35 protein-coding genes and 1 pseudogene (1 of these 36 cut by a window edge) are annotated in these 42,998 nt (G+C 63.5%); 22 read left to right on the top strand and 14 right to left on the bottom strand.

Translation table 11 applies throughout. The features are described from left to right. Nucleotides 1–73: 73 nt before the first annotated feature. Entirely contained in the window at nt 74–433 is a 360-nt protein-coding gene (locus SO156_RS06390) for a hypothetical protein (RefSeq protein ID WP_458147641.1), read from the bottom strand. Between the two features lie 187 nt (nt 434–620). On the opposite strand from SO156_RS06390, the gene SO156_RS06385 reads away from it, so the two are divergent. Further along, the gene (locus SO156_RS06385; RefSeq protein WP_449383108.1) at nt 621–845 is read left to right on the top strand and encodes a hypothetical protein; all 225 of its coding nucleotides are present in this window, start codon (nt 621–623) and stop codon (nt 843–845) included. A gap of 242 nt (nt 846–1,087) precedes the next feature. Here SO156_RS06385 and SO156_RS06380 read toward each other — a convergent pair whose 3' ends face one another. Next, nucleotides 1,088–1,744, bottom strand: a complete 657-nt coding sequence (locus tag SO156_RS06380) for a glutathione S-transferase family protein (protein ID WP_498534206.1) — start codon at nt 1,742–1,744, stop codon at nt 1,088–1,090. A 174-nt stretch (nt 1,745–1,918) separates the two neighbouring features. Here SO156_RS06380 and SO156_RS06375 point away from each other — a divergent pair, with 174 nt between their 5' ends. The 3 genes from SO156_RS06375 to SO156_RS06365 all read left to right on the top strand — a co-directional run bounded on the left by SO156_RS06375 (nt 1,919) and on the right by SO156_RS06365 (nt 5,447). Next, nucleotides 1,919–3,142, top strand: a complete 1,224-nt coding sequence (locus tag SO156_RS06375; protein ID WP_498534205.1) for a polyhydroxyalkanoate depolymerase — start codon at nt 1,919–1,921, stop codon at nt 3,140–3,142. A 256-nt stretch (nt 3,143–3,398) separates the two neighbouring features. After that, entirely contained in the window at nt 3,399–5,273 is a 1,875-nt protein-coding gene (locus SO156_RS06370) for an ATP-binding protein (RefSeq protein ID WP_498534204.1), read from the top strand. 3 nt (nt 5,274–5,276) lie between these two features. After that, nucleotides 5,277–5,447 carry a hypothetical protein gene (locus tag SO156_RS06365; RefSeq protein ID WP_458147645.1) on the top strand — a complete coding sequence of 57 codons (171 nt, stop codon included), beginning with the start codon at nt 5,277–5,279 and terminating at the stop codon, nt 5,445–5,447. 24 nt (nt 5,448–5,471) lie between these two features. Here the strand turns inward: SO156_RS06365 and SO156_RS06360 are convergent, their stop codons facing one another. Continuing rightward, entirely contained in the window at nt 5,472–6,980 is a 1,509-nt protein-coding gene (locus SO156_RS06360; RefSeq protein ID WP_498534203.1) for a helicase HerA domain-containing protein, read from the bottom strand. A 284-nt stretch (nt 6,981–7,264) separates the two neighbouring features. Here SO156_RS06360 and SO156_RS06355 point away from each other — a divergent pair, with 284 nt between their 5' ends. After that, a complete protein-coding gene (locus SO156_RS06355; protein WP_498534202.1) occupies nt 7,265–8,287 on the top strand; it encodes an alpha/beta hydrolase in 1,023 nt (340 codons plus the stop codon). Between the two features lie 75 nt (nt 8,288–8,362). On the opposite strand, the gene SO156_RS06350 is transcribed toward SO156_RS06355, so the two are convergent. Further along, nucleotides 8,363–8,962, bottom strand: coding sequence for a TetR/AcrR family transcriptional regulator (locus tag SO156_RS06350; protein WP_498534201.1), 600 nt, complete (start codon nt 8,960–8,962; stop codon nt 8,363–8,365). A gap of 123 nt (nt 8,963–9,085) precedes the next feature. Between SO156_RS06350 and SO156_RS06345 the strand changes: the two genes are divergently transcribed. Further along, nucleotides 9,086–9,466 carry a tautomerase family protein gene (locus SO156_RS06345; protein ID WP_458147699.1) on the top strand — a complete coding sequence of 127 codons (381 nt, stop codon included), beginning with the start codon at nt 9,086–9,088 and terminating at the stop codon, nt 9,464–9,466. A 17-nt stretch (nt 9,467–9,483) separates the two neighbouring features. On the opposite strand, the gene SO156_RS06340 is transcribed toward SO156_RS06345, so the two are convergent. Further along, entirely contained in the window at nt 9,484–10,509 is a 1,026-nt protein-coding gene (locus tag SO156_RS06340) for an AraC family transcriptional regulator (RefSeq protein WP_498534200.1), read from the bottom strand. A 174-nt stretch (nt 10,510–10,683) separates the two neighbouring features. Here SO156_RS06340 and SO156_RS06335 point away from each other — a divergent pair, with 174 nt between their 5' ends. Further along, the gene (locus SO156_RS06335; RefSeq protein ID WP_449383116.1) at nt 10,684–11,133 is read left to right on the top strand and encodes a cupin domain-containing protein; all 450 of its coding nucleotides are present in this window, start codon (nt 10,684–10,686) and stop codon (nt 11,131–11,133) included. A 108-nt stretch (nt 11,134–11,241) separates the two neighbouring features. Then, nucleotides 11,242–12,735, top strand: a complete 1,494-nt coding sequence (locus SO156_RS06330; protein WP_498534199.1) for a flavin-containing monooxygenase — start codon at nt 11,242–11,244, stop codon at nt 12,733–12,735. On the opposite strand, the gene SO156_RS06325 is transcribed toward SO156_RS06330, so the two are convergent. Further along, a complete protein-coding gene (locus SO156_RS06325) occupies nt 12,717–13,445 on the bottom strand; it encodes a GntR family transcriptional regulator (RefSeq protein ID WP_498534198.1) in 729 nt (242 codons plus the stop codon). The two genes, SO156_RS06330 and SO156_RS06325, sit on opposite strands and share 19 nt — an antisense overlap. Before the next feature lie 181 nt (nt 13,446–13,626). Between SO156_RS06325 and SO156_RS06320 the strand changes: the two genes are divergently transcribed. The 4 genes from SO156_RS06320 to SO156_RS06305 all read left to right on the top strand — a co-directional run bounded on the left by SO156_RS06320 (nt 13,627) and on the right by SO156_RS06305 (nt 18,425). Beyond that, the gene (locus SO156_RS06320) at nt 13,627–14,529 is read left to right on the top strand and encodes a VOC family protein (protein WP_498534197.1); all 903 of its coding nucleotides are present in this window, start codon (nt 13,627–13,629) and stop codon (nt 14,527–14,529) included. After that, nucleotides 14,526–16,133 carry a bifunctional 3-(3-hydroxy-phenyl)propionate/3-hydroxycinnamic acid hydroxylase gene (locus tag SO156_RS06315; RefSeq protein ID WP_458147653.1) on the top strand — a complete coding sequence of 536 codons (1,608 nt, stop codon included), beginning with the start codon at nt 14,526–14,528 and terminating at the stop codon, nt 16,131–16,133. The genes SO156_RS06320 and SO156_RS06315 overlap by 4 nt, the downstream gene beginning before the upstream one ends. Continuing rightward, the gene (locus SO156_RS06310; RefSeq protein WP_498534196.1) at nt 16,130–16,978 is read left to right on the top strand and encodes a fumarylacetoacetate hydrolase family protein; all 849 of its coding nucleotides are present in this window, start codon (nt 16,130–16,132) and stop codon (nt 16,976–16,978) included. Before SO156_RS06315 ends, SO156_RS06310 begins: the two co-directional genes overlap by 4 nt. A 118-nt stretch (nt 16,979–17,096) precedes the next feature. Then, on the top strand, nt 17,097–18,425 hold the full coding sequence (locus SO156_RS06305) for an MFS transporter (protein WP_498534195.1): 1,329 nt from the start codon (nt 17,097–17,099) through the stop codon (nt 18,423–18,425). A 10-nt stretch (nt 18,426–18,435) separates the two neighbouring features. Here SO156_RS06305 and SO156_RS06300 read toward each other — a convergent pair whose 3' ends face one another. After that, nucleotides 18,436–19,650: an ABC transporter substrate-binding protein gene (locus tag SO156_RS06300; protein ID WP_498534194.1), complete on the bottom strand. Its 1,215-nt coding sequence runs from the start codon at nt 19,648–19,650 to the stop codon at nt 18,436–18,438. Between the two features lie 41 nt (nt 19,651–19,691). Next, nucleotides 19,692–20,651: an alpha/beta fold hydrolase gene (locus tag SO156_RS06295; protein WP_498534193.1), complete on the bottom strand. Its 960-nt coding sequence runs from the start codon at nt 20,649–20,651 to the stop codon at nt 19,692–19,694. Nucleotides 20,652–20,734: 83 nt separating this feature from the next. Between SO156_RS06295 and SO156_RS06290 the strand changes: the two genes are divergently transcribed. The 3 genes from SO156_RS06290 (at nt 20,735) to SO156_RS06280 (ending at nt 23,882) form a co-directional block, all read left to right on the top strand. Next, a complete protein-coding gene (locus tag SO156_RS06290; protein WP_458147658.1) occupies nt 20,735–21,265 on the top strand; it encodes a MarR family winged helix-turn-helix transcriptional regulator in 531 nt (176 codons plus the stop codon). A 154-nt stretch (nt 21,266–21,419) separates the two neighbouring features. Continuing rightward, a complete protein-coding gene (locus SO156_RS06285) occupies nt 21,420–22,562 on the top strand; it encodes a helix-turn-helix domain-containing protein (RefSeq protein ID WP_458147700.1) in 1,143 nt (380 codons plus the stop codon). An 84-nt stretch (nt 22,563–22,646) separates the two neighbouring features. Next, nucleotides 22,647–23,882, top strand: coding sequence for an acyltransferase family protein (locus SO156_RS06280; RefSeq protein WP_498534192.1), 1,236 nt, complete (start codon nt 22,647–22,649; stop codon nt 23,880–23,882). 10 nt (nt 23,883–23,892) lie between these two features. Here the strand turns inward: SO156_RS06280 and SO156_RS06275 are convergent, their stop codons facing one another. From SO156_RS06275 to SO156_RS06265, 3 genes are all read right to left on the bottom strand, one after another. Further along, on the bottom strand, nt 23,893–25,221 hold the full coding sequence (locus tag SO156_RS06275) for a cytochrome-c peroxidase (RefSeq protein ID WP_498534191.1): 1,329 nt from the start codon (nt 25,219–25,221) through the stop codon (nt 23,893–23,895). Between the two features lie 16 nt (nt 25,222–25,237). Next, nucleotides 25,238–26,935 carry a phospholipase C gene (locus tag SO156_RS06270; protein ID WP_498534190.1) on the bottom strand — a complete coding sequence of 566 codons (1,698 nt, stop codon included), beginning with the start codon at nt 26,933–26,935 and terminating at the stop codon, nt 25,238–25,240. 177 nt (nt 26,936–27,112) lie between these two features. Further along, nucleotides 27,113–27,904, bottom strand: a complete 792-nt coding sequence (locus SO156_RS06265) for a transporter substrate-binding domain-containing protein (protein ID WP_458147662.1) — start codon at nt 27,902–27,904, stop codon at nt 27,113–27,115. A 241-nt stretch (nt 27,905–28,145) separates the two neighbouring features. Between SO156_RS06265 and SO156_RS06260 the strand changes: the two genes are divergently transcribed. From SO156_RS06260 to SO156_RS06235, 6 genes and pseudogenes are all read left to right on the top strand, one after another. Further along, nucleotides 28,146–29,339, top strand: coding sequence for an efflux RND transporter periplasmic adaptor subunit (locus tag SO156_RS06260; protein WP_458147663.1), 1,194 nt, complete (start codon nt 28,146–28,148; stop codon nt 29,337–29,339). 12 nt (nt 29,340–29,351) lie between these two features. Then, a complete protein-coding gene (locus SO156_RS06255) occupies nt 29,352–32,510 on the top strand; it encodes an efflux RND transporter permease subunit (protein ID WP_498534189.1) in 3,159 nt (1,052 codons plus the stop codon). Between the two features lie 728 nt (nt 32,511–33,238). Further along, the gene (locus SO156_RS06250) at nt 33,239–34,519 is read left to right on the top strand and encodes a patatin-like phospholipase family protein (RefSeq protein ID WP_498534188.1); all 1,281 of its coding nucleotides are present in this window, start codon (nt 33,239–33,241) and stop codon (nt 34,517–34,519) included. 57 nt (nt 34,520–34,576) lie between these two features. After that, nucleotides 34,577–35,314, top strand: coding sequence for an acetoacetate decarboxylase (locus SO156_RS06245; protein WP_498534187.1), 738 nt, complete (start codon nt 34,577–34,579; stop codon nt 35,312–35,314). A gap of 126 nt (nt 35,315–35,440) precedes the next feature. After that, nucleotides 35,441–35,581, top strand: a pseudogene (locus tag SO156_RS06240) (efflux RND transporter permease subunit); the annotation flags it as partial. 63 nt (nt 35,582–35,644) lie between these two features. After that, nucleotides 35,645–36,121, top strand: coding sequence for a RidA family protein (locus tag SO156_RS06235; RefSeq protein ID WP_498534186.1), 477 nt, complete (start codon nt 35,645–35,647; stop codon nt 36,119–36,121). A gap of 288 nt (nt 36,122–36,409) precedes the next feature. Here the strand turns inward: SO156_RS06235 and pstS are convergent, their stop codons facing one another. Both pstS and SO156_RS06225 read right to left on the bottom strand, forming a co-directional pair. Beyond that, nucleotides 36,410–37,459 (bottom strand): phosphate ABC transporter substrate-binding protein PstS, encoded by a 1,050-nt coding sequence (gene pstS / locus SO156_RS06230; protein WP_498534213.1) that lies wholly within the window; start codon nt 37,457–37,459, stop codon nt 36,410–36,412. Between the two features lie 197 nt (nt 37,460–37,656). Then, nucleotides 37,657–39,930 (bottom strand): cation:proton antiporter domain-containing protein, encoded by a 2,274-nt coding sequence (locus tag SO156_RS06225; RefSeq protein WP_498534185.1) that lies wholly within the window; start codon nt 39,928–39,930, stop codon nt 37,657–37,659. 493 nt (nt 39,931–40,423) lie between these two features. Here SO156_RS06225 and SO156_RS06220 point away from each other — a divergent pair, with 493 nt between their 5' ends. Continuing rightward, entirely contained in the window at nt 40,424–42,385 is a 1,962-nt protein-coding gene (locus tag SO156_RS06220; RefSeq protein ID WP_498534212.1) for a caspase family protein, read from the top strand. Between the two features lie 46 nt (nt 42,386–42,431). Here SO156_RS06220 and SO156_RS06215 read toward each other — a convergent pair whose 3' ends face one another. Next, nucleotides 42,432–42,998 carry the final stretch of an MFS transporter gene (locus SO156_RS06215; protein ID WP_498534184.1) on the bottom strand. The gene runs 612 nt beyond the window's last position, so the window shows 567 of its 1,179 coding nt (coding positions 613–1,179); its start codon lies beyond the right edge, outside the window; it ends in the stop codon at nt 42,432–42,434.

Raw genomic sequence — 42,998 nt, 5'->3', positions numbered from 1 at the left:
GCTGATCTACGCCAACACCGTCGTGCAACGGGGAACGCCGTGGACTGAAAAAACCCTCGGCGTTTAATGGTTGCTACTTGTCCTTCGTTTCCTTCGCCGCTGGCGCGTCCTGCTTCTTCTTCAAATCCTCCGCGGTCTTCGTCTGTGCGGCCTGGAGATCGCCAAGCGTCTTCTGCAAGCCCACCACCGTCGCTTTCAACGCGTCGATCTGGCGATTGGCGGCGTCGATCTTCTGCTGGTGATCCAGGGTGAGCTTGGTCATCGTCTTCTGAAGAAAGTCGACATTGCTTTGCAGGCAGCTCGTCCGCCGCTCCCAGGTTTTCTCGACCGTACAGATTTCGATGCCGGGAACATCCTGCGCCCGAATGTGTTCCGTTGACATCATCACGAGCAGCGATATCGCGACACATAGCAAAGCATTCCGGCCCGGCATGCAGGTTCCTCACGATAACGTCGATCACGGCAAATTGCGCAGACGGTACGCGGCCGCGCAACGATACCATACTGGCACCGCATTCTGGCGTTGAGCTTGGGCGGTTCCTCGATATGGAGGAATAACGACGGACGCGGAGGAGTGGGGCGGCTCTGTTCGCGTTCTTTTTGAGGGGAGATTATTTAGAATGGCAACGCGCGAAAGACGTCTGGCCGAATTCAATGGCGAGGGAGAACCCCCGTCGGGGATGCCGGTCGAAGTGCTTTGCGAAGATCATAGTGGAACCTACCAGCTGCCCTTTGCCTGCCGCTACGTCGGCGGGCGCTGGCAAAACCACGAAGCAGGCATCGCCGTCGAGGCGACCGTGATCGGTTGGCGCCTGCCGCGAGTGAAACAGACGGGTGCCGTGTAGAAACAGGCCGACCTGTCTCAAAATGCGACGGAGCCTGGCCGGATTTTAAGGTATGGAACGCTGACCGAACGAATCGCGTCCGAATCAGCCGCCGGGCTCCGTTTTCGACCTGTTCACCCCTAAATGTCGGCGCAGCGCCGCACCGACACACCAGATCAAGGAAAGTCGCGCACGGGCAAAGCCCCGTGGCCGGCGGCAAAGGTTAATGGCGCCCCTCAAGCAGGCAGCCCCCGAAAGGGTGCCTAATATTCGACCTCGAGCTCCACGATCTCCGCCGGCTCCGCCTTGGCGGCCGCAATCCATTCCTGCATCTCGTCCATGCCCATGATGGTGTCGGCATAGGCCTTGAGCCGCGGCTCGAGCCTGACGTCATAGGTTACAAAGCGCGTCACGACGGGCGCGTACATCGCGTCCGCCATGGTGCGCTTATCGCCGAACAGGTACGGACCGCCGGACTTTTCCAGGCAGTCGCGCCAGATCGCCCAGACACGGTCGATGTCGGCCTGCGCCCGCGACCAGATCTTGAAGCCGGGGAAATGGCCCTTGAGGTTCACGGGCAGCGAGGCGCGCAGTGTAGTGAAGCCAGAATGGATTTCACCGCAGATCGAGCGGCAATGGGCGCGCTGGATGCGCTCGGCCGGCAACAGCGCGGCGGCCGGCATGATCTCGTTGAGATACTCCCCGATCGATAGCGTGTCCCAGATGGTGGCGCCCTCGTGCCGCAGGCACGGCACCAGGATCGAGGACGACAGCAGCAGGATCTCGGCACGCGCGGACGGGTCGTCCGGCGCGGTGACGATCTCCTCGAAATCGAGCCCAGAGAATTTCGTCAACAGCCAGCCGCGCAGCGACCAGGACGAGTAGTTCTTGCTGCTGATGGTCAGTGTCGCCTTCGCCATATGGCCCTTCCCTCGCGCCTGAATTCCTGACGCAGCCGTCCCGTTATGCGCGGTGCCCAGTGTTTGTGCTTCCCCGTATTCCACAGCAAGTGACATGCCAGTTCTCAGAGCGAATTGACTCGAATCTGGCGTCGATATTGCATGATGGCCTGGGGTCGGGGTGGGCGTTTCAGTATGATGTCGATGTATTATCAGGCCTTTCAGAACCATATGGATCTGACGGAGCCATGGCGGGCCGGGGCTTCGTCTGCCCTGAAATATCTCAACCTGGTGCCGCAGGGGATGTCAGGTGCCGTAGTCGGCCGCCTGTCGGCTGCGCTGGAGCTGATCTCACGCTCCACCATCACCTACGACCGCCCGGCCTATGGCATCGACAGCGTGATGGTGGGAAATCGCGAGGTCGGCGTCCGGGAGGAGATCGCCTACGCAACGCCATTCGGCTCGCTGCTGCATTTCAAAAAGGACGATGGCCCCGAGCAGCCACGCATGCTGCTGGTGGCGCCGATGTCCGGCCATTTCGCTACTCTCCTGCGCGCCACCGTGAAGACGCTGCTTCAGGACCACGACGTCTACATCACGGACTGGCACAATCCGCGCGACATCCCGCGCAGCAAAGGCCGCTTTGGCCTTGACGACTACACCGAGCACCTCATCGACTTCCTCGCTCGGCTCGGCCCGCGCCCGCATATGGTCGCGATCTGCCAGCCCTCGGTGCCCGCCCTCGCGGCCGCCGCGGTCATGTGCGAGGACAATCATCCGTCGCGGCCAGCGACGCTGACGCTGATGGCCGGCCCCATCGATACGCGGGTGCAGCCGACCAAGGTCAACGAGTTCGCCAAGAGCAAGCCGATCACCTGGTTCGAGCGCAATCTGATCAACTACGTGCCGATGCAGTGCCGCGGCGCTTTCCGCAAGGTCTATCCGGGCTTCGTGCAGCTCACGGCCTTCGTCTCGATGAATCTCGAGCGCCACATCAAGCAGCATCTCGACCTCGCCAATCACATCGCCAAAGGCGAGAAGGAAAAGGCGGCGAGCATCAAGACTTTCTACGACGAATATTTCGCGGTGATGGATCTGCCCGCAGAGTTCTACATCGAGACCGTACGCGACGTCTTCCAGGAGCACCTGCTGCCGCTCGGCAAGATGACCTATCGCGGGCGGGTGGTGAACCCGAAGGCGGTCAGCCGCATGGGTCTGATGACGGTCGAGGGCGAGAAGGACGACATCTGCTCGATCGGCCAGACGCTCGCAGCGCAGGATCTCTGCACCGGCGTGCGCGCCTACCGCCGCGTCCATCACATGCAGGCCGGCGTCGGCCATTACGGCGTGTTCTCGGGCAAGCGCTGGAATAACGAGATCTATCCGCTGCTGCGGGATTTCGTGCACGTAAATTCGTGAGCCGGGTGCACTTCTCCCCGACCTGGACCGCGCGAAACGCAGTCCGGGCGCTGCGTCGGCCGTGCTGTCCCCGGATTACGTAGCGATGCATCTGCGCTACAATCCCGACGGGAATCTTCCTTTCTGGGGAAAGTCGACCGCTTGGCCTGCTCGAAAATTGACCGGCGACGGCCGGAAGCGGAGTCTGCTGCCCATTTTGGCCCGCGAGCACGTCAGCGGCCAGCATCCGTCCGCTTTTACGGCAGAGTATGAGCGCATGAGACTGAGGCGGCTTCTGATCCTCGCGATGGTCGCGCAGGCCACGGTGACAGCCGTTGCCCTGCTTGCGTCCGACGTCATGACCGGTATCGGAAGCCTGCGGGCGTTCGGTGCGGCCCAACTGCTCGCCCTGCTGGCAAGCAACCTCATTGCCCCGCTACTCGCGCTCGGCTGCGCACGCGTGATCGAGAGATCGCAGACCAAGCGCACCGCGGCGCTGGATGCGGATCGGGCCGAGACGAGACGGGCGCTTGCGGACAGCGCGCGGCAAACGCAGGCGGTGATCCGGACCGCGCTCGACGCCTTCGTGCAGACCGATGAAGACGGTGTCGTCGTTGCCTGGAGCCCGCAGGCCGAAGCGCTGTCGGGATGGACGCGAACCGAGGCGGTCGGCGCCGACGTCGTCGAGCTGGTGGTGCCGGGGCCGCTCCGCGCCGCCTTCAGACAGCGTATGAAGCGACGCTTGAGCGAATTGTCGGAAACCCCGACCGGCATGCGCTTCGAAGCGGTCATGGTCCACAAGAGCGGCGACGAGATCCTGATCGAGGCGTCGAGCACCGGCTTGCGTCTCGGCGACCGCACCATCGTCAATACCTTTGCAAGGGACGTCACCCAGAAGCGCGTCGCCGAGGAGCAGCTCATCCAGGCCCAGAAGATGGAGGCGGTCGGCCAGCTCACCGGCGGCATCGCACACGAATTCAACAACATGCTCACCGTCATCACGGGGACGATCGAGATCCTCGCCGATGCCGTCAAGGACGACCCGCACCTTTCGACCATCACCAAGCTGATCAGCGAGGCGGCCGACCGCGGCGCGGCGCTGACCTCGAGCCTGCTCTCCTTCGCAAGGAAGCAGGCGCTGCAACCGACCGAGATCGACGTCAACGACCTGCTCGAAGAAACCACTCGACTCTTGCGCGCGACGTTCGACAAGCAGATCGAGATCACCACCAGGTTCGATCGCGAGGTCTGGCCTGCGCTGGTCGACCGCGGACAGCTCAGCTCGGCGCTGCTCAACCTCGCGATCAATTCCCGCGACGCGATGCCAGCGGGCGGCAAACTCACGCTGAGAACGCGCAACGTCGTGCTCGGCGTGCGCGAAGCCGCAGCGGTCGGCGTCGGCTATGCCGGCGACTATGTCGAGATCGAGGTCACCGATACCGGCACCGGCATTCCGCAATCCATCCTCGACCGGATCTTCGATCCGTTCTTCTCGACCAAGGAGGTCGGCAAGGGAACGGGGCTCGGGCTCAGCATGGTGTTCGGCTTCGCCAAGCAGTCCGGCGGCAGCATCAAGGTCGCTTCCGAGGAAGGGCGTGGCACCACGTTCAAAATCTACCTTCCAAAGGCCGCCACACGCGTGCGTCATCCTGCCGGCGAGGACGCGCGCAAGGTGCCGGGCGGTCACGAGACCATCCTCTGCGTCGAGGACGACCGCGACGTGCGCAACTACGTCACGGTCCAGCTTGAGGGCCTGGGCTACAAGGTCATTGCCGTCGCCAATGCTGCCGAAGCGCTCGCGATCGCAGCCAAAGGCGCGCAATTCGACCTGCTGTTCACCGACATCGTGATGGCCGGCGACACGAACGGACGGCAGCTCGCCGAACAGATGGTGGCCTCGCGGCCGTCCTTGCGCGTCCTCTTCACCTCAGGCTACGCCTACGACTCGCTCCATGCGCAGGGACGCGCGGGGCAAGGCGCGCCGCTTCTGACAAAACCCTACCGCAAGGCCGAGCTGGCGCGCATGCTGCGCCGCTGCCTCGACACGGCTGTGGATTCCGTCGGCGATCCGATCCCGACGCCCTATTCCGTCGAGGCCGAGCGCGATCGCTTCCTGCGCAAGCAGGCGTCCGATGACCCCACGCGAGATTGAGGTATGGATCGACAGACCAAGGCCACGCTGTGGGTCGCCTTCATCGTGATCGCGTCGTATTTCGCCTGGTTCTATCTCGACTGCGCGATGGATGAGGCCTGCCATTTCGTCTGCGAAGCCAACAGCCGCCGCGGCTGTCACACGCAATGGACGTCGGATACGGGCAAGCCCTAACAACAGGCCGCTCTGATCATCGCATCACGGCGACGCGCTGCAATCCTGCTCGGCCGGCAGCTCGTCGCCGTTGGGGTCGCCCGGCGCCGTCGCCCAGGCGAGCTCGACGAGCGTCACGATTCTTCGCCCGGCACCGTCGAGCTGGCAGACGATGAGGCCCTGCTCCTCGATATAGGTGAGAAGACGCTGGGCGCGGCGCAGCGAGTGCGAACCGTAGGCGCGGGCGATCGCGGCATCGCCCGGGCACGGCCAGCCCTCCTTGGCCGCGCGGGCGATCATCATGAAGACGCCCTGCATGTCCTCCGGCAGGATGGAGGCGCGAAGCGAAACGTCCTGCCAGGCATCGTCCTCCGCGATATCGGTCGCAAGGCCCGCGCGGGCGCGCGTCAGCATGCGGCGGAATTCGCTGAGGTCCGGTGCGACCGGACCGAGACCTTCGATGCGGCAGCGGACCACGAACTCCTGATAGAGCACGCCGATGGCGCGGAAGCCGGCATCGGGCTCGGCCAGGATGGCGCGCAGGATACGATCCAGGCGCTCACGCCGCTCCGCCAGCTCCTCGGCGCTCGGCTGCTGCTCCACCGGGTCAGGGCGGATCTCCGGCGCCGCCGACTTCGCCGCCATGAGCTGGCCGAGCAGGTCCGGCGCCGGCCGGCGCTGTGGCCTGTTCGCCTCGGGCGGCGGCGCGGCAAGGATGATGGCGCGCGCGTCCTCCAAAGTCGCTTCCGGCAGCGGCAGGAGCCGCGGGGTCGCGTTGCGCGGCTTTGTCTCGGTCGCGCCGATGCGCAAGCCGAGGGGACGGCGGGAGAGCGCCGGGCCGAGCGCCATGAACTGGCCACGCTCCAGGTCGCGGAACGCGTCGGCCTGTCGCCGCTCCATCCCCAACAGATCGGCAGCGCGCGCCATGTCGATGTCGAGGAAGGTGCGGCCCATGAGGAAATTCGACGCCTCGGCTGCGACGTTCTTGGCGAGCTTTGCCAGCCGCTGGGTGGCGATGACGCCCGCGAGCCCGCGCTTGCGGCCACGGCACATCAGGTTGGTCATGGCGGCGAGCGAGAGCTTTCGCGCCTCGTCCGACACTTCGCCTGCGACAGCCGGCGCGAACAGCTGCGCCTCATCCACCACCACAAGCATCGGGTACCAATGGTCGCGCTCGACCTCGAACATGCCGCCGAGGAAGGCGGCGGCGCGCCGCATCTGATTCTCCGCGTCAAGCCCCTCGAGATTGAGCACGGTGGAGACGCGATGGATGCGCGCGCGCTCGCCGGCGACCTGAAGGCCCCGCTCGGTGTGATCCTCCGCCTGGATCACGAGGTGGCCGAACTGTTCCGCCAGCGTAACGAAGTCGCCTTCGGGATCGAGAATCGCCTGCTGCACCCATCGCGCGCTCTGCTCCAGGAGCCGGCGCAAGAGATGGGATTTGCCCGAGCCGGAATTTCCCTGCACCAGAAGGCGAGTCGCCAGCAGTTCCTCGAGGTCCAGGGTCGCCGGGGCACCAGCCGTCGTGTGCCCCATCTCGATCGCAACGGTCATGTCCCGACTCAAGCCCTTCCTTCGCGGAGGAGGGGCTTATCAAGCTGATGGGGAGACGTCGAGCGGCGCATGGGCGATCACGCCGTATTCCACCGCAGGCTTGCAGCTCGCGAGCCCGATCCTGTCATGCCCGGTAGGAGCTACTGACATGCAACATCGAAAATCGGCTGCCAACACGCGCTTATCGGAAACCACATCTTTGCGAACGCGCCAGCCGGAGCTAGGCTGGCTGACGCTAGGCGCAAGGCTAGCGCAGGGCGGCTTCCTTGAAAGGATCGTGTGTTTTGATCGGCTCGTTCGCGGCAGGTTCGGCGCTTACTCCGGCGTTCGGTCAGTCTCAGCAACTCGTCACCGAAGAAGCGATGGTGAAGACCGGCGATCCCGGCATCGACGTCTATGTCCGCAACAAGCGGCCGGCGAACATGACCTCGTTCAGGCCGGAGCAGACCGTCGTGTACGTTCACGGCGCGACGTATCCTTCGGAGACCGCGTTCGATCTCAAGCTCGATGGCATGTCCTGGATGGAGTATATCGCCTCGCGCGGTTATGACGTGTGGCTGCTCGACGCGCGGGGCTACGGAAAGTCCAGCCGGCCTGCGGAGATGGCCGACAAACCCGAAGCCAATGATCCGATTGTGACCGGGGAGACCGCGGTCAAGGACATCGGCACGGTCGTCGATTATGTTCTCGAACGCCGAAACCACACTAAGCTCAACCTGCTGGGGTGGTCGTGGGGGACGACATTGATGGCGACCTACACGACGCAGAACCCGTCAAAAGTCGAACGCCTCGTGCTCTATGCGCCCGTCTGGATCAGGCAGACGGCATCTTTGGTTCAGGCCGGCCCCGGCAGGCTCGGCGCATACCGGACGACGACGCGCGAGCAGGCAAAGCAACGCTGGTACACGGGCGTGCCGGAGGACAAGAAGGGATCCCTGATTCCAGCGGGGTGGTTCGACGCATGGGCCGATGCGACTTTCGCGACGGACCTGGTGGGAGCCGCGATGAACCCGCCCGTCCTGCGCGCGCCCAACGGTGTCGTTCAGGATAACCAGCGATTCTTCGGAGCCGGAAAGCCGTACTACGATCCCGCGAAGATCACGGTGCCGACGCTACTCATCCACGCCGAGTGGGACCAGGACACGCCGCCCTATATGGCCCAGACGCTATTTCCCTTAATGGTCAATTCGCCGGGCAAGCGCTACGTCCAGCTTGCTGAAGGCACGCACAGCATCCTCATGGAAAAGAACCGGCTAAAGCTCTTTGAGGCAATTCAGGCTTTCCTGGACGAAGGTCGCAAGGATTAGGCGAGCCGGTTGCGATCGGGACACAGCGCCATTGGAAGCGCGCGAAGTAATTGAGCGCGGTTCGCATTGCGCGCCCTACTTCACGGCCTTCGCGAGCACGAGATTGACCGTGTGCGCAGCAATCTTGCGAAGCTGGGTTTCGTCACCGAAGGCGCGTTCGAGCACGGCCAATCCGCGCGTCACGGTGACAATGTGGAGTGCGGCAACCTCGGGAGCTCCGCTGAATTCGCCTCGCACAGCGCCCTCCGACAAAGCGTCCTGAACGAGACCGGTGATGCGGGACATCAGATCCGCGAACGCCCGCCGCGCATCCTCGTCCAGCCCCTCGCCTTCGTCCGATGCCAGCTCCATCAGGCCCCGCGTGGTCGGACATCCCCGGGGCGGCGAGCCGGACCGGAAATTCCTGATCGTCAGATCGAAAAATGCGGTCAGGCGCTTTCGCAGAGCTCCCGAGCCGAGCACCTTTTGAACTGCGCTGAGATACTCGCCCGCATAGCGCTCATAGGCGGCAAGAAACAGCGCTTCCTTACTGCCGAAGGCGTTGTAGAGACTGCCGCGCTGGACACCCGCGTCGCGCGCGATGTCCGAGAGCGACGTTCCACGCACCCCTTTGCGCCAGAACTGGTCAAACGCGACGCGCAGCACGTCGTCGTGGTCGAACTCGCGCGGCCTCATGTGTTCATCTCACTCCGGGGCAAAAAATATTTGACACGATGTCAAGAACGTGACCTTAATTCTAGACACCGCGTCAAAAACTTAATGGGGTCGATCGTTGATTCCGTCAAGGAGGATCGCACCATGCCGCTCGCTCACATCTCGCTGCGCAAGGGAAAGCCGGACGCCTACCGGAAGGCGATCTTCGATAGCCTTTACCGCGCGATGCGCGAAGCGCTCGGCGTTCCCGAGGACGACCAGTTCATGACCATCACGGAGCATGAGCCGGCGAACTTCCGCTACGGTGCTTCCTGCTTCGGCATTGCCCGCAGCGAGGACGTCGTCTACATCCAGATCACCGTGTTCAGCACTCGCACGGCGGAGCAGAAGATGGCGCTGTTCAAGCGGACAGCAGAGTTGCTCGGCGAAAGTCCCGGCATCGGTGCGGAGAACGTGTTCATCAACGTACTCGAGGCGGCGAAAGAAAATTGGTCCGTCGGCCACGGCCTCGCGCAATTCGTGTGAGGTGATGAGCTCTCGCGTCAGCTCAGCCGGCGCCTGAGGGTCGCCGAGGGCGTCTCGCCGAATTTTTCGCGATACGCACCGGCCATGCGGCTCAAATGCGTGAAGCCGAGATCGAAGGCGGCATCGGTGATCGAGCAATCTGGCGCGCCCCGCGACAGACGCGCGTGAAGCGCGGCAAGGCGCATGTCGAGCAGCATCTCGGAAATCGACAGGCCGAAATGCCGACGGAAGCCGAGTTGGAGCGCCCGGATACCGATGCCGGAGACGCAGGCAAGCTCTGCGAGGTCGAGCGGCTCGGTCGCCTTGGCCGCAAGGCAATCGCGCGCGACGCGGAGCGCGCGCGGCAGCCGTTCGGCCTGCCCTGAGAAGGTACGGATGGCGTGGGACAGGCCATGTTGCTGGCCATGGAGGAGCAGATCGAGCAGCGTCTCGCGCCAGTCGGCGATTGCGATCGCGGACAACCGGCCGGCCGGCCCCAGCCGTTCGGCGAGCGTCATCAGCTGGTCGAGCGTGGCCCAGAGACTACGCGCTGCTTCGGCATTGAGATCGATCGCCGGATCGAACTCGACCGTGCCGGCAGCGCGCCCCGACAGCGCGGCGGCGCGCTGCTCGACCAGACGGCGGTCGAGCAGCAGGATGAGTTGTGCGCAATTCTCCCACACCATCCGGGTCGGCACCGTCGGTGACAAGAGCGAGGCAGTCGATGCGGGCGCGGTTTCCAGATCGCGCGCGCCGGCGCGGATCCGCGACGATCCGTGAAGCGGAATCTGCACCAGGAAGAAGCGCTCGAGGCAGCCTGGATCGATCGTGACCGAGCCGCCATAAGCGACATAGTTGATGGAAAAGCCGTCAAAGGCCGCGCAATTGTGCTGGGCATAGAAGCCCGGCGCCCTTGCCTGAAGCGGCTCAAGTTGATGCGGACAGAAGATGCGTCCGATCTGGTCGGCCGCCTCGTCGACCTCAGTGGTCGCGACGCGGGCGAAGGCCGCGAGCCTTTCGGCTCGGGACCCGGACGCGCCCATTTCCGGCTCGGCTGCGGACATCGTCGACCACGCTTGGCGTCACGAATTGCTTTAAGCCTATAATAGTTGCGCAGGTTCGAAAAGAGCCGCGTCGCAAAAACGTCGTGCTGCAGGGCAGCAGATTCGTTTTGCGGATAGACAGCCCCTCGCCCCGGACGGATGCTCCCTCCCGCCGGTCTTTTGATGGAGGGAGCCATGACTGCACTCGAAAAAGGCATTACTGCAAGCGGCACGGGTTTTGGCGGCAAGAGCTGGAACATCTTGGGCCAGCTTTATTTCCCCAAGGCCATCTGCGACTCCACGTTCGCGTTCGAGACCAACAGCGAGCCCGGCCAGTTCGTGCCGGTGCACATCCACCCTACCCAGGACGAGTTCATCCTGGTGCAGGAAGGCGTGCTCGACCTCAAGCTCGACGGCCAATGGACGAAAGCGAAAGCCGGCGATCTCGTGCGCATGCCGCGCGGCATCCCGCACGGCTATTTCAACAAGTCGGACAAGCCGGCGCGTGCGATGTTCTGGGTCTCGCCGATGCAGAAGCTGGAAGCGCTGTTCAACATGCTGCACAACCTGACCGATCCGGCCGAAGTCGTGCGCATCTCGGCGCAGCACGAGGTGGACTTTCTGCCGCCCGAGGCCAACGACTAGACGGAACGCCTCGCCGTCCAATTCACGTCCGTCGCAAGCCCAGCGGCCGCGCTTTGCGGCCGAACGGGACCTGCTGCGCGCAACACATCACTCATTGCGAGTAAAGCCATGGTCAGCCCCAAGCATGTCTGCGTGATCGGCGCCGGCGTCTCCGGCCTCGCCGCCGCAAAAGCCTTCTCCGCCCGCGGTCACAAGGTCACCATTATCGAGCGCAGCGCCGATCTCGGCGGCGTCTGGGAGCCGGCGCGCTCCTATCCGGAGGTGCAGACGCAGAGTCCGAAGGATCTCTATCGTTACACCGACCGTGCCATGCCGGAGGCCTATCCGGAATGGCCAACGGGACCGCAGGTGCACGCCTATCTCAACGACTACGCCAAAAGCTTCGGTCTCAACCGGATGCTTCGCCTCAACACGAAGGTCGCAGGCATGGAGCGGCGCAACGACGGCAAGACCGGCTGGACGCTCGCGCTGTCGGACAAAAGTGGCGCGACGACGAAGGAAGATTTCGATTTCGTCGCGGTCTGCACCGGTCAGTTCAACGAGCCGCGCGAGCTAAGCCTTCCCGGTGAAGAGACTTTCAAGGCGCAGGGCGGGCAGATCCTGCATTCCTCCAAATACAACGATGACTCGATCGCCAAAGACCGCCGCGTCGTTGTACTCGGCGGCTCGAAATCGGCAACCGACATCGCGGTGAACGCGGTGAAAGCCGGCGCACGCGAGGTCACGATCGTGTTCCGCGAGCCGGTGTGGCGCATCCCCTATTTCATCGGCGGACTCGTCAACTTCAAGCGCATCCTCTACATCCGCACCCAGGAGCAGATGTTTCAGGGGTGGGGCGCGAGCGCGCTGGCGCGCATCGCGTATCGCGTCACAGCGCCCTTGGTGTGGGCGAACTGGCGCGGGCTCGAGAGCCTTTTGAAGGCGCAGCTCAAGCTGAAGCAATGCAAGATGGTGCCGAAAGAGCGGATCGAGGACGGCGTCAACTGCTCGGTGCCGATCGCAACGCCGGGCTTTTACCCGATGGTCGCTGATGGCCGCATCAAAGCCGTGTTCGGCACCTTCGACCACTACGAGGGCAACACCATCGTGATGAGCGGCGGCGAGCGCGTCGCGGCCGACGTCGCCGTGCTTGCGATCGGCTACAAGCTCGGCGTGCCGTTCCTGCCCGAGGCTTATCAGTCAAAACTGGTCGATGCCGACGGCCAGTACCGGCTCTATCGCCTGATCGCCAATCCTGATCTGCCCGACATGGGCTTCGTCGGCTTCAACTCGTCGTTCTGCACCGTGCTCTGCGCCGACCTCGCCGCCAACTGGCTGGTGCGCTTCGCCGACGGCCAGCTCGCGAACCAGCCGACCGCGCAAGCGATGCGCGACAACATCGAGATGATGCTGCACTTCAAGCGCGTCGAGCGTCCGGCCGCCGGCGTCTATGGCGGCCTGTGCGTTGCGCCTTACCACTATCGGCATTTCGACGAGCTGATCGCCGACATCGGCGCGAAGGAACAGAAGCGCAATGGCCTCGCGGAGCGCTTCCTGCCGCCCGATGCGGATGCCTATGCGAGATATCTCGCTTCGGCGCCGGACTACCGGGCGGCGGCGTGAGCAGCGTCGGATTTGGGCAGCACCGTCTCCAGATCCGAGTAGATGACATCCGCCGTGCGTTGATAGTGTTGCTGGAGCAGCGCGACGGCTTCATCGGTCTTGCGGTCGAGCACCGCCTGAAGGATCTGCACATGCTCGGTGCCCACCTTGCGGACCGGATAGGCCTTTGCGATCGACATCATGCGGTAGCGATAGAGCCGGTCGGCAAGCTGCTCGCAGAAGCCGAGCAGCGGGCGCGAGCCGCAGAGCCCGATCAACGTCGCGTGGAAGGCGCGGTGCGCTTTCTCCCAATGCGGATTGTCCTCGAACTTGTCAGGGTCGAGCGAGCGCGGCGTGCGGTCGAGCCGGTGATGCGTAACCAGGAGCGACTCCTCCCAGGCCTGGGTCGCGTTCTGCATGGACTCGCGAAGTGCGAGGCCCTCGACCCAGCAACGCGTCTTGGTCAGCTCCTGCAGTTCATCCTTGCTGACCGGCTTCACGTAGAAGCCGCGCTGCTCCATGCCGACGACGAACTCCTCCGAGGTCAGGCGGTTGAGCGCCTCGCGGAGCGGAGTCTGCCCGACATTGTAGTGCTCCATCAGGAAGCGCGACTGCAGCTTGCGTCCGGGCGCAAGACGCGTGGTCAGGATGTCGGCCTTGAGGCGCGCATAGATGCTCGTCGCCAGCGTCGCCGGCTGCTCCATCTTTTGGCTCGACAGGTCAGAGCTCATGAGAGTCACACTGATTCATCGCCATTTTTTGTACATCACCGGGCATTGCACCATAATTTATAAATTTGTTCTTTACGATCGTTTTTATATATATTACTAGCTCGTCGACAACAACAGGCTCGATGGCTGATCCGGCGGCCCCGCCGGGTGCGCCCTCGGCCTTTGACGACGAGGAAGCCCGATGTCCGATTTTCCGGTGGCGGCCTTGCGCAGCGTAGAGATCACGACGCCTCGCCTAAGTGCCTCGGCCGATTTCTACCAGAAGGTCTGGGCGCTCGATTTCGCCGCGGAAGCTGGCGGCACGATCTATCTTGCCGCCACCGGTGCGGACTTCCACGTGCTCGAACTGACGCAAGGCGAGCGCGAAGCGCTGCGCAGGGTCAGCTTTCGCGTGCGCTCGCGCGAGGATCTCGATCGCCTGTTCGCCCGCGCGCGCGAGGCCAAATGCGAGATCATCACGCCGCCCGGCCCCTCGCTTGCGCCGTCGGGCGGCGCGCATTTCGCGATCCGCGAGCCGCAGGGCTGCTGCATGGAGTTCGTCCATGGCGATCGCACCAAGGCGGCGCGCGTGATCGCTGACCGGCCCGAGCGGCTCGCGCATGTCAACATCAACAGCGCCGACATCGACAAGCTGTCGAGCTTCTACCAGGAAGTTCTCGGCTTTCGCCTGACGGACCGCTCGAAGCTGATGGCGTTCCTGTGCTGCAATAGCGATCACCACGCCGTCGTCCTTGCAGAAGCAAAGGTCAACGGTCTCAACCACATCGCCTTCCTGATGCCAGACCTGGAGTCGGTGATGCGCGGCTCCGGCCGCTTGGTTGATCACGGTTTTCCTATCGGCTGGGGGCTCGGCCGGCATGGGCCCGGCGATAACGTGTTCGCCTATTTCGTCGATCCGACCGGCGTCGTGATCGAATACACGGCTGAAGTGCTCCAGGTCGACGACAGCTACCGCGCCAAAGGACCCGCCGAATGGGTCTGGCCGCCGGGACGCTCCGATCAATGGGGCATCGCGCCGCCCAAGAGCGAGGCCTGCAAGACGGCGCAGCTCTCCGTGCCGTTCGACGCGGGTCGGCGCGCATGACGATGTCTTCAGCCAACACCGACTACGATGTGCTCGTCGTCGGCTTCGGGCCGACTGGCGCGGTCGCAAGCGCCCTGCTCGGCCAGTTCGGCCATCGCACGCTGGTCATCGACCGGCTTACCGATATCTACGACAAGCCGCGCGCGATCGCGCTCGATCACGAGATTTTCCGTCACTTCGACAATATGGGCATCGCGGACGCGATCTCGCCTTACGTCGAGCCGTTCACGGCGTCCGAGCATTTTGGCGCCGACGGCCAGTTGATCCGGCGCATCGACATGGTCGCAAAGCCCTACCCGCTCGGCTACACGCCGAGCATGGTGTTCAGCCAGCCGCCCGTGGAAGCGGAGCTCCGCCGCCACGCTTTGAGCTTTGCCTGCGTCCGAGCCGAACTCGGCGTCGAGCTGGTCGATCTCGTGCAGCGGCCAGAACGCGTCGAAGCCAAGCTGAAAGACGCGGGTGGACAGTTGCGAACGGTGACGGCGCGTTATGTGCTGGGCTGCGATGGCGCCTCGAGTACGGTGCGGCAGATCGCTGATATTGCGCTCGAAGACCTGATCTTCGACGAGCCCTGGCTCGTGGTCGACGTGCGCGTCAATCAAGGCGCTCTGGCAAAGCTGCCGCAAAACTCCGCACAGTTCTGCAATCCGGCGCGGCCCGTGAGCTTCCTGATCGGGCCCAAAAACCATCGTCGCTGGGAAATCATGCTGTTGCCGGGCGAGGACCCGCGGCAGATGGAGCGGCCGGAGAACGTCTGGTCGTTGCTCTCGCCCTGGCTCGCACCTGGCGACGGCGAGTTGTGGCGCGCGGCATCCTATCGCTTCCATGCCCTCGTCGCCGCCAACTGGCGCAACAAGCGCATCATCATTGCCGGCGACGCCGCGCATCAGCAGCCGCCCTTCATCGGCCAGGGCATGTGTCAGGGGCTTCGCGATGCGACCAACATCGTGTGGAAGCTCGATCGCGTGCTCAAGCGTACCTCGCCCGGGACGCTGCTCGACAGCTATACAACCGAACGCAAGCAGCACGTCATCGATCTGACCGGCAAGATCAAGGCGATCGGTCAGTCGATCTGCGAACGCGATCCGGCCGCTGCACGACGTCGCGACGCGCTAATTTTGGCCGATGGCGGCGGTAAACCACTCGCGCTGACGCGGCAGGAGATCATCCCGCCGCTGCGCGCAGGCTTTCTGTCGGCGCAGGACGTCGCGGCACGCGGTAGCCTGTTTCCGCAGCCGGCGATCGTGAGCGAAAGCGAACCTCGTCTGCTCGATAAGGTCACTGGTCCCGGCTTGCGCGTGTTCATCGACGGCCGCCGCAGCGACGCGTCCTCGCTCGCTGCACTCTGTGCGACATATCCCGATTTGCCCGCAACGGCCATCGCACCGGCCGGCACCGACAAGCCGGGCACGCTCGAAGAGATCGACGGCGTGCTCGCCCGCTGGTTCGACCGTCACGGCGTCGTTGCCGCGATCGTGCGGCCTGACCATTACGTGTTCGGCACCGCGCGCAACGCGTCCGAGTTCGACGACCTCCTCCGGGACATCAGCTCGCGCTTGCACGGCAATCACAATACGGACATGAGAATGGAGAAGACCACATGAAACTCGCAACCGTTGCGATCGACGGACGCACGACCTGGGGCGTCGTCGAGGGGGACAACTTTTTCGATGTCGGGGCCGTGCTCGCGTCGCGCTATGCCGATCTCCGGGCGGCCATCGCGGGTGCCCTCGCCGGCGTTGCGGATGCCAAGTCGAAGGCGGCGGCTACGCAGCTTGCGAAGCTCGTCTGGCTACCCGTCGTACCCAACCCGGACAAGATTCTCTGTGTCGGCCTGAACTACGAGACACACCGGAAGGAAACCGGTCGTGCCGAGGTCGAGCACCCAACGATCTTCTCGCGCTATTCCAACAGCCAGACCGGGCATCTGAAGCCGATCATCCGGCCGCGCGTCTCGACCGATCTCGACTTCGAGGGCGAGCTTGCGGTCATCATCGGCAAGGCCGGGCGCTACATCTCCCGCAGCGAGGCAATGGGCCACGTGGCCGGCTATGCCTGCTACAACGACGGCAGCATCCGCGATTTCCAGCGCCACACCCACCAGTTCACGCCGGGCAAGAATTTTCCGGACACCGGCGCGTTCGGCCCGTGGATGATGACGCCCGACGAGCTCGGCGAGCTCGCCGAGCTGAAGCTCACCACCCGCCTCAACGGGCAGGTCGTGCAGGAGACGCAGATCAAGCACATGATCTTCGATATCGCGCGCCAGATCGAATATTGCTCGACCTTCACGCGGCTCGAGCCGGGCGACGTCATCGTCAGCGGCACGCCGGGTGGCGTCGGCGCCAAGCGCAATCCGCCGCTGTGGATGAAGCCGGGCGACGTCGTCGAGGTCGAGATCGACAAACTCGCCGTGCTGCGCAACCCGATCGTCGACGAGGCGCGGTGAGCAATCCGCTCGCCAGGAGCTGCCTGCAACGGCCGCGGCGAAGCCCAGGCGGCTTCGCCCGCGCGCCGGCGCGCTCCTGAAGTCAAAACAGACAACAAGACAAAAGAGGGGGAACGTCATGAGCAACAGTGCAGATATCCTGGTCGGGGCGACGGGACGAACCGACACAGCACCAATCACACCCGCGTACCGCAAGCTTGTCGTCGCGTCCTCGCTCGGATCGGTGATCGAGCACTACGATTTCTTCATCTACGCCTTCACCGCGCCCGTCGTGTTCGACCGCTTCTTCTTCCCGAAGATGGATTCGACGGCGAGCATGCTTGCGGTCTACGCAACATTCGCGGTCGGCTTCGTCGCCCGCCCGCTCGGCGGCATGGTGTTCGGCCATTACGGCGACCGACTCGGCCGCAAGGCGATGCTGACGATCACCTTCGTGCTAATGGGCGTCGCGAGCTTTTTGATCGGCTGCCTGCCGAGCTACGACGCGATCGGGCTGTTTGCGCCGATCGCGCTGGTCGCCTTGCGCTTCGTGCAGGGCTTTGCCTTCGGCGGCGAATACATGAACGCAGTGTCGTTGACGCTGGAGAATGCGCCCTCGGCACGGCGCGGCTTCTTCGCCTCCTTTGTCAACGCCTCGGGTCCGATCGGCGTGATCCTGGCGTCCGGCTTCATTGCGCTGCTCGGCTTCGTCTCGACGCCGCAGGACTTTGCGCAATGGGTCTGGCGCGTCCCCTTCGTGCTGAGCCTCGTGCTGGTGGTGCTCGGCACCTACATTCGCCTCCAGGTGGACGAGTCAACGCTGTTCAGGGCGGTCGAGGCGACGGCCGCGCGGCCGAAGGCGCCGCTGCTCGACGTGCTGCGGTCATGGAAGAAGTCCGTCCTGTTCGGCTGTCTCGCCAACATGGTGCACAGCACGTTCCAGTACATGAGCACGGTGTTCGTGCTCGGCTATGCCGTGAAGACGCTCGGCATGGCGCAGTCCAACGTCACCTTCGGCACCATGGTCGCCAACGTGCTGGAGATGTGCATGGTGCCGCTGATCGCGAGCTTTTCGGACCGGTTCGGCCGGCGCCCGTTCATGGCGCTTGGCATCCTGCTCGCCGCGGCGTGGTACCCGATCTATTTCCAGCTCGTCGCGAGCAAGGATCCGACACTGCTCATCATGGGCCTCGTCGTCTCCATCGGCATCATCCACGCATTGATGTTCGCGCCTGAAGCTGCCTTCACGGCCGAACTGTTTCCGACCGAGGTCCGCGTCAGCGGCTCCTCGCTCGGCAAGCAGCTCGGCATCATCCTCGGCGGCGGCATTGCGCCACTGGTCGGCACCGCACTGATGGGAGGAGCAGTCGGCAGCTTCACCCCGGTGATCCTCTATTTCGAAGCAATCGCGGCGTGCGCCTTCATCGGCATTGTTCTGGCGCCGGAGAGTTCAAGACGCGCCCTGTAGCGCAAGCACGCTAATGACTTGCCCCCTTCACAAGGGGGCATCTGCTTTCCGAAAGCGGCCACACCGTCTCCCCCGGCGGAATCTTTCGCACGATCTCGAAATAATCCCAAGGATATCTCGACTCCAAGGGCTTCTTCACGCGGGCGAGATACATCGTGCGGGTGACGCGGCCGTCCTCCCGAAGCGTCGCATTCTCCGAGAAGACGTCATCGATCGGGATCTCGCGCATGGCAGCAGCGACCCGGTCGGCATCGTCGGTGCCCGCCTTGGCGATGGCCTTCAGATAGTGGTGCACGGCACCGTAGACGCCGGCATGCAGCATCGATGGCGGCATGCCTGTTTTCTCCATGAACTGCTTCGACCAAGCGCGGGTCGCATCGTTCAGGTCCCAATAGGACGCGGTCGTCAGGTACGTCCCCTGCGCCGCCTCCAGACCCAGCGTGTGCACGTCCTGCAGGAACAGGATCATGGCCGCGAGATTTTGGCCACCCTTCACGATCCCGTACTCGTTCGCCTGCTTCATCGCGTTGATGGTGTCGTTGCCGGCATTGGCGAGCCCGATGACCTTGGCGCCGGAGGATTGTGCCGTCAGCAGGAACGAGGAGAAGTCCGCGCTGTTGAGCGGGTGGCGAACGCTGCCCAGCACCTTGCCGCCGGCAGCGGCAATCACGTCGCTCGCGTCCTTCTGAAGCTGCTGGCCGAAGGCATAATCGGCGGACAGGAAGAACCAGGAGGTGCCGCCGGCCTTGACCACCGCCGACGCCGTGCCGTGCGAGACACCATAGGTGTCGTAGGTCCAGTGGACGCCGAACGGCGAGCATTGCTCGTTGGTCAGCGCGGTCGTGCCCGCGCCGGAATAGAGCACGATCCGCTTCTTTTCGCGGGCGATGCCCTGGATTGCGAGAGCGACGCCGGAATTCGGCACGTCGACGATCGCATCGACGCCTTCGACATCGAACCATTGCCGGGCGATCCCGGTGCCGATATCAGCCTTGTGCTGGTGATCCGCGGCAATGACCTGGACAGGCTTGCCGAGCACGGTACCGCCGATTTCGCGAACCGCCGTCTCGGCGGCGACCAACGAGCCCTTGCCAGTGATGTCGGCGGTGACACCAGCCATGTCGGTGAGGACGCCGATCTTGACGACGTCGCCGCTCACTTGTGCTTCCGCGGCGACCGGAAACATCAGGGCCATCAGCGCGCCGCCGAGTAGAGTTGCTCTCATCTTTTTGGTCTCTCCCCTGTCTTGTGTTTGTTGTCGTCGCCTCAGCAGCCGGTCGAATCCAGCCAGGCAAGGATCAGGGTGGCCAGCTCATCGCTGTTGTCCTCGAGCATCATCATGTGACCGTTGCCGGTGATGCCGCGATCCGGCAGCCACACATGTTCGGCGCCGAAATAATTGGCGGTAGCCTCATCGACCTCACGGGGATGGCGCGGATCGCATTCACCCGTGATGATCAGGATGCGATGGGCGCGGAGCTTCTCCGGTTCAAACAGTTTGAGCCCGCGTCCGCCGATGTTGAAACGTTCGTTCAAGAGGCGCGCGCTTTCCGGCACGATGGAAGCGAAATAGTCGTTGAAGGCGTTTGACGGGAAACGCTGCGTGTTGGCCCAGTAGGCGGCAGCAAACTCGGCGTTCAGCCGCACCGGCCGATCCTCCAGCGCATAGACCGGCCGCCCCGCCCTTGCATCGTCGCGGAGCGCCAGGATCGCAGCCGGATCGTCGGGCAGATCCCGCAGCAGGTTGGCAGGCGGCCCGGGCGCAATGCCGACGATCGTACTGACGAGATCGGGGCAGTGTTCCGTCATCCACCAGGCCATCGGACCGCTCGCCGAGTGCACGAGCAGCACGGCTGGACCAATTTCCTCGAGCAAAACGAGCAGCGATCTGGCGATGTCCTCAGTGCCAAGCGTCGGGAAATCCTCTCCCTGCGGGGAGCGGCCGTGGCCAGGCCAATCCGGCACGAACACGTGCCGGCCCGCATCCGCAAATCGCGGTGCCCAGCCGGGCCGCCGATCCGGGGTGGCGAGGTAACACGTCCCGGTATGCGCCGCGCCGTGCACCATGACGACCGGAGCCTTGCCCGGCAGCCCGTGCGGCGGCCGCACATGGTCGACGAAGATCGGATGCGCCTCGGTGCCCGAATAGAAGCACGGCGCTCCCTCCTCGATCGACCCCGCCGCGTACCTGCGTCGCGACGGCGAAATATGCCCTCGATCGTCCACAGCTAACGCGCTCCTCCGGTTCTTGTCGTATCCGGCGCGATGTTAAGGTGATATCGAGCCAGAACGCAATGAGAAAGTCACATATGAGACTATCCTGGAAAAGCCGAAATGGCGCTGCGGCGCGCAACCAGCCCGAACAAGGCGCGAGCGGCATGGCGTCCGTGCTCGGCGGCACCAAGATCAGGATCGCCTACAAGATGGGCTACGTCCTGAATTTCTACCGGGAGCCTTCGTTTCGGAAGATCGAGATGGACCTCGGCATCACCCGACCCGAGATCGTCACGCTCATCTTCCTCAATTATCGCGAGGGCGTGACCGCGAGCGAGATCTGCGAATTCTCCGGCCACCTCAAGGCCAATATCAGCCGCGGAATCATTTCGTTGGAGAAGAAGAAGCTGATACGTCGCGACATCGACACGACCGACAATCGCCGCCAGCAACTCTATTTGACGCCGGCCGGCCGCGCCCTCTACGCAAAGTACATCCCCGCCTTGCGCAAGCGCGAGCGCGCGATGCTCTCATGCCTGTCCGCCGCCGAACGCAAGCAGTTCGAGGGCCTGCTGGACAAGCTCGCAGAGCACGTCCCGCATTGGTCGGCGGTCGACGAATTGTGACCGGACGAATTGTGAGCGGACGAGATGACTCCGCGCGCCAGAGGCATAAATGGCAGCCGGGAAAGTCCGGCCGCGGTCTGCGATTTTGGATTGTCCAGGCTACTGGCGGATGCGACATTGGAGTACCGAACGGGATATCTGAACTGTGACTACGATGGGTCTCACGGCGCTTGATCTCGGGCTTCGCGGCGCGGCAAGCGGCGTGTTTCTCCTGATGGTGCTCGTGCTGCTGCGGCTCCGCCCCTTCAACAAGCATGTGCTGCTTGGCATCGCGATGTCGGCGGGCGGCGCGGCCTTCGCGATCGCGACCGCACCGTTCATCCCGAAATCGTCGCTCTGGTGGACGTTGTCGATCCTGTCCGGGCAACCCGTCGTGATCTGGCTGTGGGCAAGGATCACGTTCGAAGACGATTTCGTCCCCCTGCTTCGGCATGGCGCATTGTGGCTTGTCATCGTCGGTTTCAGCTTTGCGGTCAGCCTCACCTGGACGAGCTATCCGACCTTCTCGCACCGCGGCGCCGATGCGCTGGCGGCCGTCGTCGTTCTGCTGATGCTGTCCGCCGCCGTCCATATGGTGAAGACGTGGCGTGCCGATTTGGTCACCCAGCGGCGCCGGTTGCGCACCGCGGCACTCGTCATCAACCTCGTCTTCGTCGTCCTCATCGCCGCATCAGGCCTGCCCCCTCCGCCCGTCACCGGTGTCGGAATATCCGGCAGCCTTGCTACAGCGGCCGGCTTGTTCATGCTGGCAATGCTCGGGGGCTTCGGTCTGTTCAATGCCCAGATCACCGCGGCTCCGCGCGACGCGACCGCGGCAATCGCTTCGCCCAATGCTGATAGCGAAGTCGCCGCCGCCCCGAACGGGGGTGATCGCGCATCCATCGCCCCGGCGCTGCTGCGCCGTCTCGACAATCTGATGACCGTGGAGCGCGTATACCGGCAGGAAGGACTCTCGATCGGCCGGCTGGCGGCCATGCTCGATCTGCCGGAGTACCGGCTCCGCGAGGCGATCAACGAGGGGCTGGGCTATCGCAATTTCAACGTCTTTCTCAACAACTACCGGATCGAGGACGCCAAGGCGGCACTGTCCGATCAGAGCCAGCGCGATGTCCCGGTCCTGACCATCGCCATGGACGCCGGCTTCCAGTCGATCGGACCCTTCAACCGCGCCTTCAAGGCTGCAACGGGTATGACGCCGACCGAATTCCGGCGCGACGCTCTGGCCCGCGCGCAGGAAACCGAGGCGGAAAGCGGGACCAATCGCAAAATCGGCCAGTCCCGCCAAGGATTCGGCTAGCCGAATTGTGGATCGGGCAAGAGCAGATCTGCGCCGTCAGGCAGGCTCGCCTACGACGCTGTCCCTCCCATCTCCGAGGCCTTCATGTCCAGCCCGACCGCTCCCGCCGCGGAACGTCTCCACGCCCTCGACGCTGTCAGGGGTTTTGCGCTCCTGCTCGGCATCGTCCTGCACGCAACGCTCTCCTTCGTCCCGGCGCCGACACGGTTCTGGGTGATCCAGGACATCCAGCCCAGCACGACATTGGCGCTTCTGTTCTTCGTCATCCACGTGTTCCGGATGACGACGTTCTTCGTCATGGCCGGCTTTTTCGCCCATATGAGCTTCCATCGCCGCGGGCCGCTCGGCTTCGTGACCGACCGGCTCCAGCGGATTGGGCTGCCGCTCCTCGTCGGCTGGCCGATCATTTTCGCTGCGATGGTAGCCGTCACGATCTGGGCCAGCGACTTCCCGCATGGCGGACCGGTGTCGGGCAGTCCCTGGCCGCCGGCGCTACCAAAATTTCCCCTCGCCCATTTCTGGTTTCTCTACGTGCTGCTGGAACTCTATGCCGCCACGCTGCTCCTGCGCGGCGGCATCGTCCGGCTGGACCCGACCGGCCGGTTTCGCGCCGGCGTCGACCAGCTGATCGCCCACCTCATGGCAAGCCGGTTGGCGCCTCTGCTTCTCGCCGTGCCGATCGGCCTCGCCCTCAGTCTCGATCCGAAATGGATCGGCTGGTTCGGCGTCCGCACGCCGGATCAGTCTTTCCTGACCAACACGCAGGCGCTGATCGGCTACGGCGTCGCGTTCGGCTTCGGTTGGCTGCTGCATCGCCAGGTCGATCTGCTCGGCATCTTGAGGACGCGCTGGCTTTCCAATCTGATCGCCGCCGTCATTCTGATCGCGATCAGCTTCGTGCTGACGCTTGTGCTGTCTTCCCCGGCCGCTCGGGCCTTGCCGGTCCACGTCGGAACGATCAGGCTCGCCAGCGCCATCTGTTACGCGCCTGCGATCTGGACGACGACCTTTGCCAGCATCGGGCTTGCGCTGCGGTTTCTGTCCGGCTTCAGCCCGGCGCGGCGCTATCTCGCCGATGCCTCCTATTGGCTCTATCTCATCCATATGCCGATCGTCATGGCGCTCCAGGTCGCAGTCTCCCAGCTCGATTGGGCCTGGCCGTTCAAATTCGCGGCCATTCTCCTGGTCGCCGTTCCGGTGATGCTGGCGAGCTATCAATGGATGGTGCGTTACACCTTCATCGGCACGGTGCTGAACGGCCGCCGCTTGCGGCGTGAGACACCACTCGCAGTTGCCTCCACGAGCCCCGCTGCGCCGTGACGCCGCGAGCTCAGGGCTCCGGCTGAGCGCCGTCCGTCAGCGTCTTGAGGAAGGCGATGATGTCGGCTTCGTCCTGCGCCGTCATCGCCGGCGTATCGCCGAGGTGGCGGTCGAAGGGTGGATCGCTGACGTCGACATTGGCGTGATACTTCGCCGGCAGATCGTCGTATTTCTGCACCGTCCCATCGGCTCCGCGCGGAAACACTTTTTCCGGATTGGTGTCGCGGAAATTGTAGAAGTCCATCACCTCTTCGAGCGTGCGGAAGACGCCATTGTGGAAGAAGGCGCGGCGTATCGCCGTGTTGCGCAAGGTCGGCGTCAGGAACATGCTGCAATATTGCGTCTGCTCGGCGATATCAGTGCGATACGGGCCGCAGGCACCGAGATCGAAATGATCGGGGTCGCGGTTGCGCGCGAGCGCGGCATTGCGCGGCGCTCCGAGCGCTTCGTATTGATGGTCCGTGAACAGCGGCGGCAGACCATCGCGAGTCGGCGCCGAGGTGTGGCAGCCGGCGCAATTGGCCTTCTCAGGGTCGTTGAACAATTTGAGGCCGCGCAGCTCACTCTCGGAAAGCCGCGCCTTGCCCTCCAGCCAGTAGTCGTACTTGCTTGTGTAGGGATGGAAGCTCGGCTCTTCCACCTGATAGCGCGCGACGGCGAACATCGCCTCTGCGACCAGCAGCCGCTGGTTTTCGAGCACGCCGGCACCGAACAGCTCGGTGAAACGCGGGACGTAAGCTGCGCGGCGCAACTTGTCCGCCACCACCTCGATGCTGCCGCCGTCCATCTCGTTGGGATCGAGCAGCGGACTGATTGCCTGCTGCTGGAGCGTGTCGGCGCGCCCGTCCCAGAACAGGCCGCCTTGCGGCACGATGTTCGCCGCCGAGCCGGCACCGCCGGCGACTTTCGTCGCGCGCGCGGCCTGCTGACCGAGCGCGGCCATCTGCGCGAGATCAATCACGTTGTCGTCGTCGCCCTTGTCGGGGCCGATGCTGAAATTCGGTTGTCGCTCGAGATAAGTCAGCGAGGGAACGGCACGCGCACCTTGCTGCGACATCGTCCGCCCGCCGAGCATCACCGGGCCGTCGTTCGGCGGACCGTAGGCGTGGTCCGGGCTGTGGCACGATGCGCAGGACAGCGCGCCGGACGAGGAGAGCGAGGCGTCGTAGAATATCTCGCGCCCAAGCTGCGCCATCGCAGTTAACGGCGCGACGGGCGGACGCATGAGGCGAACCGGATTCGGATTCGCACCCGGGCGTTCTTGCGTCTCCGCCGCAACGACGACGCCGGCCATGCAAAGCAGGCCGGCGCCGATGAGCCACACGATGCGGCTGTTCATACAAGGTCCGATAGTCTTAGTGATGATGGTGCTCGTCCGGCGGGCTGACCACGACCGTGCCGGAGGTCGGGTCGAGGAACAGCGCGTCGATCCTGAGATCGTGGCCATGGTCCCGATCGAAATCGAACAAGTCCATGATCGAACCAGCCGTTGCATCGAACGAGCCGCCGCCCAGGCGCTTGCCCTTCAGCCAGTTGTCTTCGATGAACCGCACCACCGAAGCCTGCGAGATGGCGGTGTGGCTGACGAAGTTGGTCTTGGCGTAGGGCGAGATCACGATGAAGGGCACGCGGGTGGCGGGACCGCAACGGCCGTTCACCGGCTTGCCGCCGACGCCGTTCTGCTGAGGCTGCTTGGCGGCGCCGAGGCCGCACTGGCCGGGACCGTTGAGCTGATCGGCAGTCGAGTCGTAGGAGGCGCTGGTCGGCGTGGCGTAAGCGTGGTCGTACCAGCCGTCGGAGTCGTCATAGGTGATGATGACAGCGGTCTCGCGCCACTCCGGCTGCTTCTGGAGGAAGTTGATCAGGTCAACCGTTCCCTGCTGCTCGTCGAGGGGATCGGAATAGCCGGCGTGGCCATCCTGATAGGCGGGCAGCTTGACGTAGGACACGGCCGGGAGATTGCCTGCCTTCACCGCCGCGTAGAAATCCTCGAGGTCGTAGCCGTGATTGGCAGGATCGAGGGTCTTGCCGTCCTTCTGGTAGGTGTGGCCGATCGCGTGGACCGAGCTCGGCCGCGTATGGTTCGGATTGGCGGTCGACTTGTAGAACTGGAACCAGGCGTGATGCGGGACATAGTCCGCCTTGGCGGCGCCGACGACGGTCGAGAACGAGCTGCGTGCGCAACCGGTGGTACCGTTCGAGTTGGTAACGGAAAGATCGAATCCGCCCATGAACGAGCCCCAGCTAATGCCGGCATCGTTGAGCAGATCGCCGATGTTCTTGCCGCTCATCGTGACCTGCGTCGTATAGCCCGGGGTGCTGCAAGGATCATAGGCAGGACCAGGGTCGCCGATCACCGTGAGGCCGCCTTGGCCGTCCGGGATGATTTGCGTCGCCGCGTTGCCGAGCACCGCCACCGCGCCGTTGGTCTGACCCGAAATCACGTTCAGCGCGCCGACCGTCGACGGACCATAGGTGTCGGTATAGGCATTGTCGTTCATCGAGAAGTGCTGCGCGTAGTTCCAGAACGCCGTGACGGTGTTGCCGTCGAAATAGCCCATCACCTGGCCGGTGGTGCCGAAAGCGCCGACGCCGCCAGCTGTGCCGCGCCCGGTATATTTCGGAAACAGATCGGCCTTGCCGTTGTCATAGGCCTGCTGTTCCGGCGTGTAGGCGTGGTTCTGCGACTGCGTGTTGGCCTGGGTGCGGTCAAGACGGAAAGGATTCGTCGCGCCGGCGCCGTTGGCCGTGTTGGTGTAGTTCGGATTGTTGGTCAGCAAATTGGCGTTGGCGAGGTTGTTCACCTTCGGCGTATGCGGCTTTGCAACGAAGGGAATCGCGCCCGACGGATTGGTCGCATTCGGATACGTTGCGAAATAATTGTCGAAAGAGCGGTTCTCGTTGAAGATGACCACGAGATGCTTGATCGGCGTCTCGGTGTGGTGATGGCGATGATCGCGGTCGAAGTCGTCCTGACCGAATACCGGCGAGCCGCACACGACCGCCGTCGCGACCGCGAGAATCGCGGCCGTGCCGAGAAGTTTGTCTTTCATCTTATTGCCCCAAGATCAAAAATTATGACATCGACGCGCGGCAAACTAGCCGCCGTGAATGACAGGTCTGTGTCGGTTTGACGCAGTTCGCGGCATGTCCCATCGCGAGGCTGCGTCTTTTTTGGGCGGCGAGTTCAGCCCAGATCTTCGGCGCGCTCGTTTCGACGAAAGAACGACCTACTCCGTGCGGATCGGTGCGTCCTTCAAGCCGTTGACATCGAAGGCCTTGCGCAAGGTGCCATTGGCGAGCGCATCGGTCATGAACTTGGTGACGAATGCCAGCGCCTGCGAATGGCCGAGCGGCACCGCGACCGCAGTGACCGTCTTCTTGAAGGTCTCGTCCAGCACCCGCGTGCCGGGAATTTTTTGCGCCATCTTGTTGAGCTGGTCGCGCGACAGCGCAAAGGCGTCGATCTCGCCGTTCTTCAGGAGTTCGAAGATCTCGTCATAGGTCTGATAGCCCGTCACCTTCGCGTGCTTCAGATGCGCGACCGCGCCGCGCATCGTGGTCGTGGCGTTGACGGCAGCGACCTTCACGTCGGGCTGATCGAGCATCGCGAAGCTGGTGATGCCCGATCCTGGCTTGATGATATAGGTCGCATCCGCGACCTCGTAGATCGGGCCGAACGCCATCCTGGTCTCGCGCTCGGGATCCTTCGGCAGGAACGTGACGTCCCAGCTCCCCTTCGCAGCCGCGTCGGTGATCTGTCCGGAATTGTTGTGCACCACATATTCGACTGCTACGCCAAGCTCGGCCGCCATCGCCTTGCCGAGGTCGACGGGCACGCCGGCGAAGCCTGCTTCGGTCCTGGTCGACCAGAACGCGCCGCCCGCCGGGCTGATAGCGATGGCGACGCGCAATTTGCCCGTCGGCGCAATCTCGGCCTTGAGATCCTCCGCCATCACCGGCATGGCCATTATCGCGGCGAGCGCGAGGCCAGCGCAGGCCGGCCAGATCGAGATCGGCATGTCGTCAGTCTCCCCATCGGCTCGTCCATCATCCGCAGCCCGTCGAAATTGTGGTCGATCATGCGCCCGGTGAAAAGCGGATTTGGCAGAATTACAGACAAAACTGTCACATGTCGCGCCTCTCTTCGCAGTGCAAGACCATCGCGCCGTCACGGCTATGGTGTTCCACGGCTCCCCGTTTGTTGCTATCAAATCGCGAAGGCGACCTGCCGCAGGCCAACAACAGACGGGGAACACCGCAATGACGCGCGCGAATCTCGCTTGTCCCGCACGGCACGATCAACGGTCCGGACCGATCGGGCGGCTCCTCGCTGCGATGACGACCCTCCTTGCGCTTGGCGGCTGCGATCAGAAGAACGTCTACGCGCCGCCGCCGCCGCCCAAGGTGGATGTCGCAGTGCCCGTGCAGCGCGCGGTGACTCGCTATGTCGAGGCCACCGGCAACACCGCGCCGATCAAGAGCGTCGACCTCGTCGCACGCGTGCAGGGCTTCTTGCAGACGATCGACTACCAGGACGGCACCTTCGTCAAGGAAGGCACACAGCTCTTCACGATCGAGCCCGAGACCTACAAGCTCAAGCTCGAGCAGGCGCAGGCGGCGGAAGTCGGCGCGCAGGCTACGGTCAAGCAGGCAGAAGCCGATTTCAAGCGGCAGACCGAGCTCGTGCAGCGGCAGGCGGTGTCGCAGTCGACGCTGGATACCTCCACTTCCACCCGCGACAATGCCCAGGCCAGCCTGCAGCAGGCCCAGGCCAATACGCGTCTCGCGGCGATTAACTATGGCTACACCAAGGTCAGCGCACCGTTCGACGGCATCGTCACCGCGCACCTGGTCTCGGTCGGCGAGCTCGTCGGCGTCTCTTCCCCGACGCAGCTCGCGACCATCGTGGCGCTGGACCCGATCTGGGTGAACTTCACGGTCAACGAGCAGGACGTCCTGCGTATTCGCGCCGAGGCGCTGCGGCGCGGACTGACGGTCGCCGACCTCAAGCAGTTGCCGGTCGAGGTTGGGCTGCAGACGGAGACGGGCTATCCGCATGAGGGCCACCTCGACTATGTCTCGCCCACTCTCAATTCGTCGACCGGCACGCTCGCCGTGCGGGGCCTCGTTCCCAATGACAAGCGGGTGTTGCTGCCCGGCTACTTCGTCCGAGTCCGGGTGCCCTTCGAACAGGACAAGAATGCGCTCCTTGTTCCTGACACCGCGCTCGGCAGCGACCAGGGCGGCCGTTATCTCCTGGTGGTCAACAAGGAGAACACGGTCGAGCAGCGCAAGGTGCAGATCGGCGCCCTGGACAACGGTCTGCGCGTGATCGAAAGCGGCCTGCAGCCGGACGACCGTATCGTGATCGCTGGGCTGCTGCGGGTCATCCCGGGCCAGAAGATCGATCCGCAATTGACGAAGATCGAGCAACCACAGGCGTCTGCCAAGTAGGAGCAGTCGGCCATGATCTCAAAATTCTTCATCGAGCGGCCGGTCCTCTCGAACGTCATCGCGCTCCTGATGATCCTGATCGGCGGCGTCGCGCTGTTCAATCTCGCGATCGCCCAATATCCCGACGTGGTGCCGCCCACCGTTCAGGTCACCACCCGCTACCCCGGCGCCAGCGCCAAGACGGTAATCGACACGGTCGCGCTGCCGATCGAACAACAGGTCAACGGTGTCGAGGACATGCTCTACATGCAGTCCTACAGCGGCTCCGACGGCACCTACACGTTGACCGTGACCTTCAAGATCGGCACCGACCTCAACTTTGCGCAGGTGCTGGTGCAGAACCGCGTCTCCAGCGCGCTCGCACAACTGCCGCAGTCCGTTCAGAACCAGGGCGTCACCGTTCAGAAGCGGTCGACCGCGATTCTGCTGTTCGTGACGCTCACGTCGCCGGATTCCCGATTCGACAGCCTGTATTTGAGCAACTACGCCACCATCAATATCCGCGACGAGCTGTCCCGCCTGCCAGGCGTCGGCAACGTCACGGTGTTCGGCGCCGGCCAGTATTCGATGCGGGTATGGCTCGATCCCAACAAGCTGCTGGCCCGCGATCTGGTGCCGCAGGACGTCATCAATGCGATCCAGCAGCAGAGCCAGCAGGTCTCGGCCGGCCAGGTCGGCGCCCCCCCGACGCCGCCGGGTCAGGCGTTCCAGTACACACTCAACGTCAACGGCCGGCTCGACGACACCACCCAGTTCGAGAACATCATCGTCAAGACCGGCACCAGCGGCGATGTCACGCGCGTGCGCGACGTCGGCTGGGTCGAGCTGGGCGCGCAGACCTACAGCCAGATCTTCTCGCTCAACAAGCAGCCCGCCACCGGCATCGGCGTATTCCAATCGCCCGGCGCCAATGCGCTGCAGGTCGAGCAGGCCGTCGAAAAGAAGATGGCGGAGCTCGCCAAGCGATTTCCGGAAGGCATCAAATACGACACACCATTCGACACCACCAAATTCGTGCAGGCTTCCGTGCATGAGGTCTACATGACCCTGATCGAGGCCGGTCTGCTCGTGCTGGTCGTGATCCTGGTGTTCCTGCAGGACTGGCGCGCGATGCTGGTGCCGGCAACGACCGTGCCGGTGACCATCATCGGCGCCTTCGCCGCGATGGCTGCGCTCGGCTTCACCATCAACATGTCGACGCTGTTTGCGATCGTGCTCGCGATCGGCATCGTCGTCGACGACGCGATCGTCGTGGTGGAAGGCGCCGCCCACAACATCGAGCAGGGCATGAACGGTCACGATGCCGCGATCCGGGCGATGGACCAGCTGTTCGCGCCGATCGTCGGCATCACCTTGGTGCTGATCTCGGTGTTCCTCCCGGCGTCCTTCCTCGCCGGGCTCACGGGTCGCATCTATTCACAATTTGCACTGGTGATCGCCGCGACCGCGCTCCTGAGCGCCATCAACGCGGCGACGCTGAAACCGACGCAGTGCGCATTATGGCTACGGCCAACGGTGCCGCCCGAGCAGCGCAACTTCTTCTACCGCGGCTTCAACGCCATCTATAACCGCGTCGAGCGGGGCTATATCCGGCTGATCGGCGCGCTGGTCAGGAACAGCACCATCTCGGTCGCGGTTGCGCTGATTCTGATCGGCATCGGCGGCTACGGCCTGTCGCGCGTGCCGACCGGCTTCCTGCCGATCGAGGACCAGGGCTATCTGATCGCTGCCGTGCAATTGCCCGACGGGGCTTCGCTCGAGCGAACCCAGAATGTGCTCGACAAAGCGAGCGCGCTCATCACGGACACGCCGGGCGTTCAGCAGGTCATCACCATTGCCGGCATCTCCGCGCTCGATAACAGCGCGAGCCTCGCCAACGCGGGCGTCGCCTACATCATCCTGAAGGACTGGGACGCGCGGGGCAAAGGCGAGGATCTGCGCTCGCTGGTGTTTGGCCTGAACGACAAGCTCGCGACCGTCATGGAGGCGCGCACGCTGGTGCTGCCGCCGCCGCCCATCCAGGGCATCGGCAACGCGGCCGGCTTCTCGATGCAGGTCGAGCTGCGCGACGGCAATAGCGACTTTGCAAAACTCCAGGCCATCACCGGCGCGATGGTATCTAACGCCCAGAGCCAGAGCGCGCTCCAGCGCGTCTCGTCCTCGTTCCGCTCGGCGGTGCCGCAATTCAACGTCGAGATCGACCGCATCAAGACCCAGACCCTGCACGTGACGACGGACCAGGTGTTCTCGGCGCTGTCGACCTATCTCGGCTCGTCCTACGTCAACCAGTTCAACAAGTTCGGCCGCGTGTTCCAGGTCTATACACAGGCCGACCCGGCGTTCCGCGTCACCGAGCGCGACATCGCCAACATGCAGGTGCGCAACTCGAACGGCGACATGATCCCGATCGGCACCGTCGCCACGATCACGCCGGCCACGGGCCCGTCGCTGATCAGCCTCTACAATCTCTATCCCTCCTCGACCATCGTCGGCCTGCCGGCGCAGGGCTATTCCTCCGGCGAATCCCTGCAGCTCATGGAGGAGATCGCTGACAAGACGCTGCCGCCCGGCACCGGCTTCGAATGGACCGCGATGTCCTATCAGGAGAAGGCCGTCTCCAACCAGATCTACTGGGTATTCGGCCTTGCCATGCTGCTGGTCTATCTCGTGCTCTGCGGCCAGTATGAAAGCTGGTACGCGCCGATCTCGGTGATCCTTGCCGTGCCGCTGTCGCTGATCGGGCCGATGCTGGTGCTCAATGGCCTCAAGATCGACAACAACCTCTATTGCCAGATCGGTCTGATCCTCCTGATCGCGCTGTCGGCGAAGAACGCGATCCTGATCGTCGAGGTCGGGCTGGAGCTGCACGTCCGCGACGGCAAGCCGCTCGTGGAGTCCGCAATCGAGGCGGCGCGCGCCCGCTTCCGGCCGATCCTGATGACGTCGTTCGCCTTCATCCTCGGCGTCGTGCCGCTGGTGCTCGCAACCGGTGCCGGCGCCAGCGCCCGCAAGTCGATCGGCATCACGGTGTTTTCGGGCATGCTGGCCTCGACCTGCCTCGCGGTACTGTTCGTACCCGCCTTCTTCGTGGTGGTGCAACGCTTCGAGAACTGGCGTGGGTCGAAGAAGAAAGCGCCGGTGGCGCAGCCGGTCGCGGAGGCGAAATCCTAGCGTTCTCCTCTCCCATCGGGGAGAGAAACAAAAAGTCGAAAACAACCCCATGCAAAGTAGCCGATGACGCCGGCACGGCAACTTCGTATTTTACGAAAAAATTTGACACGTCGGGCAAATCAGGTGCATGATGTCATCATGGCAGCACGTGAGGGACGACCCAGCCGGACCCGCTGCTGGCTCTCGCGACTAGCAGGCGGCTCTCGGACGAAGATGGTGATGTCCGGTGTTGTGCATGGCCGACGAGAGAGCGGAAGTCGCGCTCGGTGCGGCGTCCACTTTGCCGCCGGCTGTCGCTTCGGCGATGCCGCCAGTTCCGCAGACAAAGAAGCTGCATCCGTTCGAGGCGCAACTGTTGAACTCAACAAGGTTCGAAAATCTTGGCCCCCGGGTATGCTCGCCGGGCGTACGTAACCACCAACTCTCGATCCTGAGTCTCCGGGAACGGCGTTCGGATCTGGCACGCCCCCACGATCAGTGTGCACCGCGCGTGTAGAGCGGCGATGCTTGTGACACACGACCCAACTCGGACATGAGCCATGTGCTTCCCACAAATAGATAAACATGCCTGACCAGTCGACGCCGGCGCGGCATGTTATCCTGGTGTTGAGTGCGAAGGGGCGACCGGATAATTTCTTCTCATTGGTATTTGAACCCACTATTCGAACCTCCATTTAAGGCGCCCCGGTCATTTAAGAATCTCCGGTCATCGACGAGGGAGGGTCAACATGACCAAGAGCACGATCTCGGAGAGCATGCCGACGATAGCGCTGCGCGATCAGGGCGTGCCCGACACGCCGCTTGCGAAAAAACCGCTCGCCCCGAAACCGGGCGCAGCGAGCAAGGGCCGGAACCTGCGCGCGCGGCTCCCTTTCGATCGCGTCGTTCTGCTGCTGCAGGGGGGCGGCGCGCTCGGCGCCTACCAGGCGGGCGTCTATCAGGCCTTGGCCGAGACCGGACTTCATCCCGACTGGGTCGTCGGCATTTCGATCGGCGCCATCAACGCCGCCATCATCGCCGGCAATGCGCCCGAGAGACGCGTCGACAGGCTGCGCGAATTCTGGGAGGAAATCACTGCCCCTGCCATGGGCTTCGACGCCGACGTCGTCGGCCTTTTTGAACGAGGCGAGGCTGCGCGCGCACTCGCCAATCAGGTGAGCGCGGCCACGGTTGCCTGCGCGGGAACGCCGGGATTCTTCAGGCCGCGACTCCCCAATCCGTGGCTTCATCCGCCCGGTACGATCGAGGCGACGAGCTACTATGACACGCGGCCGCTGAAAGCCACGCTCGAGCGCTTCGTCGACTTCGACCTCGTAAACTCCGACAATCGTGACACGCGTCTCAGCCTCGGCGCGGTGAATGTGCGCAGCGGCAACCTGGTTTACTTCGACCCCGGGACGCAGGTGATCGTACCCGAGCACGTGATGGCCAGCGGCGCGCTGCCGCCCGGCTTCCCTGCCATCGAGATCGAGGGCGAGCACTATTGGGATGGCGGCCTCGTCTCGAACACGCCGCTCCAGTGGCTTGTGACGAACACGCGCGTGACGGGCCAGCGGATGCCTGACGCTCTCGTGTTTCAGGTCGATCTGTGGAGCGCACGCGGCGAGTTCCCGCGCAACCTCGCGGAAGTCGCGACCCGTCAGAAGGAGATCCAATACTCGAGCCGCACCCGCGCCTTCACGAATTTCCTCAAGCTGCTGCACAGGGTGGAATCTTCCGTCGCCACGCTCCTTGACCAGCTGCCGGACGAGTTCAAGCGAAGCGATGAAGCCAAGTTCCTGGCCTCGAGCTCGCAACGCCGTGCTTACAACCTCGTGCACCTCATCTATCGACCGAGAGGCTACGAAGGCGACTCGAAAGACTATGAGTTCTCCCGGATGTCCATGGCGGAGCATTGGCGTTCCGGCTACCACGACGCCATGCGCACGCTGCGCCATCCCGAGGTACTCGAGCGCGCCGGCAACGGCCACGAGTTGACCATCTTCGACTTTAGCGGTGATCGCGATTGAGTCGCGGGCCGCGAGACGCGGCGCCCCTTCGACACACCTACATCAGGAGATTCAGCGATGAGAGAAAACGACATTCGCGAGCGAGCATTTGCGATGCCATTGACGAGCCCGGCCTATCCGCCGGGGCCCTATCGCTTCGTCAATCGCGAGTACCTGATCATCACCTACCGAACCGATCCGGAGAAGCTGCGCGCACTGGTGCCGGAGCCACTCGTGTCGGACGGCGACATAGTCAAATACGAGTTCATCCGCATGCCGGATTCGACCGGCTTCGGCGACTACACCGAGACGGGCCAGGTCATTCCGGTCACGTTCCGCGGCCGCCAGGGCGGCTATTCGCACTGCATGTTCCTCAACGACGAGGGGCCGATCGCCGGCGGCCGCGAGCTCTGGGGCTTCCCCAAGAAGCTCGCCGATCCTACGCTACACATCGAGATCGACGCGCTTGTCGGCACGCTCGACTACGGCCCGGTGCGCATCGCCACCGGGTCAATGGGCTACAAGCACAAGACTTCGGATTTGGCGGAGGTGAAGGCATCGCTCGCGGCGCCGAACTTCCTCCTCAAGATCATTCCGCATGTCGACGGCACACCGCGCATCTGCGAGCTCGTCGAGTACTATCTCGAGGACATTACTGTCAAAGGCGCCTGGACCGGCCCGGCCGCGCTCGACCTCCACGCGCATGCGCTGGCACCGGTGGCCGAACTGCCAGTGCTCGAGGTCTTGTCGGGCGTCCACGTTATCGCCGATCTGACCCTCGGCCTGGGCAAGGTCGTGCACGACTACTTGCGCTGAAAGGCGAAGGCTGGCTCATGCTGTACAGCCCGCGCGCGTCTCAAGCGCAGTTCGCCGTCTTCAAGGACGTCTTACGGGCGGTCCCACCTCACGCCTGAACTGAGAGCGCCGACCTACGCCGCATTGGTGATGACGTCGTTCGCCTTCATCCTCGGCGTCGTGCGGCTGGTGCTCGCAACCGGCGCTGGCGCCAGCGCCCGCAAGTCGATCGGCGTCGCCGTGTTTTCGGGCATGCTGGCCCCGACCTGCCGTGTTCCGTTGGTCGTCCTCAAGCGTTGATTGAGGATCGAATGAAGCGGCGGGAGTTCAGAGCGCCAAGCGGAGGGTGAAATGAACAAACTGCTCAACACTGCGCTCACGTTGGTTGCTACAGGTGGGTTCGCTATCTCGTTTGTCGCTCCGGTACCGGCGGAAACCGAACAAGTTCACTTCTACAACTCGCCTGCGGCGGCAGCGGCGAAATTGCCATTCAGTCAGGCCGTACGGGTTGGAGACGTTCTGTATATGTCAGGGGCAATCGGCGTTTTGCCGGGCAAAATGGAGTTGGCTTCGGGTGGGATAGAACCGGAAACGAAGCAGACGATGGAGAATATCGGAGAGGTCTTGAAGGGAAACGGCCTGACTTTCGACGACGTTTTCAAATGCACCGCAATGCTCGCGGACATGTCAAAATGGGGTGCATTCAACAAGGTTTATGTGACGTATTTCAAACCAGAGCATATGCCCGCGCGTTCCGCGCTGGGCGCTAACGGTTTGGCTTTGGGTGCCCAAGTAGAGTTGGAATGCTGGGCGTTCGCCCGCAAATAGGTGGTTGGTCGGATGCGATCACTCTGACGCTGGATGACCGCTTCTGGCCCATGACGTCGATCCCGGAAGTGCTCGGTATGGCCGCTGTTGAAGGATAACCGGGCCACTTTGCGAAAGCGCGAGGTCCACGACGCGTGGTGCAAGATCGTGGTGTGTTGCGGACTTGCCGATTGGTGCGGGTGGCGGGCTGCGGCGACACAGCGCCACGGGAGGCAGTAATGCCATCGTCATCGGCCGTGCCGCGGCGCTTAAGCACAGAGCACGCGGTGCTCCCACGCGCCTCAGATGTCATTGCTTGCTGGCTGCCGATGCCGACATCGTGGCGGCTTGGAGGCTCTGCTGCCAATACAACTCGATTTGCTGAATCAACGCGGCCGGCAAGGGAACGTAGTTGAGCATTTCTGCCTGGGATCTGCCGCTTTCCAGGGACCAGCGAACGAAGTCGACGGTGGTTTCCGCCCTCTCCGGCGACTTCGGTTGCTTGTGCATCAACACGAATGTCGTGGCCGTGATGGGGTATGCATCTTCCCCGGGAGCATTGGTGAGAACGAGATAGAAATCTTTCGCCGTCGTCCAGGCTGCGCTCGAGGCTGCTGCCTGGAATGATGCGGCATTGGGGCTGACGAAGTTGCCGGCGCTGTTCTGCACCGCGCCGAAGGAGATCCTGTCGAGCCGTTGCAGCGCGTAGGAATATTCAAGGTAACCGATCGAGCCGGGGACCAGACTGACGAGCGAGGCGACGCCATCATTGCCTTTCCCGCCCAGCCCGAGTGGCCACTCGACCGAGGTGCCCTCTCCTACGCTCGCCTTCCATTGCGAACTGACCTTCGAGAGATAGTTCGACCAGTTGAACGTTGTCCCGGACCCATCGATGCGATGGACGACGGTGATCGACTTGGCCGGCAGCTTCAGATCAGGGTTGATCGCCTGAATGGCCGGATCATTCCATGATCTCAGCCTGCCGAGGTAGATGTCCGCGAGCATCTGCCCTGTGAAGCGAATCTGGCCCGGCTTCACGCCCTCGATATTGACGACCGGAACGACGCCCCCGATCACGATCGGGAATTGCATCATGCCGAGTTTCTCCAGCTCTTTCGGATCGAGCGGCATATCGGTCGCGCCAAAATCGACGGCTTCCTTCTTGATCAAGCCGACGCCGATGCTCGAGCCCACCGCTTGATAAGTGACGGTGTTGCCGGTTGTCGCCTTGTAGGCGTCGATCCATTTCGCCATCACGGGCGAAACGAAAGTGGAGCCCGCACCCCTGGTCTCGGCGGCCAGGCTTTGGGTCGCAATGACAAGAGCGGTGAAAATGAACGGTAGCCGGAAAAGCGCCATCATGGACTCAACCCTATCAAGTCGAGCAAGCAGCACGTGTGGCATATGTCACAAAAATGTAACAAAAACGAAATGTCGGCGCCAGCAAATTTCGCACTTCACTTTGGGTCCAAAGTGGCCCCGCTTGTGAGTGGCCGCCACACGCACGGGTTGACCAAGACTGGTGAGCCCGACCTGGAAGCCGCCGAGGTGAAGTCCTAGGCTTTCTCTGCGGGCGTCTGGCGTGCCTCTCCACTTGATACCAGAAGCACCGAAACCTTCGACTGCCTGAGCACCGCATCAGCAACGCCGCCCAAGGAGAGACGATCGGCCTGGATGCGGTCGACGCCCATGACCACGAGATCGACATCGGTGGTATCGATTTCCCGGAGGATCGCCGCCTCCGGCGCCCGGCTCACGCGCAACGTCGTTGTGATGTCGACATCGTAACGGGCGGCGAGATCGCTGGCGTCCTTCAGAATGCCTGCCTCCTGGCGCAATCCGCGCGACGCACCGCGCTGCGCGCCCTTGTCCCGGGTCGTCGCCACATAGATCACGCGGAGCGAGCCTGATCCCGCCTGCGCCAGCGCGACCGCGACTTCCGCGCCGCGCTTGGAGACGCCGCTGCCGGAGACCGGAACGAGAATGTTGAGTGCGTCGGGCATCGGTTGCTTCAAGTGCTTGCCCTTGGCTGCCACGATCGCAAGCGGTCCTTCGAACTGCGCTGCGATGTCTTCGACCTTCCGATCGAAACGATCCTTGGTCGCGGTGACCTTGTCGACGCCCACGACCAGCAGGTCAAAACCCTTCCGCGCTTCGTCGGCGATGGCCTCGCACAGCTCCGCCCGCCTGGTTCGCGTGATCACGTCGACATGGCCGCCCTCTCCGCTGCCATCGCCGGCCACGGCTTCGGCAGCTTTCTTCACCACGGCTTCGTGACTCTTCCCTTCGCCGGCTCCCTTTTCCTTTTCTTGTTCCTCCGCTCGTCGGCCAATATGCAGCACCGTGATCGGCAGGCCGCGCGTGCCGGCGATCAGGCCCGCGATGTGGGCAGCAAAGGTGGCATTGACGCTCTCGTCCAGCGCCAGCAAGGGCCGCTCGAGATTGGCCACAAAACCGCGTTTCTCGAATTCCTCGCGCTCCAGCCGCTCCCTCTCTTCCTTGTTCATCGGCAGCTTCGACAGCGCCGCGCGCAGCATCGGCGGCATTGCCATTGTCGTCACGATCGCCATCGTCACGATCATCGTGAACAGGTTCTGGCTGAGCACGCCGATGGAGAGGCCGATGGTCGCGATGATGACCTCTGTCGAGCCGCGCGCGTTCATCCCGCTCGCGAGCGCCAGCGATTCCCGGTAGCTCAGACCGCCTACGGTGCCCCCGACAAACGCGCCGCCGAACTTGCCGACGCTCGCGATCAGGACGAGCAGCCCGGTGAGCATCAGCAGATAGGGATCGCGAAGCACCGAGAGATCTGCGCTGAGGCCGGCGAGACCGAAGAACACCGGCATGAAGAAGCTCGAGATCAATCCGCGCAGTCGCTCGTCAATCTGCCGGGTCAGGATCGGGGACTCCCCGACCAGGATGCCGGCGACGAAGGCGCCGAGCACGGTGTGCACGCCTATCAGATGCGTGATCAGCGCCATGGCGCCCATCAGCAGCAGGATCACGGTAATAACCGGCGCGGTGCTGACGAGGGTATCGTTGGCCCAGCGGATGAGCTGGAACACCAGCCGCCGGCCGACGGTGAAGCTGACGGCGAGGAAGGCCAGCGTACCGATCACGGCCTTGGCGACGGAAGCGACATCGAGCGTGCCTTGCGATGCGAGGCTGAAGATAACAGCGATGATGATCCAGCCGATGGTGTCGTCGATGACGGCGGTCGCGACGATGATCTGGCCGACATTGCGGCGCATGAAGTTCATCTCGCGTACGACCACGGCCACGATCTTCACCGACGAGATCGACAGCGCCGTGCCCATGAACAGCGATGCCACCAGCCGCTGCTGCGGATTGGGCAAGAGCGCATCGGGCAGGAATTCGCCGAGCGCGAAGCCGCAGGCGAAGGGAACGATGATGCCGGCAATCGAGATCACGATCGCCGCCTTGCCAATCTTCCTGACCAGCTTGAGGTCGGTCTCCATGCCGATCAGCAGCAACAAGAGCAAAATGCCGAACTGGGCGATGCCATCGATCATCGCCTTCTGCTCCGGCGTCTTCGGGAAGACCGCCTGCTGCGCCTCGGGCCAGATCCAGCCGAACAATGACGGCCCGAGCAGGATGCCGGCAAGCAATTCGCCGATCACCGAAGGCTGCCCGGCGCGCTGCATGATCTCGCCGAGGCCGCGGCCCACGGCGATCAGGATCACGATCTGCGCCACGAGAAGGAATTCGGACGGAGCCGTGGATTTGCCGCCCTCGGCACTGGCCGCAATGGTCGTGAGGACAAGCGCCGCGGGGACGAGGCCGACCGGTCGGAGCAGGCTCCACTGCATACAGATATCGTCCCCTTCGGCTGGTCCGGAGCGGCGCCGGCGGCGACTAAAGCGCGATGGGGCTGAATCGTCAGCGCGCTTCAGGTCGTTGTTCGAGCTTGATCTCCGCGCAAAAGCGTTCCGCGTTTGTCGCGCCGGAAAACCGCTTCACACTTTTCCGGATCATGCTCTAGGGGTAGAACCCGCGGGAGGCGGAGCGAGTTCCCGCCTCCGGTGGACGCGATGCGTCAGGCCGGCTGCGGCGTCCTGATCTCGCGCGGCAGGATGATTGCGGCGGCGATGGCGAGCAGGCAGAGCGCGGGCCGCACGATCTCAGTCCTCCTGCCGGACGGACGTCACAAGCACTGGATTGGTCTGTCGACTGCGCCGAGTATCACAATTTGCGTTGCGACCTGTATCATAATCAGATGGAGCATTCCTTGAGCAGGAGATACGGATGAAAATCCGGCCATTCCTTTCAGCGCTCATCATGATGGTGCTTCCGCTCGTGCTGATGACGGTCGCGGGCCGTTGCCTCGCCGAAACGAGGGTCGCGTTGGTCATTGGCAATGGGGCCTATCGCAATGTCCCGCGGCTGACCAACCCAGCGAACGACGCCGCCGACGTTGCGACCGCGCTCAGATCCGTCGGGTTCGAGACGATCGTGGCAATCGATCTCGATCGGGCCGGGATGGACGAGGCTGCGATCCGCTTCTCGCGCGCGGCACGGGACGCCGACATTGCATTGTTGTACTACAGCGGCCACGCGCTTCAGTTCGGAGGAGTCAATTACCTGGCCCCGATCGACACGCGATTGACTGACGTGGCAGACTTGCGACGTCTGGTCCGCCTGGACGACATAGTCGCCGACCTGCAACAGGCCAGGAACCTGCGCATTCTCGTGCTCGATGCCTGCCGTGACAACCCTTTTGCCAACGAGTTGAGGCGTTCGCTCGGTACCAACCGGGCCATTCCACTCCAGCGAGGATTGGCCAAGCTGGATAATGCGCAAGGGATGATCGTCGCCTACGCCACCCAGGCCGGGCAAACCGCAGAGGATGGCGACGGACGCAACAGCCCGTACACCACTGCGTTTCTCGAGAACATCAAGGCGCCGGAGGAGATCGGGACGATCTTCCGCAGGATCAGCTCCGACGTCTACGAAACAACCAGGCACAGCCAACTGCCCGAGCTTTCCCTGTCGATCATCGGTGAGTTCTATTTGCTTGGCAAGGTGGACATCTCTCCAACGCCTGGGCAGTCGGTCCTGACGCGCACTTTGCTGGGTACGCCGTTCAATCCCGACGAAGTCCCGTTCTTGTGCGATCAATGCCGTGCGCAAATCAAAGCCGGCTTCGTCGGCAAGCCCTTGCACTCAGCTCTGGTGCTGTCGTTTGACGGCGGCTCCTACTGGGCGACGGGACGGCATACTGCCCTGGAGGCGCGTGCCGGCGCGCTGGCTCAGTGCCTGGACGCCAATCGGCCGGGCTGCTTCGTCTATGCCATCGATGGCCGCATCAGCTGGGATGAACCGCCGCCGCCCCTTCCGATCGAACCCTGGATTTCATCGAACTCCGGCGGAGCCCAGCCTTTGAACATCCAGGACATCGGCGCGATTCATGCGAGTGACCGCGAGAGGGCCACCCGGATGTATCGGGAATTTCACGGCAAGGCTCTCGCCGTCGGACCGGACTGGCAGTGGACAATGACGGGCCGGGCCGACGCCGACAACGAAGCCGCACGTGTGGTCCTGCAGCGATGCGGCTACATCACCCACTCTCCCTGTCGCGTGGTCGCAATCGACGATTCCTTCGTCGTCGACCGCACCCTGAGAGAGTCCGTGCCTCGCTCGCTGCCCGCAAGGCCGCTGTTGCAGAACGTGACCGGTCCCGATTACGTATTGAGAGGGCCGCAACTTCGGACCAGCGAGATTCCCTTTGTCTGCGATCAATGCCGCAAACAGATCGAACAGGATCTCAGCACCAAGCCCGCCCATACGGCGCTCGCAATTTCCTTGTCCGGCCGCTACTGGACCACGTGGGGACGCGGTAGCGCCGAGGAAGCCCGAACGCGTGTCCTCGGCTCCTGCCTCGGTGCATCACAATCAATGTGTTTCGTCTATGCCGTCGACGGAGAGGTGGTTTGGAAGGAAGCGCCTTTGGATGTTCCGCCTGCGCCCTGGTTCAGTCATGCGGGCGAGAAGCCGTTGGCGGTGAATGAGCCAGGCCTCTTTGCCGATCCGGCGCGGAAGTTCATCGAGCAATTCTATTCGCCGGCGTCCGGCCCAAAAGCCATCGCCATGGGCCAAGGCGGCTACGTCGGATACGCGTTCGGGGCGCAAATGAAATCCGAAGACGAGGCGGCGCGCCTCGCACTCGAACGTTGCGGCTTTCTGATCCAGGCGACATGCAGCACCGTTGCCATCGGTGATAATTTCGTCATCGACATCGAGGCTATCAAGCGGCTGCGCCATTGATCGGTTACAGGCCGATCAAGCCCCGAGAACGCCGGCGCGGTGCGCCTCAGGTGGCCTGCGCGACCGGGTTGCGGATCTCGCGCGGCAGGATGATCGCAGCCGCGATGGCGAGCAGGCAGAGCGCGGCGAAGGCCCGCAGCATGGTGACGAAGCCGCCTTGTTCGTAAAGCCAGGCGACCAGGCCGACAGAGGCCCCGGCCGCAGTGAAGCCGACGAAATAGCGCACCGCATAGGCGCGCGAGCGCCATTCCTCGGTGGTGTATTTGCCGACCATGGCATCGTTCACCGTGACCTGCCCGAACGCGCCCATGACGATGCCGATCGAGACCACGATCAGCGGCAGGTTGGACAGGCTCGCCGCCAGATACAGGAACGGCGCCAGCATGAAGGACAGCGGCAGCGCCACCGTCTTCAGCGAATAATGATCGAGCAGCCGGCCGATCGTGTACTGCGTCATCGCTCCGAACACGTAGACGCAGGCTGCGATCACCCCTAACAGGGCCGGGCTTCTGGTGAGATCGGCGAGCCGCTCCGCAAACAATTTCGGCAGCGCCACCGTGACGGCATTGAAGGTCGTCGAGATCGCGATCACGACGATCAGCAGCGCAAGGAC

It is taken from the genome of Bradyrhizobium sp. UFLA05-125 (genome assembly GCF_059803515.1).
This window is presented reverse-complemented; position numbering and strand designations above follow the sequence as displayed.

Coding starts and splice junctions, on each gene's coding strand:
- SO156_RS06390 (WP_458147641.1), bottom strand. CDS start 433: ATGCCGGGCCGGAATGCTTTGCTATGTGTCGCGATATCGCTGCTCGTG.
- SO156_RS06385 (WP_449383108.1), top strand. CDS start 621: ATGGCAACGCGCGAAAGACGTCTGGCCGAATTCAATGGCGAGGGAGAA.
- SO156_RS06380 (WP_498534206.1), bottom strand. CDS start 1,744: ATGGCGAAGGCGACACTGACCATCAGCAGCAAGAACTACTCGTCCTGG.
- SO156_RS06375 (WP_498534205.1), top strand. CDS start 1,919: ATGATGTCGATGTATTATCAGGCCTTTCAGAACCATATGGATCTGACG.
- SO156_RS06370 (WP_498534204.1), top strand. CDS start 3,399: ATGAGACTGAGGCGGCTTCTGATCCTCGCGATGGTCGCGCAGGCCACG.
- SO156_RS06365 (WP_458147645.1), top strand. CDS start 5,277: ATGGATCGACAGACCAAGGCCACGCTGTGGGTCGCCTTCATCGTGATC.
- SO156_RS06360 (WP_498534203.1), bottom strand. CDS start 6,980: ATGACCGTTGCGATCGAGATGGGGCACACGACGGCTGGTGCCCCGGCG.
- SO156_RS06350 (WP_498534201.1), bottom strand. CDS start 8,962: ATGAGGCCGCGCGAGTTCGACCACGACGACGTGCTGCGCGTCGCGTTT.
- SO156_RS06345 (WP_458147699.1), top strand. CDS start 9,086: ATGCCGCTCGCTCACATCTCGCTGCGCAAGGGAAAGCCGGACGCCTAC.
- SO156_RS06340 (WP_498534200.1), bottom strand. CDS start 10,509: ATGTCCGCAGCCGAGCCGGAAATGGGCGCGTCCGGGTCCCGAGCCGAA.
- SO156_RS06335 (WP_449383116.1), top strand. CDS start 10,684: ATGACTGCACTCGAAAAAGGCATTACTGCAAGCGGCACGGGTTTTGGC.
- SO156_RS06330 (WP_498534199.1), top strand. CDS start 11,242: ATGGTCAGCCCCAAGCATGTCTGCGTGATCGGCGCCGGCGTCTCCGGC.
- SO156_RS06325 (WP_498534198.1), bottom strand. CDS start 13,445: ATGAGCTCTGACCTGTCGAGCCAAAAGATGGAGCAGCCGGCGACGCTG.
- SO156_RS06320 (WP_498534197.1), top strand. CDS start 13,627: ATGTCCGATTTTCCGGTGGCGGCCTTGCGCAGCGTAGAGATCACGACG.
- SO156_RS06315 (WP_458147653.1), top strand. CDS start 14,526: ATGACGATGTCTTCAGCCAACACCGACTACGATGTGCTCGTCGTCGGC.
- SO156_RS06310 (WP_498534196.1), top strand. CDS start 16,130: ATGAAACTCGCAACCGTTGCGATCGACGGACGCACGACCTGGGGCGTC.
- SO156_RS06305 (WP_498534195.1), top strand. CDS start 17,097: ATGAGCAACAGTGCAGATATCCTGGTCGGGGCGACGGGACGAACCGAC.
- SO156_RS06300 (WP_498534194.1), bottom strand. CDS start 19,650: ATGAGAGCAACTCTACTCGGCGGCGCGCTGATGGCCCTGATGTTTCCG.
- SO156_RS06290 (WP_458147658.1), top strand. CDS start 20,735: ATGAGACTATCCTGGAAAAGCCGAAATGGCGCTGCGGCGCGCAACCAG.
- SO156_RS06285 (WP_458147700.1), top strand. CDS start 21,420: ATGGGTCTCACGGCGCTTGATCTCGGGCTTCGCGGCGCGGCAAGCGGC.
- SO156_RS06280 (WP_498534192.1), top strand. CDS start 22,647: ATGTCCAGCCCGACCGCTCCCGCCGCGGAACGTCTCCACGCCCTCGAC.
- SO156_RS06275 (WP_498534191.1), bottom strand. CDS start 25,221: ATGAACAGCCGCATCGTGTGGCTCATCGGCGCCGGCCTGCTTTGCATG.
- SO156_RS06270 (WP_498534190.1), bottom strand. CDS start 26,935: ATGAAAGACAAACTTCTCGGCACGGCCGCGATTCTCGCGGTCGCGACG.
- SO156_RS06265 (WP_458147662.1), bottom strand. CDS start 27,904: ATGCCGATCTCGATCTGGCCGGCCTGCGCTGGCCTCGCGCTCGCCGCG.
- SO156_RS06260 (WP_458147663.1), top strand. CDS start 28,146: ATGACGCGCGCGAATCTCGCTTGTCCCGCACGGCACGATCAACGGTCC.
- SO156_RS06255 (WP_498534189.1), top strand. CDS start 29,352: ATGATCTCAAAATTCTTCATCGAGCGGCCGGTCCTCTCGAACGTCATC.
- SO156_RS06250 (WP_498534188.1), top strand. CDS start 33,239: ATGACCAAGAGCACGATCTCGGAGAGCATGCCGACGATAGCGCTGCGC.
- SO156_RS06245 (WP_498534187.1), top strand. CDS start 34,577: ATGAGAGAAAACGACATTCGCGAGCGAGCATTTGCGATGCCATTGACG.
- SO156_RS06235 (WP_498534186.1), top strand. CDS start 35,645: ATGAACAAACTGCTCAACACTGCGCTCACGTTGGTTGCTACAGGTGGG.
- pstS (WP_498534213.1), bottom strand. CDS start 37,459: ATGGCGCTTTTCCGGCTACCGTTCATTTTCACCGCTCTTGTCATTGCG.
- SO156_RS06225 (WP_498534185.1), bottom strand. CDS start 39,930: ATGCAGTGGAGCCTGCTCCGACCGGTCGGCCTCGTCCCCGCGGCGCTT.
- SO156_RS06220 (WP_498534212.1), top strand. CDS start 40,424: ATGACGGTCGCGGGCCGTTGCCTCGCCGAAACGAGGGTCGCGTTGGTC.